Source organism: Syntrophomonas sp. UBA1041 (assembly GCF_002316705.1).
Taxonomy (GTDB): Bacteria; Bacillota; Syntrophomonadia; order Syntrophomonadales; family Syntrophomonadaceae; genus DTU019.
Map to the genome: position 1 here is coordinate 1 of NZ_DCEA01000103.1, position 46760 is coordinate 46760.

The 46760-nt window shown below is 49.3% G+C and carries 38 protein-coding genes; 23 read left to right on the top strand and 15 right to left on the bottom strand.

Annotation, left to right across the window (positions count from 1 at the left end):
* From B2633_RS14805 to B2633_RS14820, 4 genes are all read left to right on the top strand, one after another.
* The coding region (locus B2633_RS14805; protein ID WP_483171487.1) for an LPXTG cell wall anchor domain-containing protein at positions 1 to 483 on the top strand (483 nt) is incomplete at its 5' end.
* Between the two features lie 414 nt (positions 484 to 897).
* Positions 898 to 2385 (top strand): AGE family epimerase/isomerase, encoded by a 1488-nt coding sequence (locus B2633_RS14810; RefSeq protein ID WP_483171488.1) that lies wholly within the window; start codon positions 898 to 900, stop codon positions 2383 to 2385.
* Positions 2386 to 2448: 63 nt separating this feature from the next.
* Positions 2449 to 5766 (top strand): CapA family protein, encoded by a 3318-nt coding sequence (locus B2633_RS14815; RefSeq protein WP_483171489.1) that lies wholly within the window; start codon positions 2449 to 2451, stop codon positions 5764 to 5766.
* 86 nt (positions 5767 to 5852) lie between these two features.
* A complete protein-coding gene (locus tag B2633_RS14820; protein WP_483171490.1) occupies positions 5853 to 6452 on the top strand; it encodes a sortase in 600 nt (199 codons plus the stop codon).
* A 210-nt stretch (positions 6453 to 6662) separates the two neighbouring features.
* On the opposite strand, the gene B2633_RS14825 is transcribed toward B2633_RS14820, so the two are convergent.
* The 3 genes from B2633_RS14825 to B2633_RS14835 form a co-directional block, all read right to left on the bottom strand.
* Positions 6663 to 6851, bottom strand: a complete 189-nt coding sequence (locus B2633_RS14825) for a type II toxin-antitoxin system antitoxin (RefSeq protein WP_481040912.1) — start codon at positions 6849 to 6851, stop codon at positions 6663 to 6665.
* A gap of 10 nt (positions 6852 to 6861) precedes the next feature.
* Entirely contained in the window at positions 6862 to 7704 is an 843-nt protein-coding gene (locus B2633_RS14830) for an SPFH domain-containing protein (protein WP_483171491.1), read from the bottom strand.
* A 240-nt stretch (positions 7705 to 7944) separates the two neighbouring features.
* On the bottom strand, positions 7945 to 9126 hold the full coding sequence (locus B2633_RS14835) for a GGDEF domain-containing protein (RefSeq protein ID WP_483171492.1): 1182 nt from the start codon (positions 9124 to 9126) through the stop codon (positions 7945 to 7947).
* Positions 9127 to 9230: 104 nt separating this feature from the next.
* Here B2633_RS14835 and B2633_RS14840 point away from each other — a divergent pair, with 104 nt between their 5' ends.
* Positions 9231 to 9797 (top strand): phosphatase PAP2 family protein, encoded by a 567-nt coding sequence (locus B2633_RS14840; RefSeq protein ID WP_483171493.1) that lies wholly within the window; start codon positions 9231 to 9233, stop codon positions 9795 to 9797.
* A gap of 250 nt (positions 9798 to 10047) precedes the next feature.
* Here B2633_RS14840 and B2633_RS14845 read toward each other — a convergent pair whose 3' ends face one another.
* The 3 genes from B2633_RS14845 to B2633_RS14855 form a co-directional block, all read right to left on the bottom strand.
* A complete protein-coding gene (locus B2633_RS14845) occupies positions 10048 to 11757 on the bottom strand; it encodes a sigma-54 interaction domain-containing protein (protein ID WP_483171494.1) in 1710 nt (569 codons plus the stop codon).
* 371 nt (positions 11758 to 12128) lie between these two features.
* Positions 12129 to 12539, bottom strand: a complete 411-nt coding sequence (locus tag B2633_RS14850) for a Smr/MutS family protein (RefSeq protein WP_483171495.1) — start codon at positions 12537 to 12539, stop codon at positions 12129 to 12131.
* A 24-nt stretch (positions 12540 to 12563) separates the two neighbouring features.
* Complete coding sequence (locus B2633_RS14855) at positions 12564 to 13247, bottom strand: DUF1287 domain-containing protein (protein WP_483171496.1); 684 nt, start codon at positions 13245 to 13247, stop codon at positions 12564 to 12566.
* A gap of 233 nt (positions 13248 to 13480) precedes the next feature.
* Between B2633_RS14855 and B2633_RS14860 the strand changes: the two genes are divergently transcribed.
* From B2633_RS14860 to icd, 11 genes are all read left to right on the top strand, one after another.
* Complete coding sequence (locus tag B2633_RS14860) at positions 13481 to 15574, top strand: ATP-dependent helicase (RefSeq protein ID WP_483171497.1); 2094 nt, start codon at positions 13481 to 13483, stop codon at positions 15572 to 15574.
* An 18-nt stretch (positions 15575 to 15592) separates the two neighbouring features.
* Positions 15593 to 17602 carry an NAD-dependent DNA ligase LigA gene (gene ligA, locus B2633_RS14865; protein ID WP_483171498.1) on the top strand — a complete coding sequence of 670 codons (2010 nt, stop codon included), beginning with the start codon at positions 15593 to 15595 and terminating at the stop codon, positions 17600 to 17602.
* 71 nt (positions 17603 to 17673) lie between these two features.
* Positions 17674 to 18513: a DegV family protein gene (locus B2633_RS14870; RefSeq protein ID WP_483171499.1), complete on the top strand. Its 840-nt coding sequence runs from the start codon at positions 17674 to 17676 to the stop codon at positions 18511 to 18513.
* A gap of 131 nt (positions 18514 to 18644) precedes the next feature.
* Positions 18645 to 19334, top strand: coding sequence for a DUF554 domain-containing protein (locus B2633_RS14875; protein ID WP_483171500.1), 690 nt, complete (start codon positions 18645 to 18647; stop codon positions 19332 to 19334).
* A gap of 94 nt (positions 19335 to 19428) precedes the next feature.
* On the top strand, positions 19429 to 19713 hold the full coding sequence (gene gatC, locus B2633_RS14880) for an Asp-tRNA(Asn)/Glu-tRNA(Gln) amidotransferase subunit GatC (RefSeq protein ID WP_483171501.1): 285 nt from the start codon (positions 19429 to 19431) through the stop codon (positions 19711 to 19713).
* Between the two features lie 12 nt (positions 19714 to 19725).
* Positions 19726 to 21180 (top strand): Asp-tRNA(Asn)/Glu-tRNA(Gln) amidotransferase subunit GatA, encoded by a 1455-nt coding sequence (gatA, locus tag B2633_RS14885; protein ID WP_483171502.1) that lies wholly within the window; start codon positions 19726 to 19728, stop codon positions 21178 to 21180.
* Complete coding sequence (gene gatB, locus B2633_RS14890) at positions 21180 to 22631, top strand: Asp-tRNA(Asn)/Glu-tRNA(Gln) amidotransferase subunit GatB (RefSeq protein WP_483171503.1); 1452 nt, start codon at positions 21180 to 21182, stop codon at positions 22629 to 22631. Before gatA ends, gatB begins: the two co-directional genes overlap by 1 nt.
* Positions 22632 to 22704: 73 nt before the next feature.
* Positions 22705 to 23898, top strand: a complete 1194-nt coding sequence (nifV, locus tag B2633_RS14895) for a homocitrate synthase (protein ID WP_483171504.1) — start codon at positions 22705 to 22707, stop codon at positions 23896 to 23898.
* Positions 23879 to 25135 (top strand): 3-isopropylmalate dehydratase large subunit, encoded by a 1257-nt coding sequence (locus B2633_RS14900; RefSeq protein ID WP_483171505.1) that lies wholly within the window; start codon positions 23879 to 23881, stop codon positions 25133 to 25135. Before nifV ends, B2633_RS14900 begins: the two co-directional genes overlap by 20 nt.
* Before the next feature lie 18 nt (positions 25136 to 25153).
* The gene (locus B2633_RS14905) at positions 25154 to 25654 is read left to right on the top strand and encodes a 3-isopropylmalate dehydratase small subunit (protein ID WP_481040883.1); all 501 of its coding nucleotides are present in this window, start codon (positions 25154 to 25156) and stop codon (positions 25652 to 25654) included.
* 68 nt (positions 25655 to 25722) lie between these two features.
* Positions 25723 to 26997: an NADP-dependent isocitrate dehydrogenase gene (gene icd, locus B2633_RS14910; protein WP_483171506.1), complete on the top strand. Its 1275-nt coding sequence runs from the start codon at positions 25723 to 25725 to the stop codon at positions 26995 to 26997.
* A gap of 95 nt (positions 26998 to 27092) precedes the next feature.
* Here the strand turns inward: icd and B2633_RS14915 are convergent, their stop codons facing one another.
* Complete coding sequence (locus tag B2633_RS14915; RefSeq protein ID WP_483171507.1) at positions 27093 to 28859, bottom strand: bifunctional homocysteine S-methyltransferase/methylenetetrahydrofolate reductase; 1767 nt, start codon at positions 28857 to 28859, stop codon at positions 27093 to 27095.
* Between the two features lie 290 nt (positions 28860 to 29149).
* Here B2633_RS14915 and B2633_RS14920 point away from each other — a divergent pair, with 290 nt between their 5' ends.
* On the top strand, positions 29150 to 30673 hold the full coding sequence (locus B2633_RS14920) for a methylenetetrahydrofolate reductase C-terminal domain-containing protein (RefSeq protein WP_483171508.1): 1524 nt from the start codon (positions 29150 to 29152) through the stop codon (positions 30671 to 30673).
* A gap of 48 nt (positions 30674 to 30721) precedes the next feature.
* Here B2633_RS14920 and B2633_RS14925 read toward each other — a convergent pair whose 3' ends face one another.
* Together B2633_RS14925 and B2633_RS14930 are read right to left on the bottom strand one after the other, a co-directional pair.
* A complete protein-coding gene (locus B2633_RS14925; RefSeq protein WP_483171509.1) occupies positions 30722 to 31570 on the bottom strand; it encodes a DegV family protein in 849 nt (282 codons plus the stop codon).
* A 62-nt stretch (positions 31571 to 31632) separates the two neighbouring features.
* Positions 31633 to 33606 (bottom strand): ATP-binding protein, encoded by a 1974-nt coding sequence (locus B2633_RS14930; RefSeq protein WP_483171510.1) that lies wholly within the window; start codon positions 33604 to 33606, stop codon positions 31633 to 31635.
* A gap of 424 nt (positions 33607 to 34030) precedes the next feature.
* Between B2633_RS14930 and B2633_RS14935 the strand changes: the two genes are divergently transcribed.
* Entirely contained in the window at positions 34031 to 34960 is a 930-nt protein-coding gene (locus tag B2633_RS14935; RefSeq protein ID WP_483171511.1) for a stalk domain-containing protein, read from the top strand.
* Between the two features lie 151 nt (positions 34961 to 35111).
* Here B2633_RS14935 and B2633_RS14940 read toward each other — a convergent pair whose 3' ends face one another.
* A complete protein-coding gene (locus B2633_RS14940) occupies positions 35112 to 35777 on the bottom strand; it encodes an acetate uptake transporter (protein WP_481040872.1) in 666 nt (221 codons plus the stop codon).
* 517 nt (positions 35778 to 36294) lie between these two features.
* Between B2633_RS14940 and B2633_RS14945 the strand changes: the two genes are divergently transcribed.
* On the top strand, positions 36295 to 36789 hold the full coding sequence (locus B2633_RS14945; protein WP_483171512.1) for a MerR family transcriptional regulator: 495 nt from the start codon (positions 36295 to 36297) through the stop codon (positions 36787 to 36789).
* A gap of 5 nt (positions 36790 to 36794) precedes the next feature.
* On the opposite strand, the gene B2633_RS14950 is transcribed toward B2633_RS14945, so the two are convergent.
* A complete protein-coding gene (locus B2633_RS14950; protein ID WP_483171513.1) occupies positions 36795 to 37604 on the bottom strand; it encodes a hypothetical protein in 810 nt (269 codons plus the stop codon).
* Between the two features lie 192 nt (positions 37605 to 37796).
* On the opposite strand from B2633_RS14950, the gene B2633_RS14955 reads away from it, so the two are divergent.
* Positions 37797 to 38561 carry a MerR family transcriptional regulator gene (locus B2633_RS14955; protein WP_483171514.1) on the top strand — a complete coding sequence of 255 codons (765 nt, stop codon included), beginning with the start codon at positions 37797 to 37799 and terminating at the stop codon, positions 38559 to 38561.
* Between the two features lie 273 nt (positions 38562 to 38834).
* Here the strand turns inward: B2633_RS14955 and B2633_RS14960 are convergent, their stop codons facing one another.
* The 4 genes from B2633_RS14960 to B2633_RS14975 are packed head-to-tail and all read right to left on the bottom strand — an operon-like array spanning position 38835 to position 44248.
* A complete protein-coding gene (locus B2633_RS14960) occupies positions 38835 to 40526 on the bottom strand; it encodes an Hsp70 family protein (RefSeq protein WP_483171515.1) in 1692 nt (563 codons plus the stop codon).
* A gap of 18 nt (positions 40527 to 40544) precedes the next feature.
* Complete coding sequence (locus B2633_RS14965; RefSeq protein WP_483171516.1) at positions 40545 to 42092, bottom strand: hypothetical protein; 1548 nt, start codon at positions 42090 to 42092, stop codon at positions 40545 to 40547.
* 16 nt (positions 42093 to 42108) lie between these two features.
* The gene (locus B2633_RS14970) at positions 42109 to 43554 is read right to left on the bottom strand and encodes a hypothetical protein (protein WP_483171517.1); all 1446 of its coding nucleotides are present in this window, start codon (positions 43552 to 43554) and stop codon (positions 42109 to 42111) included.
* Positions 43544 to 44248 (bottom strand): hypothetical protein, encoded by a 705-nt coding sequence (locus B2633_RS14975; protein ID WP_483171518.1) that lies wholly within the window; start codon positions 44246 to 44248, stop codon positions 43544 to 43546. The genes B2633_RS14970 and B2633_RS14975 overlap by 11 nt, the downstream gene beginning before the upstream one ends.
* 255 nt (positions 44249 to 44503) lie before the next feature.
* Here B2633_RS14975 and B2633_RS14980 point away from each other — a divergent pair, with 255 nt between their 5' ends.
* The 3 genes from B2633_RS14980 to B2633_RS14990 all read left to right on the top strand — a co-directional run bounded on the left by B2633_RS14980 (position 44504) and on the right by B2633_RS14990 (position 46020).
* A complete protein-coding gene (locus B2633_RS14980; RefSeq protein WP_483171519.1) occupies positions 44504 to 44887 on the top strand; it encodes a CBS domain-containing protein in 384 nt (127 codons plus the stop codon).
* A gap of 69 nt (positions 44888 to 44956) precedes the next feature.
* Positions 44957 to 45568: a YiiX/YebB-like N1pC/P60 family cysteine hydrolase gene (locus tag B2633_RS14985; RefSeq protein ID WP_483171520.1), complete on the top strand. Its 612-nt coding sequence runs from the start codon at positions 44957 to 44959 to the stop codon at positions 45566 to 45568.
* Positions 45562 to 46020 carry a hypothetical protein gene (locus B2633_RS14990; protein ID WP_483171521.1) on the top strand — a complete coding sequence of 153 codons (459 nt, stop codon included), beginning with the start codon at positions 45562 to 45564 and terminating at the stop codon, positions 46018 to 46020. Before B2633_RS14985 ends, B2633_RS14990 begins: the two co-directional genes overlap by 7 nt.
* The last annotated feature ends 740 nt before the right edge of the window (positions 46021 to 46760 follow it).

Below are 46760 nucleotides of genomic sequence, written 5' to 3' on the forward strand. Positions count from 1 at the left end.
GACGCCGATGCCGATGCCGACGCTGATGCTGACGCCGATGCCGATGCAGACGCCGATGCCGACGCAGACGCCGATGCAGACGCTGACGCGGATGCCGATGCCGATGCCGACTCAGATTCTGACAGTGACTCGGATTCCGATAGTGATTCAGATTCCGATAGTGATTCAGATTCCGATAGTGATTCAGACTCCGACAGTGATTCAGACTCCGACAGCGATTCAGACTCTGATAGTGATTCTGACTCCGACAGCGACTCCGATTCCGATAGTGACTCTGACAGTGACGCAGACGCAGACGCCGATGCCGACGCTGATATCGATGGGGATGTTGATATACCGGATGAGGAAGTACCCTTAGGGGACGTGGATCCCGTTGGAGAGTTGCCGAAAACAGGTGCTGCAGGCAGTCTGCTGTCTTTGGCCGGACTGGGGATGCTTCTAGCCGGGCTGGGATTAAGAAGAAACACCAATAAGAAAGAATAGTTATCTGCTTAAGATCGGATCATAGCGGATTTATCAACGGAGCCTGATTCTTTATAATAGAATCAGGCTCTGTTTTGGTGAACCCTGTTTTATTGCCCGGGGGGCCAGAAGTTGCTGAAGAAAAGAACTTAATTCATGCTGCTTCCGAGGCGATAAATAAAATAAAGGCAGAAAGGAATATTTTCCATGCATTTTAATAACCCCGAAGCTATTGCTCTGAAAGCCAGGCTTGATCAACTGAAACAGAGGATCCTTGGGCAGGCAGAAGCAGTAACAGGTAATATGAAATTACATTTTGATAAAGATCCGAGGTATATTGTTTTTCTGTCTTTTAGTGATGGCAAGTCGCGTGCCTACGTATGTAATGGCATCGGCAATTCCATTGAATCGAGCTGGAAAAATGCAGTAAATAACATGAATAAAAAAGTGAAAAAGCTGAATCTGCAGCCTTTGTGGGTAAAAGCGGATCTGGTCAAAGATATTCAAGAGTATTCATTTGATGCCTTTATCGAGTATGTTTCCAGCATTAAGACTAATTATTTCAGAGAAGGCATCGCCCTGGATGAGATGTTCAATCTGGCTTTTTTAGAACAGGAAGTCAATGCCAATGTATTTATCTACGGCAATAAAGAATCCCCTAAAAAACAAATTTCCTGGAAGAATATCATGGCCCATATCAGATATAAACTGGGGCTTAAATTAGAATTAGATGAAAATTCCTGCAAGAAAGTATGGTTATTTTCAACGACTGGGTTTTTCCATGATGGAACTGATTGCTACCATCTGAATCATGATTGGCTCAACAATGGCCGCCGCGTCATAGAGGTTATTGATGAAGGCTTGCTGCGGTCAGTAATCGAAAAATCCTCAGGCTATTTGGCTGATCAAGTTGACGATTCAGGCAAGTTCCGTTATGGGTATTTTCCCTGTTTTAATAAGGAGATCCCAGGTTATAATACCCTGCGCCATGCCAGCACCACTTATTCTATGATTGAAGCATTTGAGATCACTAAAGATGAAAGACTAGGGCAGGCCATCATCTTGGCCCTGGATTATTTGGCCAATGAAGGGATAGAGTTGTTGGAGGGTGAAGATGGGGTTACCCGGGCATTCGTGGTGGAACGTACCAGTGACAACGAAATAAAGCTGGGTGCCAATGCAACCGCTATTCTGGCCTTTTCCAAGTATACCGCCGTGTTCGATGACCGTAGGTATGTTCAGCTGATGAAGCAGCTGGCTGAGGGCATCAGCTATTTTCAAGATAAACAAGAGGGATCCTACGTCCATGTTTTGAATTTTCCCGATCTTTCCATTAAGGAAAAATTCCGCACCGTATACTACAACGGCGAAGCGGCTTTTGCTTTGATGAGGTTGTATGACATAGATAAAAATGAGCGCTGGCTCAATATGGTGGAATTAGCCTTTGAATATTTTATCAACAACGAGTACTGGCGCCAAAAGGACCATTGGCTCAGCTATTGCTCCAATGAGCTGTTTAAACACAGGGCGGAGAAAAAGTACATAGAATTCAACCTGAAAAATGCCAGTGGTATTTTGGACTTTTGCTTAAGCAGGGAAACCACCTATCCAACCTTATTGGAATTATTAATGGCTACCTACAGCATGATAGAAAAAATGAAAACAGACCAGTACTGCCTGGAACTGTTGGATTCTTTTGATCAAGAGAAACTGATGGCCGCCATTGAACATCGTGTGGAACATCAGTTGAATGGCTTGTATTTCCCGGAGGTGGCCATGTACTATAAAGCGCCCCAAAACATACTATGGGCCTTTTACATCCGGCATCATTCTTTCCGGTCCAGAATCGATGATATCGAGCACAACATTTCCGGATACTGCAGTTATTTAAAGCAGATCGTTATCCCTGCAGGGCAGAATTGAATGATGAATATGCACGCTTGAGCCTGGTGCTCTTTAAAGGCATTTGTTACAGGAGTGGATACCATGCATAAAGGATGGTCTAAAAACGAGCTGACCGATATTATTGGTGGAAAATGGATCGTGGAGCCTACAGATGATTGGCACTGTTGGAATCTGGCAGTTTCGTCCAGCGGCTGCGTGGGCCAGGGTAATTTATTTGTTGCCATCGATAAAAATAGATGGCTTCAGGGCACAGGTAACATGGGGGTTTATGCGGAGTGGACCGATACCCATACCAACTTGCCCAACTATCAGCACAAAATTGTCGGTGCCATAGTAGAACGACATATAAAAGGTCTGGATCCCTCCATCCCCCAGCTGCTAGTGGAGAACTCTTATGATGTGATCAAAAAGTTAGGTTTAGCTGCACGCGATGCATATTCGGGAAAAATCATTGCGATTACTGGCACTTCGGGAAAATCTTCCACCAAGATGATGGTTGAGCATCTGCTGAAGGGAAAAGGCACGGTCGAGTCTACCCATGGAAATCACAACTCCAGGACGGGTGTGGCCCTGACTTTGGGAAAGTGCGTTACACAGCCCGATTTTATAGTAATTGAGGTAGCTATTTCTGCATTATGGATGCGTTCGGGAGGCATTTGTAAACTTGCTCGTCCCCATGTTGCGGTTGTAACCGAAATTGCTCTGGGACAAACCGGTGGAAATGTGAAGACGGTTCGGGAAACAGCCAGAATGAAGGCTCGTATTGCCCAGGGCATCCAACCTGGAGGAATAGCGGTATTAAACCGTGATATGCCGGAGTTCGATCTGGCAAAATCTGAGGTTATAGCTTACGGAGCCAATGTAATTAGTTACGGATTTCATGAAGACGCTGATTTTCGGGTGGTTGAATGGCGGCCGGTGGATGATGGTTCCTGGGTCAGGGCGGTTATTGGCGATCAGCACATCAGGTATCATTTACCGGCCCTGGGAAGGGGAATGGTCTCTAATTCACTGGCTGCTCTCGCTGCGGTGCATGCGCTGGGAATCGATCCCGCTGAGGCGGCGGATCGTTTACAAACGATTCATTTAAAGGAATCCGTTTTGGAACCACTCAGCGCAGAATTGCCCAAAGGCGGCACGGCATACATACTCGATGACAGTTACAATGCAACAGTCGCTTCAATGCTGGCTGCTTTTGAGGTCTTTAAAGTAAATGCGGCTCAACATAAGGGTAAAAAAATCTGTATTTTGGGGAGGCTTGTAAACTTAGGGGACAGCGCCGGGGCAATCCACAAAAAACTGGCCCGACCTCTGATTGATACAGGAGCTGACTTGGTATTTCTGTATGGAGATGAAATGAGATATTTGGTTGAAGAATTACCGGAAAAAATGGTAGCGGGCTTCTATACTGACATTAAGACCTGTGCAAGGGATGCGGCCAGCATACTGGAACCCGATGATTATGTTCTGCTGAAAGGGTCTCGCCGGGCCAATGATTTCGGCCAGATTCGATCCAGTTTATTGTCGGCAATACAAAGGCAGCATGAGCTGCCGCCATTCACCCCCGGAAAGAGGGGGCTCTTATCCAACTCTAGGTATGGGCTGCAGGCAGTCGATGCGGAAAGCGGAGAGACGCTTCTAAGTGCAGGAAACACTCATATTCAAGTGAACCGCGGTCTGGGCAGTTTGTTGCTGCTGGCATTGTTGCTGGAGAATATCGCCAGGGGGAAAATGAAATTAAATGAGTATGTAACCATAAATTCTTCATCGGCCAGAGAGGCAAAAGCGTCTGCCGCAATCGGTTTTGAAGAAGGGGAACAGGTATCGCTTTATACATTGTTGAGCTTATTAGTCTGCCGGAATTCGCCAGACGTGGCATTGGCATTAGCAGAAACCATGTCGGATAAGACTTCGGAAGCCTTAAAATCTTTAAAAAATTTGGCCCGGCAGCTGAATTTGAGTGCCAGTGCCGTCGAAAATATCAGCGGCAGGCCTACAACTAAACCGCAGTACTTTACTGTAACAGATCTGAGCAAAGTGGGAAGATATTTCTTTTCTTTGCCTCCCCAATATTCAAAAATCCTCAACACAACTATGGTGGAATACAAAGGCAGGTTGTTTAATTCCACCAGCAACCTGGTGGCCAGCGGAAAAATATATGGCGGTTTCCTTTTCGGGCCGAGCAATGGGGAAGGAACTGTCTTGACTTATATAGGGGGAAGAAAAGTCGTAATCTCAGTGTGTGGCGCCAGGGATAGTTTTCAGCGCGATTACTTGCTTGCCGAAGCCATAGACCGGCTTGCAGGGACGGGGGACAGGGCGGATAATCCGATGATCAGAAGGGGATTCAACCTCCCGGTTGAACAGCCATCTATTATTCAGTTTATTGGTGATACCTATTTCGGGGAGGATTATACCATCAAACGCCAAAGAAGAGGAGAAGAAGATGCACTTACAAAGTATGGCTATGATTATTCTTTTGAAGTATTGCAACCTTTCCTGGCCCAGGGAAGTCTGAATATCGCTAATTTTGAAGGCGTGCTCACTGATTTAACTGCTTCGCCCCTGAAAGGCATCAAGCCATTTGTATTAGGCGGGAGGATTCAAGAAAGCATCCGTTCTTTAAAGAACAATCATATTCATGCTGTGACTTTAGGCAATAACCACGCCATGGATTATGGTTCACATGGACTTAAATCAACCCTCCAGGCCTTCAATGAAGGAGATATTCCATCGGCAGGGGCGGGATTAACAGGCAGAGATGCCAGCGAACCACTGCGAATTAGCATTGGAGATGGTGAAATTGTCATATATAGCGGCTATTGGTACCGACGCCCGGCACATTATGAATTTGAATCATATGCTATGGGTAATCAACCTGGCGTAGCTTGCCTGAACGGCGAGCTGATGGAGAGGATCGCCAAAGACAAACGCACTAAGTCCTCTCAAGCCTTTACCATTTTAGTTGCCCATTGGGGCACGGATTACGGACCGATACTGAAAGAACAAATGAATTATGCCAAAACATTTATGGATTGCGGGGCTGATCTGATTATCGGCCATGGTGCACATTTGATGCAGGGAATTCAACAAATAAACGGTAAATGGGTGCTCTATAGCATCGGAAATGGCGTCTTTAACAGTAATGGAGAGTACCAACAGAGAAAGATGCCGCCGTATAGTTATTTGCTGCAGCTAAGAATTCAGGAAAAAGGCGAAAAGTGCATTCGGCTTTATCCAATATTTACTGATAATTTAAAAACATTTTGGCAGCCTCGTTTTGTTACTGAAGAGGAATTCAGAGATGTAATTGCATATCAGACGCAGTTGGGTACACCCATTGATCAGTTTGATATCGGAATGGATGCATATGGTTATTACACCGAAGTCAAAATTTGAGGCTGGTTGTTTTAAGCGGCATATGAGATATTAGATCATGAAAGAGGACCGGTTGCTTCATCAGTATTTGAAGAGTTGGCAGGATCATGAAACAGGAGAGAAGAAATTTTTATTTAAAGTGTTTGGGCGGCCTGCTGGTGCTGGGCGGCTTGTTTTTGCTTGCTTTTCCATACGTTCAAAGCATATACGACCAATGGGCTCATCCAATTGCCAACATTCAGCCCGCAGAGCAGAATCCTCTACCCTCGGAAACCACTACCACAACATCCCCGGCAGGCCAGCCCCGGGACTTCCTGCCGATTTCCGGTCGCCTGCTTATTCCCAGCCTGCAACTTGAACTGCAGATTGGCTATGGGGTTGAGGAAGAAGATCTGAAGAAGGGGCCTGGTTTCTATCCCCAAAGCGGCTATCCCAGCCTTGGCAATGTAAGCATCGCCGGTCACCGCAATGCCTATGGCAGTCCTTTCCTGCATTTGAACGAATTAAAACCTGGCGATACCATCGAACTCTACTATGACAATGCTCATTATATTTACAGTGTGGATCGTGTCTATGTTACCCACAGCCGGGACTGGAGCGTAGTAGATCCCACCAGTGAACCGGCCATCACGCTGACCACCTGCACCCCTCTGCGTCCGGTGGACGGCCATTACGACCGCCTGATCGTGCGGGGCTACCTGCAATGAAATCATTATTAAATCATGCTGCTTTTTTTCATCATCATCTATTGAGTCATCTTTACCCATGATTGAGATGTTAACAGCACTCAGGGTTTTATTTACATAGGAGTACTTGCATTCGTGAGTGGAAAGTCATGGCAAAGGTTTGGTGGTTGAGGCTAAAGTCAAAAAGGACCGGATGAACCGGCCCGCATATTGGCATAGATTTTCTCTAAGCTATTCAACTTCAGCTTTTCTCTCTGTATTATCCGCTTTCGGCAGACGTCCTGCCTTGAGCAAGGCATCTCTTAAAATATACTCGATGTGGGCGTTTACGCTGCGCAATTCATCCTGTGCCCACCGTTCCAGGGCGGCATAGATGTGGGGGTCAATACGCAGTGGAAAGCTCTTTTTTATACTAGCCATGGCCTTGCCTCTAATATAAGGTGCTGGTATTCAATATAGGCTGCGCACCCCGCTCAGAAATGATGGCCACCAGCAGATTATTGATCATTGCCACTTTGCGCTCTTGATCAAGTTCTAATATGCCGTCTTCTTCCAGGCGCAATAGAGCCATTTGCACCATACCTACCGCCCCATCGACGATTATCTGCCGGGCTGCCAGTATTGCCGAAGCCTGCTGGCGCTGCAGCATAGCACTGGCTATTTCGGTGGCGTAGGCCAGATGGGTTAAGCGTGCTTCCATGACTTCGACCCCCGCCAGGGATAGCCTCTCTCGCAGCTCCCGGGTTAACTCTTCGGCCACAACATCAGCGCTGCCGCGCAGTGACAGGCCCTCTTCACCGTAACTGTCATAGGGATATTTAGTGGCTACGTGGCGCAGTGCGGTTTCACTCTGGATCTCCACAAACTGCTCATAATTGGTGACATCAAAGATGGCTTTGGCGGTGTCAACAACCCTGAAAACCACCACTGCCGCGATCTCTACCGGATTGCCCAGAACATCATTGACTTTAAGGGTTTTGCTGTTAAAGTTACTCACCCTTAAGGAAACCTTGGTGCGCATAGAAAAGGGGGTGATCATCCAAAAACCGCTGGCAGTAACGCTGCCGATGTAGCGGCCGAAAAAGGTGATAACCTGAGCCTGATTAGGTTGAACCACGATAATAGAAGAGCAGATCAGAATCGCTGCCAGTATGGAGATTATTCCCAACCCAATGGACTCGTTTATAAAACCTAATACTGCTACGGGAATCAATATGATGCCGACAAACAGAGCCAAGAAGCCGTTGATCTTCCAAGCACTTTTTTCAATCATAAAAAAACCCTCCCTTAAATTTAATCATACCTGATATGTAAATGATATCATAATAATATACAAAGAACCAGGCATCAAGTGGCAATTTAGAGTGGCAAATTATGTTTTTGCCCTGGAAAGGAGATCGATCAAAGGTGTGGTTATGTGTTTCCGGCATGGAAAAGCAATATGGTATATTAAAGGCGGGTTCGATCGAAACGGCGTTGGTTTAGCAAGGGAAACCAACGCCTCTTTTGGCTGTTATTGAATTTCAGCGGCGTAAGAAACCGTATTGCGGCCCCGTTGCTTGGATAAATAGAGGCCTCTGTCTGCGAATTCGATCAAATTAACGGCTGAATCGCCGTCTTCCGGGTAAGAGGCTACTCCAATTGACAGGGTAATGTCCAAATCAGGAAGCGCTGCGGTCTTTTGTCTGATGCGTTCGGCTACATATATGGCATCGCGGACACCGGTTCTAGGCAGGGTTACCATAAATTCATCCCCGCCATAGCGCCCTATGCTGTCAACTGCGCGGATAGACTGGTGTATTACCGCAGACACTTGCGCCAGGATTTGATCTCCCACCAGGTGCCCCAAGGTATCGTTGATTTCCTTAAAATAATCGACATCGACCATCAGTATGGTGAAATTTTGCTGGCTCTGCAGCAGCTTTTCGATTTCATCCATGATGGCGTTTTTATTGTAACACTTGGTAAGACTATCTAACTTATTGATATCCAACAATCTTTGATGGGTGTGTTCAAAATCTATGGTTCGTTTCAGAACCTCGTACTTGACCGATTTCTCCCATTCTGCCAGGCGGCGATTGGCTTCTTTGACGCGGTTGTCGAGATCGTTCTTGATATTATGATAAAAATAGAGGAAAAAGCTTCCCAGGCTAAGTCCTTGCAGAACAACATATATTATCCGGTTCGACAGTGAATCCCCCTGCAATGCTATGGGCTGCGCCCCCAGCAAAAAAAGCAGGCCCAGAGTTAGGGCGGAAAGGTTTTTACAGCCTTTCCTGGATTGAAATAAGGCCGGGATCAGGAGTACCATGTTTAAGTAAAGCAAAAAACGGTTTAATCCGGGCAGAAGCGTTTTCCAGTACGGGAGCCAGGATAATGCGATCAATATAAAAGGCATCAGGTATGCTGCCAGTATGAAGGTTCGCGCGGGAAACCCCTTGGAGGGAACAGAAAAAATTACCAGGAAACCCAGAATGACAACAGTCTGAGCACTGATAAACAGGGCTTCTGCGGTCGCATAAGGCGGATATAGATAGAGGAATATGAAAACCAGCAAAGGGGACAAAAACAGCGGCCCAGCCCAGCGCAAGGATCCGTCCTCGCGGTTAAACAGGTGGTTAATAACCACAATCAAGAGGCTGAAACCAGTGATCAATAAAAATAGTATCTGCCCTGCCAGACCATTTTGAAACATTGTTTTATCTCTTTACGGTGACTATTAATCATCAGGAGCGTAATAAGCATTCCTTTAGTTTAATATAAGTCAAGCAACAGCTTATATAAAGGGGAATTTTCAGAATGAATCTGTTGGAACAAATTATTGTTAATATAGGCAGTTGGGATAAGGCTGTACAACAATGGGCAATCACCAATCATCAGCCTGAGTTGATAGGGCTTTTTACCTGTATAACCGGATTGGGGAATTCGACTGCCCTGATTATACTCTGTGCCCTTATTTCCTTATTGCTATTTTTAAATGAACGCTGGAACCTGTTCTTGATACTGGATGTGGGATTAACTGCTGCCTGGTTGTCCATGGCCTTTCTCAAAGCACTATTCGGGCGCCTTCGCCCCCTGGGCGAGCATCTGGTTTATGCCGGGGGATTTAGCTTCCCCAGTGGTCATGCCATGCTTTCTCTGGTATTTTACGGGTTTGTGGCTTACATTGCTTCACTTTATCTAAAAGGCCGCTCCAGGTGGGGCGTACAGCTTGCGGCAGGATTGATCGTATTTTTAATTGGGGGCAGCCGGGTCTATCTCAATGTCCACTATTTCAGCGACGTAATGGCCGGATTTGTTATCGGCGGTTTATTTCTGTTGATCATGATACGAACTCACAAATGGATGGAAAAGAACGTGTTTTAAGCCATCTCTGCCGGGAGACTGAAGAAGGTCGGATTTTAATTTTCAATTATTACGAGTCTGCTCGTGTGTAAACTTGGGAGGAGCCCCGTATACCGAACGGCGCGTATGGTTCTCTGGGGGTCTGGGCCACCAATTGGGTAGCCCTTTTACCCGGAGTCGGCTACTCAATTAATGGGTAGCCCCCTGCCCGATTGGACATGATTTTCCTCGGAAATCCTGTAGGCCTTTGTTAAGCTCACAGTTGAGTTGATTACAGTAAAGCATGTTTTTTCATCAACCGATAAAGCGTACTCTTGGATACGTTCAATCTATGGGCGATCTTTTTGCGGTTGCCATTACAAAGCTTCATTGCTTCCAGCAGTTGCTCTTTTTCAGCACTGTCAATCCTGGTCTGAAGCTCATGTATGTTTTCCGGGATTTCGAGATCTTCTATTAATGAACGCATGAAATTGGGCAGGGCATCCACGCCAACGGTGCTGCCTTTGCAGAAGTTCATCGCCGATTCTATGACATTTTTTAATTCACGTATGTTCCCGGGCCAGTCGTAATTCATGAATACATTCAAGACCTCAGGGCTGAATCTTAAGACTGACAAGTTAAGGTTTTTATTCATTTCTTTCATGCCATATTCAACTATTTCGGGTATGTCCTCTTTTCTCTCCCGGAGTGGAGGCATATTGAAATTGATGACATTGACCCGGTAATAGAGGTCTTCCCGGAAACTGCCTTCATTAACCAATGCTAACAGGTCTTTGTTGGTGGCGGTAATAACCCTTACATCAATGGGAATGGTAAGTTCTGAACCGAGACGTTCAATTTCTTTCTCCTGCAACACCCGCAATAGTTTGGCCTGCATCGCCATTGGCATATCCCCGATTTCGTCCAAAAATATGGTGCCTCCGTTGGCCAACTCAAATTTGCCCATCTTTCCGCCCTTGCGCGCTCCGGTAAAGGCCCCTTCCACATAGCCGAACAGTTCCGATTCCAGGAGGGTTTCGGGAATAGCGGCGCAGTTGACTCTTATAAAGGGCTTGGAAAAGCGGCCGCCATGGAAATGTATGGCCTGCGCGAATAATTCTTTGCCGGTGCCGCTCTCACCGGTCAATAATACCGTTGAAGGCGAATCCGCTATAAGCAGCACCTTTTCTTTCAGATCGCTTATGATGGAGCTCTTCCCTATGATGTTATTGATTCCCCGGCGGGCTTTATGGATCTGGCTGAACTCATCTTTATATGAATCAAGTTCAATAATGGTCTGGGAGACGTTGGACATGATATCCCTGGTCTGCAAACCGGCAATCATATCAATATATGAACTGCCATATTTCTTTTCCACATCTTTGGGGTCAATGCTCAAGTACTTGGAAAATACTCCCGCGAAGTTGTTTTTTTTGTAGACCGGCCTTCGCGAGGTAATATATTTGCGGTTGCCAAAACGGGAATAAGCCAGGGGTTGTAGGGTGCGAGTCTTTAAAGTCCGGTCCAGGTCTTCATCATGAAAAAATTCATCGACTTTGTGTCCGATCATGTTTTCCACAGTGGTATGGTTGTAATCGGCAAAGGCCTGATTCACATATCTGATGATGCGATTCTCATCGACATAGATCATGCCCTCATAACGGCTGTCCAAAATGCTGTGAAACATTTCTCTTTCCATCGCATAAGCGGTACATTGCCGGTGTATATAGCTGTCATTTACCAGAATAAGCAACCCCCCGGCAAGATCGCTTCCAAGGGTATACTGGGAAAGATCGACAAAGGCAATGAATGGATTCTCTTCTACGAATAAGTTCTCTAAAACCAGGTCAGGAATCAGTTCAGTGATGTTGGAACCAACTGTTAAAACCTGGGCGACACTCTCACTGCCGTAACGGGCCACTATCGTACCGGATGAATCTATGACTGCCAGGGGTGTATTGTGATCTAGATCACATATTTTAGCGTTATATTTCGCTAACAAAATAAACCCTCCTAACTTCCGACAAACAGGTTAAGATAAACGGGCGTAAACCTCTCTCTATATCATTCGTAGCTCATCGCCCGCAAAAGATATGCAAAGAAGCAGAGTATGTTGCTTAACCAAATAAAATAGACAATTGGACTACAATATTTATTGTAAAGGAATTAATAGCCGGAATCTATACATTTCACTCCTTGATTCAATGCTCTGTTGAGCCCTCTGACCGATCTTAGACTGTTGTCGAAAAATGTATTGGGTTATTATAATATTTCTTTCCCCACTATATACCCAATGGCGGGTCACTCATTCATGAGACTGGTTGGGGTGAACTTTAAACTTTGGCAAAATTAGCGATTCCGCCAAGATAGGGCTCAGTAGCTTTTACGCTTTCGGGATTTTTGGGTTTTGGCCGCTTTGCGCTCCCGGCGGGCCTCTTCTGAATAGATCTGCCGGTTTTTCTCCTGTTTTTTCTGCCCGCCCAGATATTGCTGCTCCAGCCCTTTGAGCAAAACCAGCGTGTGCCCGGCGTCAAAAGTAAGGCAAACCGGCAAATCGGATTCACCATAGACCACCTTATAACCTGAAGCCTTAATTTCCGGCCAGGACTTGAGAAGTTTCCTGACCTCGGTTTTGATCACGGAAAAGTTGCGTTCACTGTGGTGGCCTTTGCCATGGTTGATGTCGAGTATATCCACGCCGTGATCCATGCACCATTGCAGGCTGCTGCGGGTCTTTTCCAGCGCTTCGTTGAGGCCCAGGCCGTGCAGGTTCAGGGTCTCCATTTGTTTCACTCCTTTAGATCTCGATTACTTGGGATAGCGGTAATGTCCGATGATCTCCCATCTCAACAAAGCGTCTTCCTCCCTGCACACACTGGCGTTGTGTATCACCAGGGGTATGCCCTCCTCATTGCGGCGGTCGCTGACAATGCCACAGTGTTCGAGTCCATTGGAAAAGCGCCAATAGACCACATCGCCCCACTGCCACAGTGTCTCATCACTGTGATTCTCCACAGACAGGGTCTGACCGTGGCGCTTGAAATAAGCCATCTGATTGGGGACGCGGCGGTGGTCAATATTGGCATCCGGACCCTTCAAACCCCATAGCTGCGGGTATTCGGAAAAGCGGTCCCGCATATCCTGGTGAATCAAGGCCTGCAGGTCAATACCGGCCCTGCGAAAGGCGCGTATCACCACATCGGTGCATGCCCCCCTATCAGGGGCGACGTCCCCGCCGGGGTAGCTCATCACCTGATAAGAGGCGTCATAACGCGTGCCGTTAACGGCTTCAGCCCTGGCCCCCAGGAGGATGAGGTCCGGGGTCTTTAACTGGTCTGCCGGGATGCTTTCCACCGGAGAAGGCGGCAAACCCTTTTCAACCGGAATTGGTATCGTAATTGGAGCAAAATCCTGTTTTGAAAAAAGGCCCCAACCGGCTATGATGCAAGCCAAGACCGCTGCTGTTGCTATAATTCGGAAGCCCGGCTTCAAATCCAACCTCTCCTCCCACTGATAATCGACTGTTGTTATAAGGATTGTAATAATATCCGGGCCGTACTTCAAGGTTTTATATCAATAACCTGGAAAGCCCCGACCTGGAAGGGTCATGATAAAAAGACTCACTTGTGTTATTATAAAAGGGTTATATTTGTTAAATACGGTTTATAAAACTCCGTTAAACCGGCCGCTGACCAAAGGGATTTTGCCAAAAGAGGAGCTTTTCCGTGAGCCAGGAGATTATTTCTGAATTGAATAAACAGCAACAGGAGGCAGTCTTGCATTTAGAAGGGCCATGCATGGTTTTGGCCGGTGCCGGGAGCGGGAAAACCAGGGTGTTGACCCGCCGGATCGCCAACCTCATCGACCGGGGCGCATCGCCGCAGTCCATCATGGCCATTACTTTTACCAACAAAGCCGCCCAGGAGATGCGTTCCAGGGTCGCCCGCCTGTTTCCCGATTTTAGCGGCCAATGGATTCAAACCTTCCACGCCGCCTGTTACCGCATTTTGCGCATGGATATTAAACGCCTCGGTTACGAGCCCAATTTCTCTATCATGGATGAAGGCGACTCCAAGACTGTTATCAAGAACATCTTAAAAGAAGAAAACGATTATGAGAATAAGCCCGAGAATATCCTCTACCAGATCAAGAAGGTCAAAAACAGTCTGGGCGAACCGGAAGCATTTTTTATGAAACTGCATGCCCCGCAATCGGTGCGGGAAAAATACCTCAGGGTCCACCGCCTTTACCAGAGCCGCTTAAAAGAGCTCAATGCCTTGGATTTTGAGGATCTGATCGTTTTGTGCGTGCGGCTTTTTACGGAATACCCCGAGGTTCTGGATAAATACCAGGAGTGGTTTAAACACATCATGATCGACGAGTATCAGGACACCAATTTTGCCCAGTATAAATGGGCCAAGCTTTTGGCGCAAAAACACCACAACCTGTTTGTGGTGGGCGATCCCGATCAATCCATTTATAGCTGGCGGGGTGCGGAACCTTTCAATATCAAGCGCTTCTTGAACGATTACCCTGAGGCCCGGGTGATAAAACTGGAGCAGAATTATCGCTCCAGCCAGTGTATCCTGGAGGCCGCCAATGCTGTTATAGTAAATAATGAGGAGCGCGAAGAAAAGCAGCTTTTCACGGAAAACCAGGGCGGAGGCAAGTTGGTCTATTTCTGCGCCGGGGACAGTTTTCAGGAAGCCCGTTTCGTGGCGGATTCTATTTCGGATTTAGTGGACCGCGAAGGGCGGCATTATAGCGAATGCGCGATTTTTTACCGCACTCATGCCCAGTCCCGGGTTCTGGAAGAGGCCTTGTTAAAAAAATATATACCCTATCAGATTGTAGGCGCCCGCCGTTTCTACGAGCGCAAAGAGATTAAGGATATCATCGCTTACCTCAAACTGGCCTGCAATTATGATGACCGCTTAAGCCTGGAGCGGATTATCAATGTGCCCCGCCGGGGCATTGGAGAAAAGACCCTGGAAAAGATACATGTCATAGCCGCTGAAAGCGGGCTTTCTTTGATGGAAGTGCTGGATAAAGTAAGTTCTATTCCGGGTATCAGCGGCAAGGTCGCAGAAAAGCTGACCGAATTTTATGGTATGATGAGGTATTTTACCGCTTTGGCCCATGAATTCGTATCGGTCAGGGAGATCATCGACCAGGTCCTGGAACTGAGCGGATACCTGGACGAACTCAAAAACAGCCATGCTCCGGACGCTGAAACCCGCATCGAGAACCTGCAGGAACTGCGCTCGCTGGCGGTGGAATTTGAGGCCCAGGGAGGCGAAAGCCTGGAGGAGTTCCTGGCCCAGCTGGCCCTGGTGCAGGATACTGACGAAATCAACCGTTCCGACACCGTTTTCATGATGACTTTCCACGGCGCCAAAGGCCTGGAATTTCCGGTGGTCTTCATGACGGGCATGGAAGAAGGGGTATTTCCTTCTTACCGCAGCGAGACCCCCCAGGACATTCAGGAGGAACGAAGACTGTGCTATGTGGGCATAACCAGGGCCATGGAAAGACTGTATCTGACCAACGCAGTGAGCAGGCTGCTCTACGGCTATGAACGCAGCAATCCGCCCTCACGCTTTTTGAAAGAAATACCGCAGGAATTGATGATATCACCGCATCATAAAGAAGTGATCACCGTACAATTGGGTGCAGGGGACACCGTTATACACCGCAAATTCGGCATGGGTATTATCACTGCTCTTATTGACGAAGGCCAGATCGCAGTGGTGGATTTTGAAAGGGCCGGAGTGCGCATGCTGCGCCTGGACCTGGCTCCGCTGGAGAAAATCGGATGATACTAGGGGGCCTTGATATTGAACGATCCAAAATCACGTATTAAGGATTTGTGCAATGAGATAAGAAAACACGAGCACCATTATTATGTGCTCGACAATCCCTTAATCAGTGACGCCGAGTTTGATGCTTTGATGGCAGAACTTATCGCTTTGGAATCGCAGTATCCGCAATTGATAACCCCGGACTCCCCCACCCAGCGGGTTGGCGGAGAGGTCTTAGATAAATTCAACACCATAACCCATCGCTATCCGCTCCTAAGCCTGGATAATGCTTTTTCCTTTTCGGATTTGGCCCAATTTAATCAACGTGTCCTCAGGCTGGTTAACCAGGCCGATTTCATGACTGAACTCAAAATCGACGGGGTGTCTGTGGTGGTGGTTTATGAAAATGGGGTTTTCCTGCATGCAGCCACGCGGGGAAACGGTCTGGTGGGAGAGGATGTCAGCGCCAATGTCCGTGCCATTAAGACCATCCCCCTCAAGTTGAAGACTGCTGTGCCCCGCCTGGAGGTGCGCGGGGAGGTATATATGCCCAAACGGGAATTCGCCAGGTTAAACGCTGAAAAAGAGGAAATAGGGGAGCGGATCTTCGCCAATCCCCGCAACGCCGCGGCCGGTTCGCTCCGGCAGTTGAACCCGCAGATCACCGCTTCCCGTTCCCTGTCGGCGTTCTTTTACGATGTGGTTTATGCTGAAGGGGCGGCCTTAAGCACTCAACAGGATATGCTGGCTTTTATACAGGAGCAAGGCCTGCCGGTTAATCCGGAATATTACCTTTGCCACGATATCCGTGAGGTTTTCAGGTATTGCGAAGAACTCGGCGAAAAGCGCCATGAACTCCCCTACGAAATAGACGGCATAGTGGTGAAACTCAATTCCCTGCCTGCGCGGGAAGAATTAGGGCAGACCGCCAAGAGCCCCCGCTGGGCCATTGCTTACAAGTTTCCCCCCGAGGAGAAAGAGACCAGGGTTCTGGATATAGTGGTTAATGTAGGCCGAACCGGGGTGATAGCCCCCACGGCCATTTTGGAAGCGGTCTCTCTGGCCGGCACTACCGTAAGCCGGGCCAGCATGCATAATTTTGACCTGGTTGAGGAAAAGGACATCCGCAAGGGCGATATAGTACTGGTTCATAAAGCGGGAGACATCATTCCCGAAATCATCAAGTCCTTTCCCGAAAAGAGAAAAGGGGACGAAGTCAAGGTCACGCCCCCGCTGAAATGCCCGGCCTGTGAAAGCCAGGTGGTGCGGCCTTCAGGAGAAGTGGCCTACCGCTGTGAAAATATAAACTGCCCGGCCCGCTTGAAAGAGAGCCTGATTTTCTTCGCCTCCCGGGATGCTATGGACATAGAGGGCATGGGTCCGGCAGTGATTGAACAGCTGGTGGAGCGCGGTATGGTACGGCGGGTGGAGGATATCTACAGCCTTACCGGGGAACAACTGGCAGATTTGGAAAGAATGGGGGCCAAATCGGCCGCCAAACTCATAGAGGCTATTGAAAGGAGCAAAAAGCAGCCCTTGTTCCGTTTGCTGACGGCGCTTGGCATTCGTCATATCGGCCCCAAGAGCGCCAAAATCCTTACCAGGCATTACGGCAATTTGGACCAGTATTATCATTTGAGTGAAGCCGAGTTAATACAAATCCCGGAAATTGGAGCGAAGATCGCGGAGAGCGTTACCGGTTTTTTTGCCGAGCCGCGCAACTGTCAAACCGTAGAAAAACTCAAATCCGCCGGCTTAAATATCATCGAGGATAAACCGCTTCAGGGGCCTCTGCCATTGCTGGGAAAGAGTTTTGTGCTGACCGGCTCACTGGTTTCGTTCACTCGCAGCCAGGCTACGCAAATCATCGAGGAACTAGGGGGAAGAGTTTCTTCCAGCGTGAGTAAGAAAACTGACTATGTTGTGGTGGGAGAGGACCCCGGCAGCAAATACGATAAAGCACAGCAGTTAGGAATCACTTTGCTTGATGAAACTGCGTTTGCGGGTTTAATGGAAGAGCACCAACAGTTATTAGCGAAAAAATAGTATCTGTGCTCAACCCATACATATAATGTATAATAATCTCGTGGTTTATGAAGATCAATGAGGTTTAACATATGGGCATACGAATTGTGGCTGACAGCTGCTGTGATCTCCCTGCAGAGATCATAAAAGATTTTAATATCGGCATAGTACAGCTCCTGGTGCGATTTGGCGAAAGGGTCTATCAGCCTGGAGAGATCAGCAACAATGATTTTTACCGGCTCATGGAGGCGTCTCCGATCTTGCCGTCCACAACCCAGCCTGCCCTGGAAGAATTGACCCGCGTCTATACAGAGGCATTAAGTGATGGATCTCAAGTTCTGGCGATTCATTTTTCATCTGGCATATCCGGTACCTTTCAGGGGGCTCAAGTAGCTCAGAAAATGCTTGACAACCCGAATCTGACTGTCTTCGACTCGCGCAAAGCCTCAGTGGGATGCGGTTTGATGGTTTTGGAGGCCGCCCGCATGGCCCAAATCGGCCATGACCTGCAGACCATACTGGAGCGCTTGGAGGAGATGCGGCAGCACCTGCAGTGCCTCTTCACGGTGGGGAATATGGAATACCTTATAAAGGGCGGCCGCATATCCCGCAGTAAAGGGACTCTGGCCAATATTCTCGATATCAAACCGATTTTACATTTTGACCGGGATGGCTACATCATGCCTTTGAATAAAGCCCGGGGGCATAAATCGGCTATGCGCAAATTACTGGATATCATGGAGAATCAGGGCGCTGATCTATCTCAACAAACGGTGGGATTGAGTCATGCCAACAGCCCGGAAAGCGCTGAATATTTGCAGCGGAATATTCTGACCCGGTTCAAGCCGCGTGAGCTGATAGTCGGAGAAATAGGCCCGGTCATCGGCGCCCATGTAGGTCAGGGTACATATGCCATATTTTTTGAGTCTTGAGGAAGACCACGACCGCTCTCCCTCAACGGGGGAGTTTTTTTTGGCCATCTTTCAGGTCAAAGCTCCATTTTTAGGGCTGGGTGTAAGCAACCGGCAGCGGAATATATATTTATTCGTGGGGGTTATAACAGATGCTGGGAACCTTGATTAATGCTTTGGCTATCGTTTTAGGCGGGCTTTTGGGATTATTGTTCCGCAAGGGTATCCCGGAGAATTTCAATCGAACCATTCAGGATGGGCTGGGGATGGTGGTAGTAGCGATCGGCCTGCAATATGCCCTCAAGGCCGATCATTGGGCTGTCCTGGGCAGCAGTTTGGCTCTCGGTGCGGTGATAGGCGAATGGCAGCAATGGGAACAACGCCTGCAAATATGGGGCGATAAGGTGCAGCAAGTCTTCCGGGCCGAAGGCAATCGATTTGTAGAGGGTTTTATTGCCGCCAGTCTGCTCTTTTGCGTGGGGGCTATGGGGATAGTGGGAGCGCTTGAAGACGGGTTGACCGGCAATTACGATGTGTTGAGCGTAAAGGCGTTACTGGACGGCATTTTTGCACTGGTTTTCAGCGCCAACTACGGGGCCGGGGTGGTATTTTCATTCCTGCCCGTTCTGATATATCAAGGCACTATCAGTATTGGCGCGGTATGGCTTCAGCCCGTTCTGACGCCTTTGATGATGAACACCATCACCTCCCTGGGGGGACTGATCATAACTGCCTTGGGACTTAATATCATCGGCGTTACCAGGATTCGCATCGCCAACCTCTTGCCTGCGCTGCTGCTGGCGCCGATTATGGTTGGGCTCATGGGGATGGCTGGAAAATAAGGGTAGGCATGTTGTATTGGTGTTTAGTGACCTGAAATTGATATAATGATATAATATGATGAAAAAAATTTGACCTGTAAGCGAGGAAAACAGAATGGCTCTAACTATTGCAGAGGTTGAACATGTGGCATTACTGGCGCGTCTCAGCTTGAGCCAGATGGAAAAGGAACAACTTGCCGAGCAGCTGGGAGCAATCCTGGAGTATGCTGATCGCCTCAAGAAGCTCGATACTGAGAATATAGAACCATTGGACCATATCCTGCCGGTATCCAACGTATTTCGCGAGGATGCGGTCAAAAGCAGTCCCGACCGGGAAGAGATGCTGGCCAACGCCCCTATGGCAGAAGATGGGCAATATAAAGTGCCCAAGATTATTTAAAGGGGTGATAAGGTGCAGCTTTGTGATTTAACAATTCATCAATTGAAAACCCGCCTGGAAAAAAAAGAAATCACTTCCGAAGAGATTTTGGACTCCTGTCTGGGGCGAATTAAGGAAGTCGAACCTGATGTGCGGGCATTTATTACTCTTCTGGAGGATAATGCCCGGAACAGCGCCCGTCTTGTCGACAAACAGGGTAATTACCGGGGCCTGTCAGGGATTCCCTATGGCTTAAAAGATATATTCTGCACCCGCGGGGTATTAACCACCTGCGCTTCCAGGATTTTGGAAAATTTTGTGCCCAATTACGATGCAACCGTGGCTGGACGCCTGATTGAAGCCGGCGGCATTATGGTGGGTAAGCTGAATATGGACGAGTTTGCCATGGGCTCTTCCACAGAACAATCAGCCTTTTTCCCCACCCACAACCCCTGGGACCACAGCAGGGTGCCGGGGGGGTCGTCAGGGGGATCTGCTGCCGCAGTAGCGGCGGGTGAAATCCCCTTCAGCCTGGGGACCGACACCGGAGGCTCTATCCGCCAACCCGCATCCTACTGTGGGGTGGTCGGGTTGAAACCGACCTATGGCCGGGTTTCCCGCTGGGGGGTAATCGCCTATGCTTCATCACTTGATCAGGTGGGGGTTTTTACCCGCGATGTAGCCGACTGTGCCCTGGTGCTGCAAACCATTGCCGGACATGACCCCCTGGATTCGACCAGTATCGATATAGCGGTTCCTGATTACGCGGAGAGTTTGCAAAATGATATCAAGGGCCTGAAGATCGCCTATCCCCGCGAATATTTCCAGCAAGGGGTCAATGATGAGGTGAAGTCGGCCGTAGTGCAGGCCTTAAAAACCTATGATTCCCTGGGGGCGGTCATAGACGAAGTCTCCTTGCCCCACAGCGAATATGCCTTGCCGGCCTATTATCTGGTGGCCACCGCTGAGGCCAGCGCCAATTTGGCCAGGTATGACGGGGTCAGGTATGGGCTGCGGGATTTCTCAGCGGAGAATGTGGTGGACATGTTCTCCCAAAGCCGGGCTCTGGGATTCGGGTCCGATGTCAAACGCCGCATCATGTTGGGGACCTATGCGCTGAGTTCGGGTTATTACGATGCCTACTACCTTAAAGCTTTAAAGGTTCGCCGCCTTTTGAAGAATGACTTCGACAGAGTGTTTGAGGATTTCGATGTAATAGCGGCTCCAACCGCTCCTACCGTGGCTTTTAAACTGGGAGAACAGACCGGAGACCCATTGACGCTATATATGAATGATATTCTGACCGTTCCCATTAATATGGCCGGTTTACCGGGAATGTCAATTCCCTGCGGCTTCGCCGGGGGGATGCCGGTAGGCATGCAGTTGATCGGCAAGCCCTTTGATGAAGGAACTATCATTAAGGCGGCGTATGCGTTTGAACAGGCTACCAGCTTCCATTTGGCCAGACCCGGTTTGGGGGTGAAATAGTGGAAAAGTACGATTACGAGATTGTTATAGGTTTGGAAGTTCATGTGGAACTGAAAACCAAAACCAAGATATTCTGCGCTTGCTCGAACAGCTTCGGAGCCGAGCCGAACACCAATGTATGCCCGGTTTGCTCAGGCTTTCCCGGCATGCTTCCGGTATTGAACCAGCAAGTAGTGGACTACGCCATTCGGGCCGGCTTGGCCTTGAATTGTGAAATTTCTCCCTATAGCAAGTTTGACCGCAAGAATTACTTCTATCCGGATCTGCCCAAGGCTTATCAAATCTCGCAATTTGATCTGCCCATTTGCCTCAACGGTTATCTGGACATTTATGTTGAGGGCCGGACCAAGCGGATCGGTATTGTCCGGGCGCACATGGAAGAGGATGCCGGCAAATTAGTGCATCAGGGCAGCATCACTCAGACCGCCTTCTCACTGGTGGACTTGAACCGCTCCGGGGTCCCATTGTTGGAGATAGTATCCCAGCCTGATATGAGAAGCGCCGCAGAAGCCCGGGAATATTTGGAAAAGCTGCGCTCCACCATGCTGTTTGCGGGGGTATCCGATTGCAAGATGCAGGAAGGGTCTCTGCGCTGCGACGCCAATGTCTCGGTAAGGCCCTGGGGCGAGGCGAAACTGGGGACCAGAACCGAAATTAAGAATCTCAACTCTTTTCGGGCTCTGGAAAAGGCTATAGAATATGAAGCCCGGAGGCAGATGGATGCCCTGGATGACGGTGAGCTCATCGTGCAGGAAACCCGCACCTGGGATGAGGAGAAACAGGTCACGCGCTCCATGCGCAGCAAGGAAGAGGCCCATGACTATCGATATTTCCCGGAGCCGGACCTGCCGCCTCTGATGATCAGCCCAGAATGGGTGGAGAGTATTGCCCGGGAGATGCCGGAACTGCCTCATCAGGCCCAGCAGAGATTGATGGATGAATATGGGCTGCCGCCTTATGACGTGGCCATTTTAACCTCAACTCCGGAATACCTGGCTTACTTTGACCAGTGCGTAGTTGATTTTTCCCAGCCCAAAGCCGTAGCCAACTGGATGATGGGCGAGTTAAACAAATATCTTAACCAGAGCAATATGGAGATTTCAGCTTGCCTGGTTCAGCCCGGTCATTTGGCAGCCCTGTTGAAAATGGTTGATGAAGGTACTATTAGCGGTAAAATGGCCAAAGACATATTTGCTGAAATGTTTGCCAGCGGAAATGAACCGCAGGGAATTGTCAAGGAAAAAGGCCTGGCTCAGATATCGGATCAAGATACCTTGATTGCTATGATAGAAGAGGTTTTAAAGGCCAATCCCAAAGTGGTTGAAGACTACCTGGGCGGCAAGCAAAAAGCGGCCGGGTTTTTAGTAGGGCAGGTTATGAAGGCCACCAAAGGCCAGGCCAATCCCACCCTGGTGAATCAATTAATTGATAAGTGTTTGTCGGCCCAATAGTGTAATAGATAGACCAATATTCAAGTGATGGGGAAACCTGACCCTGAAAGGGTAAGAGAGGAGTGAATCTTATATGGATATAGACAGAGGCCGAGAATGGTTTATGGATGAAAACGCTAAAATCAGCATCGTAGATACTACCCTGCGCGATGGGGAGCAAACCGCAGGGGTAGTCTTTGCCAACGCGGAGAAGGTAAGAATTGCCAAGTTTCTTGACAGTGTTGGGATTGATCAAATTGAAGCCGGTATACCGGTTATGGGCGGTTTCGAAAAGGAGTGCATCAAACAGATTGTCAGCCTGGGGCTCAAAGCCAGCGTTATGGCCTGGAATCGGGCGGTGATCTCCGACATCAAGGAATCCATCTGCTGCGGCGTTGACGCTGTAGCTATATCTATTTCTACATCCGACATCCATATCGAACACAAACTGCAGACTACCCGGCAGGATGTGTTAAACCGCATGCAGCAGGCCTGCGAATTTGCTAAAGACCAAGGCATGTACGTCTCGGTTAATGCTGAAGATGCCTCCAGGTCCAATCCGGAATTCTTGACCGAATTTGCCCTGGTGGCCAAACATGCCGGGGCTGACCGCTTAAGGTTCTGCGACACCGTGGGTATACTGACCCCGCTGACCACCTATCGCTATATTAAGACCCTGATCGATGCGGTAGGCATCGATGTGGAAATGCACACTCATAATGATTTCGGTATGGCGACTGCCAATGCCCTGTCGGGTGTCTATGCCGGGGCTAAGTATGTGGGGGTTACCATAAATGGTTTGGGAGAACGGGCGGGCAACACCTGCCTGCAGGAAATGATTATGGTTTTAAAGTACCTCATAGGCATGAAATTGCCTTACAACACCACCATCTTCAGGGAAGTGGCGGAATATGTAGCCCGGGCTTCAGGAAGGATATTGCCGGTCAATAAACCCATAGTAGGGCGCAACATATTTTTCCATGAATCCGGAATTCACGGTGACGGGGTTCTCAAGAATCCCCTTACCTACGAGGTGTTTTCACCGGAAGAGGTCGGTTTAGAGCGGCAGATCGTCATCGGCAAGCATTCCGGATCAGCCGCGGTGGCCTCCAAATTTACGAAAGAATATGGCATTGAACTTTCCAAAAAAGAAGCCGAGGAATTATTGGGAAAGGTGCGCCAGATGGCCATCGATCTCAAGAGATCATTGTTTGACAAAGAATTGATGTACATCTATGAAGACTATATCAAAGGAAGAGGGGACCGCTTTGGGCAAGACAATAGCTGAGAAGATTCTGTCGTTAAAGAGCGGCCAGGATGCCAGAGCCAATGATATCGTGGTGGCTGACCTGGACTTCATAATGGGGCAGGATGGCACTTCACCGCTGGCCATTCAGGCCTTTCAGGAAATGGAAGCCAAAAAGGTGTTTGACCCGGCAAAGATCGCTATGGTCATTGACCACAGTGCTCCCAGCCCTTTACAGGGGGTGTCGGAACTGCATGATCAGATGCGCCGGTTCGCCGATCAGCAGGGTATTTTCCTTTATGACATCGGAGAAGGCGTATGCCATCAGCTGGTGCCGGAGCAGGGCCATGTGGTTTCAGGCGACCTGGTTATTGGAGCTGATTCACATACCTGCACTTACGGGGCTATCAACGCCTTTTCCACCGGAGTCGGATCAACCGACCTGGCGGCCGGCTTAATTTCCGGGAAGTTGTGGTTTAAGGTCCCCGAAACCTTCAAATTCGTGGTTAATGGTACTTTGCCTCCCGGGGTTTACTCTAAAGACTTGATACTCCATCTGATTGGAGATGTGACTGCAGATGGCGCTACCTATATGGCTGCCGAATATGTCGGCCCGGCCATTGACGCCCTATCCGTCGAAGCCCGTTTCACCATCAGCAATATGGCCATTGAAATGGGCGCCAAGGTGGGCCTGATGGAAGCTGATGACAAAACCCGGGCCTGGGTCGAAGAACATGGCAAACGCCCCTTCGCTCCGGTGAAGGCCGATCCCGACGCAGTTTACGCCCAGGTCAAGGAATACGATGTTTCCAATCTGGAGCCCCAGGTTGCCAAACCGCATACCGTCGACAATGTCTCCCCGATCACTGAAGTAGCGGGAACACCCATTCAGCAAGGGGTTATCGGCACTTGCACCAACGGGCGCATTGAGGATCTGCGCATTGCCGCAGCCATACTGAAAGGGCGGCGGATTCGCCCCGGGGTTCGCCTCATCGTAGCCCCTTCTTCACGGCAGGTGATGCTGCAGGCTATTCGCGAGGGGCTTCTGGAGACTTTCGTGGAATCCGGCGCAGCCGTGGTAACACCGGGTTGCGGTCCTTGCGTTGGCACCCACAATGGTGTGCCGTCTGACGGCGAAAATGTGATCTCAACTGCCAACCGCAATTTCAAAGGACGCATGGGGAACAACAAGGCATTTATATATCTGGCATCCCCGGCCACAGTAGCAGCTTCGGTGTTGACCGGTGTCATTACTGACCCCCGGGACTATATTAAATAAGGTGAGGAGGCCGAGCAGTTGAGTTTACGCGGTAAAAGCCATAAATTTGGGGATGATGTTAACACCGATTACATCATTTCGGGAAGACATAAATTTAAAACCCTCGATATGAAAGAATTGGCCAAACATGTTATGGAGGACCTGGACCCCGATTTCTACAACAAGGTGAGCAAAGGCGACTTTATCGTGGCGGGGCGGAACTTCGGTTGCGGATCATCCCGGGAACAAGCCCCTTTGGCGATTATCAATGCTGACATCAGTGTGGTTCTGGCCAAGTCCTTTGCCCGCATATTCTATCGTAATTGCATCAATACCGGCCTGCCTCTGGTAGAATGCAACACTGACTTGATCGATGCCGGTGATGAATTAGATATAGATCTGCAAGCCGGTGTGGTGCACAATCTCACCAAGAACATTGATATACCCACCACCCCATTGCCGGCGGTTATGCTCAAGATCCTCTCCGACGGCGGTTTGGTCGAGCATTTCAAGAAATACGGCACTTTCAATTTCGACTAGGGAGCCTCTCCGGGTATCTAGTCCAATCCTATTTATGACAGGCGAATTTATGAGGAGGTTATTTGTATATGACTCTCACCCCGGGCGAAAAGATCACGGTTAAGGATGGTGTCTTACATGTGCCTGACCATCCCATAATTCCTTTTATCATAGGGGATGGAACCGGCCCCGATATATGGGCGGCGGCTTCACGAGTCCTGGATGCGGCGGTAGATAAGGCCTATCAGGGCCGCCGTAGTGTTGTCTGGAATGAGGTTTTGGCGGGAGAGAAGGCCTTTAATCTCACCGGCGAATGGCTGCCGCCGGAGACCCTGGATGTTATCCGCGAATATATCATTGCCATCAAAGGACCGCTTACCACTCCGATTGGAGGAGGCATACGCTCCCTGAATGTAGCCTTGCGTCAGGAGCTGGACCTATATGTGTGCCTGCGCCCGGTGCGTTATTTCCCGGGGGTGCCGTCACCGGTCAAGAAGCCGGAGGATACCGACATGGTCATCTTCCGGGAGAACACCGAGGACATCTATGCCGGTATCGAGTATTCCCACGACTCGGCTGAAGCCAGGAAATTGATCGACTTCCTGCAACGGGAACTGGGTGTTACCAAGATACGCTTCCCGGAAAGCTCAGGCATGGGAATCAAACCGGTTTCCGAACAAGGCAGCCAGCGCCTGGTACGGGCTGCCATCCAATATGCCCTGGAAAACGGGCGCAAAAGTGTAACCCTGGTCCATAAAGGCAACATCATGAAATATACCGAAGGCGCGTTTAAAAACTGGGGTTATGAGCTGGCTGAAAGCGAGTTTGGCTCCAGGGTGTTCACCTGGGCGGAGTATGACCGCATCAAGGATGAACTGGGCGGCGACGCCGCTGATGCGGCCCAGGCCGAAGCGGAAAAGGCCGGCAAAATAATCATCAAGGATGCTATTGCGGATATCTTCCTGCAGCAGATATTGACCCGGCCGCGTGAATTCGATGTGGTGGCCACCTTAAACCTCAACGGCGATTATATTTCAGACGCCCTGGCGGCACAGGTAGGCGGCATCGGCATCGCCCCCGGGGCTAACATCAACTATGTGACCGGGCATGCCATTTTTGAGGCCACCCACGGAACCGCACCCAAGTACGCCGGTCTGGATAAAGTCAATCCTTCCTCGGTGATACTGTCCGGGGAGATGATGCTGCGCCATTTGCAATGGAATGAGGCCGCTGATCTGATCATAGCGGCGGTGGAAAAGACCATCGCCGGCAAAGTGGTGACTTACGACTTCGCCCGACTGATGGAAGGGGCCACCGAGGTTAAATGCTCACAGTTTGCGGATGAATTGATAAAGAATATGTAAAGCCGGTGGCATTAGGAAGCGATTTACATGGGACGGTTGGGAAACCGTCCCTTTATCATCCTGAGCTGTCCACAACTAGCCCGGGAGTAGCTCCATTAGACAGTCAAATTGCGTATCCCGGCGATTATGGCAGTAATGATATCGACGCGCTTAAAAGGCGTTATCAGATAATATCCGTCTACATAATCATATATCTGGCTAGCCATATCTATGGATACCTCCACCGCTAGCCGGTGGGCTTCTTCTCTGGGAATATCCCGGTATTGTTCCACGATTTCCTCCGCAACATATATGCCCGCCACCTCATTGTTCATAAAGCAGGCATTGCGGTGGCTCATGATAGGCAGAATGCCTCCCAGGATGCTGGCATTTAACTCCTGACGGGCTTTTTTGATATTCTCAACCGCCTGCCGGCTCAGCACCGGCTGGGTCAGGAACATGGTCACGCCCTGAGCGATTTTCTTTTGCGCCCGCTGCAGCTGGCTGCCAAAATTTCTGGCATTTACATTTAAAGCCGCGCAAATGTTAAAAGGGGACGAAAACACGGTTTCGTTCAGATTTCGGATATAGCCTGCCAGTACGGCTGAATTGAAGCTGAATATCCCCTTGATTTCGTCGCGCTGGGCGGTGGGAACCGGGTCGCCGGTGACCACCAAAACATTGTTGACGCCCTCGATGCTAAGTCCCAGCAAGAGGGCTTTGGTGGCGTTGATATTGCGGTCCCGGCAGGTCATATGAGGAATCGGGGTAATATCCAGTTCTCTTTTCAATTTGCAGGCCATCAGGCTGCTGTCCACCCTGGCCCTGGCCAGCGGGCAGTCGGCAATGGTAATGGCGTCCACCCCGGCTTGTTTGAGAAGCTGCGCTCCTTCCATAAAGAAATCGATGTCCGTATCGATAGGCGGGTCCAGCTCTACAGCAAGCACCTTTTTTCCCTGTTTGATTTTATCCGTCAGCGGATTCTCTAAGGGGACTTTGACCCGGAACGCTTGCGGCTGAGCGGTCTTCTGCACGATTTCTCCCACCGTCAGGCCTTTAAGACGGGCCACCGTTTCACGGATATAGGCAGGGGTGGTGCCGCAGCAACCTCCCAGGATGGCGACCCCTTGTCTGGCCAGCTCCAGCATTTTGCCAGCGAAATATTCCTTGCTGTTATTGAAGTAGATGCGGTTGTTTACCGTGGTGGGATAGCCCGAATTGGGCATAACCGAGATGATTTTGTCCCGGATGTCGAAAGTTTTGATGTATTCCAATAAATGTGAAGGTCCGGAATAGCAGTTAAAACCACAGGCATCGATGCTGGGCCATTGCCATACTTTTTCCAGCAGTTGATGACCGGATATGCCCATTCGGGTCAAACCTTCCGGTGATACTGCGAATTCTGCCAGTATATAAGCCTGGGGGTTGTGGTCTTTGATATATTGAGACACTTCCAGCAGATCGTCGGCACTGCTAAAGGTTTCAAATATGAAGTGTGACGCTCCCAGGTCCAGGAATACATTCACAATTTCCTGATACTGCTCCCCAATGTCGGCGGTATCATCCCCGGGTATGGGACCAATGTCGGCGAACACCTGCACCTGAGTACCGCGTACCGCCTCTTCGGCCAGACGGTAACCCCGGCAGATGACTTCCCTGACAGTTTCAAAATCACGATTCAGGCTGATCCGGTTAGCCCCAAAGGTATTGGTCTTGATGGCCTGACAACCGGCCGAGATATATTCACGATGGATGCTTACGATAGTGGCCGGGTCGTACAGATTGGCCAGTTCACACGGGCTTACCGGATTCACCGCCCGGCTGGCATAATAAGTTCCCATGGCTCCATCAAAAATGTAGGGTTGCTCGATTGACTGTCTCATGGCGATGAATACCTTTCTTACAAAATCCCATGACCTGCACTGGCCTTAAATCTCGACTACCCGTATATTATACCTTACTGCATTTTTATATTGATAAGCATTTATTCCTTGCTGACCAACTATGAACCCATCTACAGGGCTGGTCGCGATTCATAATGATGATAACTGAATTATGTTATAATTCAATATATCCTGACCTGTGGACAATCGTTGGCTCTTGGGCCTGGTGGTAATGACATGTATCTTTGGATTTATGCCTCCAGTGCAGTTGTTAAAGGGAAGTGAAGCAGATGAACAGCCGCTTTGCAGAATCGTTATTAAATAAAAACAGCTTCTGTGTAACCTGGGAATTGGTGCCAGGCCGGGGAGCACATGAAAAATCCCAGCAAGATGCGGTAAAAGCGGCTAGACTAGCCGCTGCTGACGGCAGGATTCACGCCGTGACCATCACCGATAATCCTGGGGGGCGGCCCGCCTTGTCAGCTAGTTGCCTGGGGATAGAGATTCAAAAGCTGGGCATAGAGGCGCTTATCCATTTTACCTGTAAAGACAAAAACCGCAATCAAATCGAGTCCGAGTTGTACGCCCTGGAGCGGGCCGGTGTGGAAAACCTCTTGGTCATGAGCGGCGACTACCCCAGCAGTGGATTTAAAGGCCGGCCCAAACCGGTTTTCGACCTGGACCCGGTGCAGCTGCTGGATTTAATAAACAGTTTGAATAACGGCGCCAGCGAACCCTCTGCGGGGGCTAACCCCTGCCAGCCCACCCGCTTCTTCGCCGGCTGCGTGGTTTCACCGTTTAAGGCCAGTGAAGCCGAACTGATGGCACAGTATTATAAACTTAAGAAAAAGATCGATCATGGCGCCCGTTTTGTCATTACCCAGCTGGGTTTCGACGCCCGCAAATTTCATGAGGCCTTGCAGTTTGTAAAGCTTTATCGCCCCGAACTGCCAGTGATAGGCAACATCTATGTCCTGCCTTTCGGCGCTGCTAAAATGATGAACGCCAACCAGCTGCCGGGCAGCGTGGTTACCGACCGGCTTTTAGAACAAATAGACCAAGAACGAAATGATGAGGACAAAGGCAGCGGGGCTCGCCTGCTGCGGGCCGCCAAAATGTACGCCTTTATGAAAGGCATGGGCTTTGACGGGGTGCACCTGGGGGGGCATAATCTCAAATATGAACAGGTTGCATACATCACCGAAAAAGGGGAAGAACTCAGCTCTGACTGGATGAAGCTGATACCTGAGTTCGATTACCCTCAAACCGGCGGCTTTTATTATTATGAACCAGATCATGCCAACGGACTTAATACCAAGACTCCGGTCAACCGGACCGGTTTAGTGCCCGAGTATCCGGTTAGCGCCAATCACCGCTTGATGCGCTGGTTCCATCAGGTTTTTTTCCAGCCTGGCGGTCATCTGTTCCCCCTCATGGCAAAATACTATAAAGGGAATAAAAACCCCGAAAAATACCGGCTTGAGCACTTGCTGAAAGTGATAGGCAACGGCTGCCAGGATTGCGGTGATTGCGCCTTGCTGGATATCGCTTATCTGTGCCCCATGGCGCAATGCCCGAAAAACCAACGCAATGGAGCTTGCGGCGGCAGTATGAACGGCTGGTGCGAGGTATATCCCCAGCAGAAAAAATGTATTTGGGTAAAAGCCTATGCCATGCTCAAGGCTTACCATGAAGAGAGCCAACTGGAAAATCTTTATGTACCGCCGGTTAACTGGGACCTATATCATACCTCAGCCTGGTATAATTATTTTACCGGCCGCGACCATTCCGCTGTCGGCAAAAAGATGGAATAAAATAGGCGGACGCACTGGGAGAACTAGTTTCTGGTGCGGCTGTTTCCTTTAATAATAAGCCAGGCCGATGGTGCCGGGCCCGACATGGGCGCCTATGACCGGGCCGGTCTCTCTGACGTAGATAGGTCCGGAGTAAATTTGGGCTAAGCGCTGTCTCAATTCTTCGGCTTCTTCCGGTGCGTCCACATGGGTAACGGCCAGTTTCTCCACCTGGGGAGACAGGGCGGAAAAAGCCTCCACAATCCGGGTTACTGCCTTGTGTTTGGTGCGGATCTTGTCAAACACATCTATTTTGCCTTCATGCAAGTACAAAATCGGCTTGATCTGCAGCATGTTGCCGAAATATTTGGCGGCCGGGCCGATGCGCCCGCCTCTTGACAGGTATTCCAGATTATCTACCACGAAAAATACTTTGGTCTTGGGGATCATACGTTTCAACTCATTCAGGATGGCATCCATGCCCTGCCCGTCCTGGCGCATTTCGCAGACCCTTATTATCTGCAGAGCCAGACCTATGGTAGAAGACCATGAATCTATTACATGAATCCTGACATCACTCCGGTTCAGCAGCCCCTGGGCCATCTCCGCAGAATGCCAGGTGCCGGAGAGACGCGAGGATATCACTATCACCAGGGCTTCGTCGCCGAGGGGCAGTGAGCGGTAGACTTCTAAAAAATCGCCGGCTGACGGCTGCGAGGTAGTCGGAAAGACCGGTTGACTGCGCATGACCTGGTAGCATTCGCGATTGCTTAAATCTATACCTTCCCGGTACTGTCTGCCTTGCATCATTACATTAAGAGGGACTACCCGAATATCCTCGTCTTTCAGCATACTTTCAGTGAGGTATGCCGTACTGTCAGTTATAATGTGTATGGCCATTTCAATTATTCCCTTCACACCTGAATATGATGGTAAATATAATTGAACAGCCGCGAACTGTCAATATTTAAGCCGGTTATTTAGACTTTAAGACTGTTTGCGTTCTGCCCCAAGAACTGAACCCTGATCTGAGCGTATTTTTCTTCCAGATCGCCGATAATAGAGGTTATCTTTTGAAAATCATGCTCCCGGGCGGCTTTTTCCAATTTGCCGGCCAGCTGTGAAATGGCTGCCAGGCCATACATGCCGGCAGTACCCTTAATGTCGTGCCCCAGGCTCTGCAATCCGGGCAGGTCTTTTTTTCTCCAGGAGGCGTACAGGGATTCCAGCATTTCACCCAGCATTTCGAGAAGCTCAGGCATCAGCTCATTGATGAGCAATCTGTCATTTTCCAAGGCGGTGTCTCTGTTCTGTTGAGGCAGGTGCTGAGTTATTATTTCCGCCAGTTCCCTGGCTTTAAAGGGCTTGGAGATATAATCGGTACAACCGCTGGCCAGACATTTTTCCCGGTCACCCACCATGGAATTGGCGGTCATGGCGATAACCGCCACATGATTGAGGCTGGCATCCTGGCGAATTATCCCGGCAGTTTCATATCCGTCCATAACGGGCATCTGCATATCCAGCAAAACTACATCGAACGACTCTTGATGCAGGGCGTTCAGGCATTCCAGGCCATTGCTTACCACACGGCAGTAGAAGCCATAATTATGCAGCATCTGTGAAACAATTTTTTGATTCAATAAATTGTCTTCAGTGACAAGAATGCGGGCGGGGTCAAAATTCAGTACAGCGTTGTCAGCAGTTTGTGCTGCCGGTGATATGCCGCCGTGATTTGGCTCAGCAGTCCCTGCAGCCTCCTGCAAGGGTATTTCTATATAGATGGTGGTGCCTATTCCAAACTGGCTTTCTGCCCGAATCGTACCCTCCATTAGATTGACCAGCTTCTGGCAGATATATAAACCCAGCCCGGTTCCTCCGTATTTACGGGTAGTGGAACTATCCGCCTGAGTAAAGGGAGCGAAAATCTCCGGCAATTCTTCAGAGCTTATGCCGATGCCGGTATCCTTAACGGCCACTGCCAGGCGCGGGTCGTCAGGGGAGCCGCTTTTGCAGGCTTCAATGGTGACCGAGCCCTGATGTGTGAATTTTACTGCATTGCTCAGTACATTACTCAGTATCTGCTGCATCTTGGCCTGATCCAAATAGATCATCTCGGGCAGTTCTTCGTCAACGTTTAACTGTACCTTTAAACCTTTGGCCTGTAACAATGGCTCCACGATTTTCAAGGACCGGCTGAGCAGGGGGCGGATGCGGCAGCAAGTAGGGTTGAGGTTGACCAGGCCAACTTCGATTTTGGATACATCGAGAATTTCGTTGATAATCGCCAGCAATTGTTCGCTGCATTCTCTAATCACATTTAAATTTTCCTGTTGGTTACGGTTCAAAGCGCTTTGCTCCAACAAGTCCACCGAGCCCAGCACACCTATCATGGGGGTTCTGATTTCATGGCTGATATTAGCCAGGAATTGACTTTTTGCCTGGTTGGCGGACTCGGATTCATGGAGGGTAATAACGGTTTCGGTAATATCTGTTGCGGTGATGACCTGACAATTGGGCAGATCCTCTATAAGCTCAATACGGTATCTGAAGAATCGTTCCTGCTCATTGACAATGCGCTTAGATTCAAACTGAACACTATTATTGTTAGCTAAACCGGTCTGCACCTCCAGGAGGTCAGGTTGGGAAATCGATAAGATCTCGGCCAGGACAGCTTCGTCCACTACCGTGGCTTCATTCAATTCAAACAGCTTTTCGGCGGGCGCATTTTGGTAGAGCAGCATGCCGTCAGGGTTTAAGACCAGGATACTATGCGGCAGTTGGTTGAGGATCATAGACTGGCAGTGTGCTATATCCCGCTCATAGCTGTTAACACATCCTGAAGCAGGTTTTTTCGACTCACGGTTGCGCTGCTGCCAAAACGCGTAAAAAGCGATAAAAAGTGCTGCACTCATTATGGCCCCGGGCAGGTAAAATTGACACAATCTTGTCACTATTGCCGGATTATTAAAGTATATTGTCAGACTTGAAATAAGAAATATGAGGCAGACAGCGATTACAACTCCCCGCCCGCTTAGTAAATAAGACATGATTGCCTGTCCTCCGCTACAATAATTCAAAATCTCCAAAAAAAGGGGGTAACTATAAGATACAGCATCAGAGCTGAGAAAAATGTCTGCTTATGGTTAGAAACAGTAGTTTTTTTTAGAGTATGTTGACGAAGCTTGTATAAATAAATCGCTTTTGATATCCAGTGGAGCTATTCAGATTGAATTATCCGGGGTTTAACTGGAAAGGAGAATTGTGGAACGGAGCGAAACCCGTCCTTTTTTGGCAGGAATTATAGGCATTCTGGTGAAATATTAGTAATAGTAACGCGTATTTAGAATTATGAAAAAGTATCGGGGAGGACTTATTATGCGTGTCAACAAATTTGCTGCCGGCTTCGCTGTTCTGGCCTTGGTTTTAGGACTCCTGTTAATCCAGCCTCTGGCACTGGCCCAGCGGGCGGTAACTATATTTTTGGATGGCCGGGAGATTCGATCCGACGTGGCTCCGGTAATTATTGACGGACGCACCATGGTGCCCATTCGCGCCATCAGTGAGGGTCTGGGCATGGCAGTGGAATGGGATGATAAGAACTATCGGGTTTTAATCAGCAGCGCAACTGTACCGGTTAGCGGGACAATCCCTTCCTTTGCCGACAATTTGGACATTCGCGGGCAAGCCGTCCTCAGTGCCGAGCAATTAGAGGCTTTGATGATTAAGAACAATCCCGACGCCCCCCGCGAATTGCCGGAATTGTACCTGAGCATTGGCGCTGAGTATGGAATCAGAGGGGACATAGCCTTTTGCCAGGCTGCTAAAGAAACCGGCTGGTGGAGATTCGGCGGTCTGGTTCAGCCTTATCAGAACAATTATTGCGGTCTGGCAGCGACCGGGCAGGCTGCGACCGGTGCGGAGGATCTGCGCGGGGCGGATCCTGGCCGGGTACGGTTTGAAAATGGAGTGCACGGCGCCATTTTCTCCTCCCCCGCTGCCGGGGTTGAAGCCCATATCCAGCATTTGTACGCTTACGCCTGCAAGAATACCCTGCCGTCTGGAAAAAGCCTTGTAGATCCCCGGTTTGTCCTGATCACCCGCGGTATAGCGGCACAATGGAGCGATCTGAACGGGCGCTGGGCTGTACCCGGAGTGGGCTATGGAGAAAGCATATTGACGGATTATTATTATAAAGCCTTTACCAGTACCTCCAATTATGCCCTGAGTGAGCAGGAGCAACTGAAGCGCTTGCAGATGGAAAATCAATTGTTAAAACAAGAAATTAACCGTTTGAAGGCCATATAGAAAGGCTGGATAAAGGCAGTTGAGCTTTGGAAATGGATGTTCTACGCTCAGTTCTGTGCCAGTCAGTGAGTTGGCCGTGAAAGGAAAAATATAATTAAAAGAATAAAAAACCGTTTTCAGCCCCGGCTGAAAACGGTTTTTATTTTTAACCTTAGGCAGCTATGCTGGCTTTCTGCTTGGCAGCCACCGATTTACGGTGGAAGGAGCCGAAAGGAGCCCCTGTCGGCAATACGCTATAGCCGTAATGCACGTTCAAAACCGTGGCCCCGGCTAAATAGAATGAGAATATCGAGACCAGCAACTCTGAATAGGCAGCCACTTCATGCCACATATGTGCATCCCCGATCTGCAAGCTGCTGAAGGACAGACCTAAAAAGAGAAAGTCAATAAAAAAGAATATTAAAAAGAGTACTTTATTGGTCCCCATGGCTCCTACGGTCATGAATAAGGTGAAGATCAAATAACCGAGGAAAGCGAAGCCCAGTTGTTTGGGATCAATAATAGCAGCTTCGTTCAAACCAATAGTGCCATTACCGGTCATCCAGGTCATAGCGACGCCGAACCAGAAAAAGCCGTAAGCGCAAAACGCGGTTCCCCCGAAGGTATTGTTGTGTTTAAAGTCCAGTAATCCTGCGACAAATTGAGCACTTGCGCCCAGAAAAATAGCCCAGGGAATAACATAAGCAGTTCCCTCGGTAATCCCCAGCTTCTGCGAAGAAGCCACCAGCGTAACAATGGCCAACCCCAGCAAGCCTAATGGGGTTGGATTGCCTACCAGTTCCTGAATATGACCGGTTACCTTCATTTCATTAGTCATTTTCTACTATTACCCCCCGTATAATGTGAAATATTGTAATCGGATCTGCCTTGGAAACGTCTTCAGCCGGCCCCCTTTCCCTGCAATAAATTTGTGAAATAAAGTTCTTACGACAAATGCAATTCAACATTTCCGACAGAAAATCCTGCTAAATGACAGCGGCCTTTATATTAGCTGATAGAACGCCCGGCCAGAGCGCTGCTTCAGCTTGTGAGCACGGCAACAAAAAAGCCGTCCTATTGTGGACGGCTGCTCATATACATTTATCAAGTAGTATATAAGCGAAATTAAGAAGGGGTAGGGAAAGTAACGGCTTCACAATAATTGGCTTAGTAAGTTGATAATCAGGTTCATAACCGGTATTCATAAGTTGATAATCAGGTTCATAACCGGGTGTTCATCGGGTACTGCTTCACAACTGTTTGTGATGCTCCCTGCGCCTGATTGTCGGGGATGGGTCTTTATTGCTTCACCTGATAACAATCTATGAGGTGAGTTCGGGAAAGGTGACAGGAGTATGGAGAGATTTTATAAAATAGGTGAGGTGGCTGAGCTGCTGAACATCGAGCAGCACACTTTACGCTACCTGGAAAACAGCCTCAAGATAAAAATCAAGCGTGACGAACGCGGCGACCGGATGTATAGCGAGGCCGATCTGGACACATTGCGCCTGGTTTTGCAGCTTAAAGAAAAAGGGTTGAATACTACTGCCATAAAACTGGCCCTGGAGACCGCACAGGACAGCGAGGACGGCCAGCAGCCCGGGCTGGTCAGCGTCCAGCCAGAGAACAACATCAAAGAAATGGTCAGTATAGCCCGCAGGATCATTGAACAAAATGATGAACTGATGCAGCAAAACCACAAGCTGGAAGAAAGGATGGCGCGTCTGGAGAAAAAAATTGAGGAGCGCAACGTGGAACGGGAAAAAAAGATCGACGAATTCCTGAATCTGTGGAGAGCAGAACAGGAAGGCAAAGGGCGCTCCTGGCTGTCCTGGCTGCGCGGTAAATAATTTATTTAATTCCTGGCCTGCATAAAACAGGTGTTTCCGCAGATTAAACAGCTTTGCCGCTTAACCTTCAGAGGAGCGGTTTGATTGGCTGTTCTCACCATCTGCAATACCGTCTGGCAATGAGCCTCGTCCCTACACTCTACCGCCAGGACACTGGCCCCTTCCATGCCTCCGACCCCTCCGGCCGCCACCTGCACTGCATCAGCCCCGGCTAGTATTCTTATACTGTCAATTTCGGTTATAATCCTGGTGTTGGGAACCGTTATGTAGCCGCACTTGTAACCCAGACAGAGGCTGCTCTCAGGGGCTCCTGCCATCCACCGCTCAGCTTCAATACAACTGGGGATCGCTTTTTCCAATCCTACCGGGGCTATCCAGTGAATTCCCCGGGCCTTGATGGCGCCGATCGCTTTTCCCACCGTTCCGCCCTGGTCGTCTCCGAGCAGAACCCCGATAAGACCTGCGCTGTCAAATGCATTGGCACCTTTTATGAATACATCCCCTGACCGCATGCTGTTCAAAAATTCCAGCCATTCGGTTTGAACAGGAGTGCCTTGATCCAGGCACCATGGAGCGACCCGTTGGTCCTTTTCAGTAACACAGGCGGCCCTTTGCGTAATAATCCCGGCTGCGTGAGGTTCCAGGTTTTTTATCTCCACATTCAACAGGGCTTTGGCCACCATGACATTTGTGGTTCCGGAGGCGATGATGATTTTGCCTTGACGGAAGGCCTTCTGCACCTCGGGAAGGGCTGCCACAGCCTGACCGATAAGCACCTTGGCTGCTGCCGGATGCAATGCCAGGGTAGTAATCACTGTTTTTCATCCTTTCGACTGACTTTTGACCTAATTATACCGCAAATTGTTTTATCCACTGCAAGGCTATCCATATTCTTAATAATGGGCATTTTTTAGAAGCCGTCTCTTTTGTTATTTATTTCCTGGCATCCTTTATTGACCTTGACGCAACGTAAAGGTGTATAGTGATTTTGTCGGGAGTTGATGGAAATGGAATATACGGTTCAGAAACTAAGCCGGCTGGCCGGAGTCAGCCCCAGGACATTGCGCTACTATGATCAAATCGGCCTTCTCAAGCCCGCCCGGATCAGTTCATCGGGATATCGCATTTACGGTCGTGAACAAGTGGACCGTCTGCAGCAGATCCTCTTGTACCGGGAAATGGGCGTGGACCTGGAGCAGATCAAGGCAATGTTGTCGGAACCATGCTTCGATGGCCTGAAAGCCCTGAAAGAGCACCATTGTAAACTGTTGATGAGAAGGCAGCAACTGGATTCACTTATCGCCAATGTTGAAAAGACCATAGCCATGACAGAAGGGAGAATCATCATGACCGATGCTGAGAAGTTTGCCGGTTTTAAGCGCCGACTGGTGGAAGAGAACGAGCAAAAATACGGGGAGGAGATAAGGGGCAAATACGGCGACAAAGTGGTGGAGGCCTCCTATCAGAAGGTGCTGGATATGACTCCGCAGCAATACGCCGAGATAGAGCGTTTGAGCGCCGCCTTCAATGACACCCTGAAAGAGGCCATGGCAAGCGGCAATCCCGGAGGGGATCTGGCCCAGCAGGCCGCTGACCTGCATCGCCAGTGGCTGTGCTACTTCTGGGAAAGCTACACCGGAGAGGCCCATGCCAGAATGGCCCAGATGTATGTTGATGACGAGCGTTTCACCGCGCACTATGACAAGATACAACCCGGGGCTGCGGTATTCTTGAGGGACGCAGTGCAGATCTATACCGGCATCCATGAATGATGCCGCAGACCGTCGACAAAAGCGAATAACTGCGTTGCTCAATAGGTCCGCTCAATCAACGTGCTATTTGTACGTCTCAATCGCGGGCCTATCGAGCGTCTTGCTCTTCACTTCCGTCGCTCGCTCCGCGCCGATTCAACAAGCCGCGAGTACTCGAGGTTAACCGGGATGAAAAACCGGGCTCGGGAAATGAAATAGCAGCCAAGGGAAATGCACCGGCCCGCCTGGCTGGAATGAAGGCAAAACGGTTGCAGGCGCCGGCAAAACGTTAGTCTAGGGATTTAATATCTGCAATACGCAGAGCAGTTTGTAGTAGGTAGCCATCAACTGATTACTGTAAGGTGTGGCGCCGTCGCTTTGATTGGCCTGCAGCTGTCTCTGCAGAGCCTTGAGGAGATCCCTGTCAACGTGCTTATAACCCGACAACCAATGTGCCTGGGACAACTGCCGGAGCGGCCATTCGAAAAACAGTTCCGCCTCAGGACACCCGGGGAGGTTATTGGTGAAGTTCACAAGAAGTTGTGAACTTGCCAGATCAAAATCGATATGAACCACTTCAGCCCCGTTATAGTCAGCTTCCTGCCAGTGCAGAACCGCATTCTGGCCCGAAACCTTCTCCGGCTGAATAGCATTGGTTTGGTCAGGCAAGGCATAGATTTTTATCTCAACATCGCCGGGACTGCTGGCCAGGTTGTAGTCCGACTGGACTGGCAGCGAAAAAATACGGTAAGTCCCGGTGAGATCAAGTTCCAGGTTGGCGGTGTCAAAGGGAATAAGCTCCAGTTGGCAGCCCCTCTCTTCAGAGGGGGATTTCTTCTCAATATAGAATTTAAACGGGCAGACGGTGTACAACCGTCTGCTTCCGCTACTCCACAGGCAATTGCCGACGGCTTCATAAGGCTGGTTTGTCTGGCCATGCCAGACAGGAACCCCGGGAAAGAGCCTTTTTATTCGCTGCAGCACTCCCGGGGTATGGGAAGCCCCGCCCAATAGCAGGATATGGTCAAACCTCCAGCCCTGGCTGTCATATAGGCCCAGTGACTGGACGCGGGGCTGCAGCACGGTTTTCACGTAGGAATCCAGCCGCTCCCACAGCGGACCGAGAGCGGCGGTAAAAGCAACCGAATCAATAATCATGTCCCCGCTCATTCCGGGGAGGATATTTATCATATTTACAACCGCTTGATGATGGCGGCCCAGTTCGGTTTTGGTCGTATCGGCCATTCTTTTCAGCTTAATCCAGTAGCTGCAGTCCGCGGGGGAAAGGCCTGCTTCCCAGGGCAATTGGTCAGGCCGCTTTAGCTGATGAAATAGCGGTTTCAGAATCTCCCGGATGATTTCTTTGTCGACTTCCGCCCCGCAAAAGGCATTACCGCCCATCTGCGACTGGGTTTCCAATATCAGCTGCTTCCCGTTGCCTGCGGTGCTGATAATACTGAAATCAGCAGCCGCTTCCCCTATATCTATAATCAGAATATCCCCTTCAATATCCTGGCCGGGATGCAGGGCTTGATATCCTGTCAGGGCTGCAGCCGGCCCGGGAAGTAAAGCAATGGCTGCTCCGGCAAACCCCTTTTGCAGAGCGGCATACAGGCTGTGCTGCGCCTTGATGCCGAGATAACCGGGGACTGACAGAGTGACCGCTTCAATAGGATCGTCCGGTATTTCAGGCCATTGATCTTTGAGGAAAGTAAAAAATGCGGTGAGGATATATTCGAAATCAAGGCTCCCCGGCGCCAGTTGGGGGCTTCGCCACAAGGCCGGTTTGAAGCCGGGCCAGAGCAGAGCGTCAGGCTGTTCGAGCTCCATGGCCTCTGTGCCGAAAAAGATCCGGCCGGTTGCGGGGGAGTATCCCAGGATGCTGGGGATTGGTCCGGGCCAGCCGGCTGAGCTGCATATTAAACCATTAGCGCTGAATGCTGCCATCCTGGTGTATGAAGTGCCAAAGTCTATGCCAAGCCGCATGTGTCAACTCCTCGCTGGTTATGGTTGCCGGGTCAGTATCATATAAGGGATCTCGGTCTGTTCTTCGTTCAAAACCTGAATTATAAACAGGTCGCCTTCTTCGTGCACAATGGTGTAATCGGGCCGGGCAGCATCCACTCTGGGTTCCCAGCGCGCCTGGCCGAGAAGCGGGATATGCTCCTCAGGGAAGACCTCTCCTTTTTGCAGAGGCACCTTGATGAGACGAACCCCCATGTCCTTCCAGGTGCGGGAGACATTTCTGGGGGCTAACAAGCGATCCAGATCAGCCTTCAGCTGCCCGAGGAACTCCAGCTGAGTAACTGCCAGATCCCGCATGCGCCCGGCTTGATCCTGATTATAAGCTGAACGGCGGCGGGAGGTTTCGATCATGCTGAGCTGATTGGACAAGAAGGATATGGCAACCCGGACCTGATAAAGCAAGCTATACAGCGGGGGGATCCAGCGTATCTCTTCTTCCGTACTCATACTGCGCAAAAAGGGCGTCCAAAAGGCCAGCCATTCTCTGACTTGCACCAAGACTTTATAACTGGGTTCCGGGTTGTTCTGCAGGATCATGATGATCTGTTCCAGTTGCTGTATCGAGAATTCTACATCCCGCAAGGCTTCCTGGGCATTTTCCGCCGATATCCGGCCCAGGCAATCAACTGCATTCTGTATCAAGGGGTCCGGGCCGCAGTGATTTGAAGCCCGCAGCTTCAAAACCCGATGCCACCCCTCTAAGCGTTTATTTATCAAGGTTTGCATGTCGGGTGACACTGTAGGCGCCGATAGGGCAGTTGCGTACAGGGCCAATTCCCGGGTGAGTTTTTGGCTGATCCAAAGATTCACCGGATCATCGCTATCAACCCCGCCCTCGAGCTGATCTATATGCCGCTGCATATCTCCGGCAATTCTAATTCGGCCGTCATGGTCCTTGGCCGCCGCATCTCCGGCCAGCCTCATCAGGTAGGTTATTTCACTGAGGGCTTGACTTAACTTATGGGAGCCGATTGAAGGCTGCAGATCGGTTGACCCCTCAAGGTGAAAAATTTCAAGGTATCCAGGAAATTCATCAACCTGGCGAACTAATTCAGTATCCTGTAAATAGGGTTTGACTGCTGTTAAGTAGCCCTGTAGGGATTGTAATTGATGCTTCAGGTCAGTCAGGGCGAAAAGCAGCTCCGTCCCCTGGCGGGATGTCTCTTCCTGAATAAGGAGTACTTCGTGGTCAGTGTCCTGGTAGAAGGTCTTTAAATTGGCCAGGAGGGTTTTCAATAAATTGTGCAAACGGGTATAGCGTTTTAGGGTAGACACAATATTGGTTTCCAGAACTTGCTGCTGCTGGGTGAGCATGAGCAGCTCCCTCGCCTCAGCTTGCCAGCGTTGTTCATACCGGGGCAGGTAATATTCCAGGAAACCCTGATAATAAAAAGAGTTAATCTTTAAGATATACTGATCCAAATCAGCGACCGATTGAATCGAATCTATATGGAGCTGAGAATCAATCTCCTGCCGCAGTCTTTTCAGTAATTCCTCCAACATCAAGCCATAGGCTTTGGAATCCAACCCGGTGGAATTCAGTTTAATGCACCCCCAAAAACGCACCCGCCAGGATGTGTCGTTCAATAATCCGATTCCGCTGCTTAAACAGATCCGGTCGGTGAAGCAAATCGAACTGCAAACCGTCCCCCTGCAGCTCTTCAACCCGAGATAGCAAGCGATCCCCGGCTTGTCTGTTCTCATCCTCCAGTAATTTGCCAATTTGAGACCATATTCGAGCATTAAAAAACATTTTGCTGGGGACCCATGACCAGAAATCCCGGCATTGAGTAAAAATCCAGTGAGACGCTGCGGAATCCAAGCTTGAATCATTATGTTTATCGAGCCACAGGACAGCGAGAATCAGGGTAATAGCTTCTTGAGGCTGGGCAAGTCTTATGCCGTCAACCAGAGCTTTAAGAACCCTGAATTCCAATTGGTCACTTCTGTTAAACAAGGGTTCGTATTCACCATCGGCTTCATCTTGAATTTGTAGGTGCCACAACTTTAAAGAAGCTTTAACAGCCGGCACGGACTGGTTGGTTGATAAAAGCCGGTCCATTAATTCCAGACTGGTATGAGTGGAAGCATTGTTTGGCAAGCAGGCGAAATAACGGTCATATAATGCTTGATAGGCCGCCCCCGCCGCCGGGGCGTGTTCCAGCATAACATAAAGAGGGGCGACCCTGCGCAAGACCCTGACAAAACGCTTGGCCAACTGTATATCCCGCAAGATATCTGTCAGCTGATGATTTTCCAAGCACTCTTCCCAGGCATCCAACAGGATAGCCAGACTATCTGCCACCAGGCCGCTTTCAAAAACAGCCTCCGCCGCTGCAAGGTTATCAAGAAAAAGTTCGATTCCATGTAAATACTGCAGGCGATTCCGGTTGCAGGCTGCAACCAGATCCAGGGCCTTCAGCAAGTTTTGATTTTTATTGCCGTACAATCCTGCGCAAACTTGGTCCGATAAGCGGTTTTGCTCTATGCCGAACCAGCCCAGACCCTGTTCCCGGCTGATGGCCAGGGCCGCGTTTTTTAAAAGCTGGCGCAGGTTCGCATTGGCGGTACGGGACATCAAATACTGGCAGGATTCCTTGTCCAGACTTTTGACTATAGCAGGGTACCAATCCGTCAGTTCATCGCTATACAAGCTGATTAAAAACTGCAGCTCTACCGGGCGGGGGCGATATAGCAGAACGTATCCGGGCAGGAATTGGAGAAAACCCTGGATTATCGGCGGGGGTGACATGATCAGCCATTTAATGATCGGCATCTTGTGGAGATTATGGAACAGGGCCACAAACAGATCACGGCTTCTGCCGCTGTAAAACCATGCCCTGACCAGGAGTTCGGCCTCTTCAGGCTGGTTTAATACCACGTCGGCCGGGTTAAGCTCCGAGCGGCGAATCTCCTGGCGTTCCACGAGTTCTTGCCGCCATATGTCAAACAGATTAGTATCGATTTCCGGCCTGCTTTCAAATTTCATGGCTGTCTCCAGTTTTCAGCCCATAAAGGGCTAGATTAATCAAGGCGCATGCCTCCCGGGCTTTGGACTCGATGGACTCGGTCAGGTAAATATAGTAATAAATCGATTTTTCCTTATTGGTAAAGATGCCCCCCAAACGGTCCGGGGCCAGCACCTCCACGCAATCCTGCTTGGCTTTATGGAGGGTGAGATACCGCATGCTCTGCAGCCGGGTGACAAAACTAAAACGGCTCAAACGGTCAAAATGGGCCTTTAATCCCGGCTCTTTAAAGGGATTCTGATCTTCGAAGAGCATGACCGCCTCATGGTTACGGGGATGAGGTAAGTTGGCCAGGGTTTCAGGTTTTTTAGCCATCTGCTCCACTACTTCGTAAAACAACTGCCCCTTAAGGTATTTTAACGAGCAGGCTTGTAAAAACGGCTGATACGGGAGGGGAAAGCGCTGCCATTGCACCGGCCGCTGCAAGGCGTAAGTGAGCAGCTGCGGCTTTTCGGCAAGCAAAGAGACCACGTCCCCCAGTGTATATTCAAATTCCGGCAGGTAGGTGGCGTACTGTTTATAGAGCACCTCCGCATAGCGCTGATAGAACACTTGATAAGAAGGCAATGAATGAACCCGCAGATGGTGTATGTAGCCCATCAAATTCTGGTATTCGTCCGGGCTTAATTCCTGATGGCGATTCAGCTTTCTCATGATAGCCCGCATACACAACCCTCAATCATATTTTTTACTATTGTACCGCAAACCCGGCTGGAAATCCGTTATTTAATCCATGTTCGGGCCGAAGGATATTCTGCTCAACTTTCGTAATGCCCCGGCAATCATTTTAAGAATCCTGCAGATGCCATAAAGGTGGCATTTCCGGTTGCATTTGCCATATGTTAAACATAAGCCGGATACCGTTTCGAGCCAATCTCTGTGATAGAATAAATCCAAGAGGTGATGTTCATGAAGGTTAAAGACATCATGACTACCCGGGTAATAAGTATTGAAAGCCGCAAAACCATCGGTGACGCACTGGATCTTATGGTGGAGAATAACGTCCGCCGGCTTCCGGTACTGGCAAATGGCGCCTTAATCGGTATGATCGTGCAGCATGATATTGAAAAAGCTTTGCGTTCTCCGGAATTTGTGTGTGAAACCCCGGTAGATTGGGTAATGACTAAAAACGTAATTACTGTCGCAGCCCAAACCGATCTGTTGGAAGCCATTAATCTGCTGCTCAAGCACAAAATCAGTGGGATGCCGGTAATGGAAAACGGCCTGATGATCGGCATAATAAGTGAGACAGATATACTGAAACTCTGCATTGAGTTGTTAAACAGACCGTAATCAGGCTCGACAATATAACAACAGAGGATAACCGAGGGGTGATCCTGCCTGTAGATTGGGGTACTGTACATGAAGCAGCCGATTAATCTGTTGATTTTTCCATTGCTGACATTACTGGCAGGTATAATGATTTTGGCCCATAATCAAGCTATTGTTCTCAATCCTGACGGCGCTACCCGGGTCTATATCAAGAGCGCTTTGTCAGGCAACGTCGGGTACGGCAACCCCTTGCGCCATAATAACAGCATCTCCTTTGAAGGCTTGGAGCCCGGGGATATAATCCTGGGAGCTTATCCTCACTGCGCTTATGGGGATTATTCCCATGCCGCTTTGTATATAGGGTCGGGGCAGATCATTGAAGGCTATGCCGACCTCGGTATAACCCGGCAATCAGTTGAGCATTTCCGCGAATATCCGCAGGTCTGCCTGCTGAGGGTCAATGTCGATCCGGCTGTCAAACAGGCGGCTGTTGCATACGCCACTGAGCAGATAGGGGAAGTATTCTATCCGGTAGCCTTTAAATCCGGACAGAACATCTGGAACTGCAGTAAAATCATGTGGAAGGCTTATCAATTGCAGGGTGTGGATTTTGATGACAACCAGGATCTATGGGTCCCTCCCGACAGCTTCTACAACAGCCCCTATGTCGAAGTGATCAGGGAGGTGGGGCTCTTATGGTAACACTGCGTTTGCTGTGGATACATATCTTTGCCTGGGGGGCGGTATGGCTGTCGAGCTACTGGGCCGGACTGGAATACATGGCCGCCCTATTATACCTGGTAGTGATCAGCCGGGAAGCCATGTCCTTGCGGGGGAGCAAATCGGTTCAACGTATTTTGGCTGCTTCTTTATGGCAGGCGCCCGGATATGTAATGGCCTTCATCCTACTGACTGAATGGAATCCCTTTGAGATTTATAACTATACTATCTTTATCCTGATTTTTTGGATGACTCCTATTTTGCCCTGGCTGGCCTTGCTTCCTTCAACCAGCCTGGCTTATCCGTCCTATTATTACGGGCTCTTAATGGGTGCGCCGTTTCTCTCTTTTTGGATATGGGTTTTCAGCAGCAAAATAAATCCGCTGGCAGCATTCAAACACAGCAGATTTGGTAGTACCAAGGACTGTGTTTAATGTTCTGCCAGCGGTCTTTAAAGAAACCGACAGTTATATCAATAAGACTTATCCGTTTTTCAGGGGCTTATTGATCTGTTGTAACTGCCGGTTTCTAATTCTATTGTGTGCTTTTTTAAGAAAGTTATTCTGGAAAATAAAGGTAATTGTTGAAACGTAAAAAGCCTGGTTATAAAATGAACTATATAGTAAACAGGATCCTGTTATCCTGACTCAAGGGGCCTGATTCATCAGGCCGGTCAATAAAAAAGCCCGCTAATAGCGAGGTAAATAACAATTGATATTCATTTTGGCAAGCTGTCTCCCGGCTGATGGTGCAAATTGACCCTATTCGGCATGGTTGGACAGCTTTTCCGTGCATCCCCAGCAATGGCTGATCTTGCACAAATTGAATATAGTATACACTTTTGCTAAACATGTGGCATCATTAACAAACTTTTAACATTAATATGATGCACATTTATATTATAATGAAATAGCTGTGTTTTGACATATTGTGATAAACTGTCGAATGATTATGCCAATTTTTGTTTTAGCCAGCCCGGCTGACAGTTTATTACCAGTATAAACCACGGAAATTTTAAGTGGTTCAAAATAGATTCGTTAAGGGAAGGAGAGAAGAATATGAAGGAGGCTGCGACCCTCATACCAATGGCTGGTTCAAATCAAGCCATTATTGCGAAGATAGAGCACGAAGCCCATACCAGCGTGAAGTCATGTTATCAATGCGGGAAATGTTC

Excerpts from the sequence above, each read along its gene's own strand:
- B2633_RS14840 (WP_483171493.1), top strand. The coding sequence starts at position 9,231 with ATGAATCTGTTGGAACAAATTATTGTTAATATAGGCAGTTGGGATAAG.
- gatC (WP_483171501.1), top strand. The coding sequence starts at position 19,429 with ATGGCTCTAACTATTGCAGAGGTTGAACATGTGGCATTACTGGCGCGT.
- B2633_RS14945 (WP_483171512.1), top strand. The coding sequence starts at position 36,295 with ATGGAGAGATTTTATAAAATAGGTGAGGTGGCTGAGCTGCTGAACATC.
- B2633_RS14820 (WP_483171490.1), top strand. The coding sequence starts at position 5,853 with ATGAAACAGGAGAGAAGAAATTTTTATTTAAAGTGTTTGGGCGGCCTG.
- B2633_RS14920 (WP_483171508.1), top strand. The coding sequence starts at position 29,150 with ATGAACAGCCGCTTTGCAGAATCGTTATTAAATAAAAACAGCTTCTGT.
- B2633_RS14875 (WP_483171500.1), top strand. The coding sequence starts at position 18,645 with ATGCTGGGAACCTTGATTAATGCTTTGGCTATCGTTTTAGGCGGGCTT.
- B2633_RS14825 (WP_481040912.1), bottom strand. The coding sequence starts at position 6,851 with ATGGCTAGTATAAAAAAGAGCTTTCCACTGCGTATTGACCCCCACATC.
- B2633_RS14985 (WP_483171520.1), top strand. The coding sequence starts at position 44,957 with ATGAAGCAGCCGATTAATCTGTTGATTTTTCCATTGCTGACATTACTG.
- B2633_RS14980 (WP_483171519.1), top strand. The coding sequence starts at position 44,504 with ATGAAGGTTAAAGACATCATGACTACCCGGGTAATAAGTATTGAAAGC.
- B2633_RS14990 (WP_483171521.1), top strand. The coding sequence starts at position 45,562 with ATGGTAACACTGCGTTTGCTGTGGATACATATCTTTGCCTGGGGGGCG.
- B2633_RS14830 (WP_483171491.1), bottom strand. The coding sequence starts at position 7,704 with ATGATTGAAAAAAGTGCTTGGAAGATCAACGGCTTCTTGGCTCTGTTT.
- B2633_RS14810 (WP_483171488.1), top strand. The coding sequence starts at position 898 with ATGAATAAAAAAGTGAAAAAGCTGAATCTGCAGCCTTTGTGGGTAAAA.
- B2633_RS14850 (WP_483171495.1), bottom strand. The coding sequence starts at position 12,539 with ATGGAGACCCTGAACCTGCACGGCCTGGGCCTCAACGAAGCGCTGGAA.
- B2633_RS14970 (WP_483171517.1), bottom strand. The coding sequence starts at position 43,554 with ATGAAATTTGAAAGCAGGCCGGAAATCGATACTAATCTGTTTGACATA.
- B2633_RS14955 (WP_483171514.1), top strand. The coding sequence starts at position 37,797 with ATGGAATATACGGTTCAGAAACTAAGCCGGCTGGCCGGAGTCAGCCCC.
- icd (WP_483171506.1), top strand. The coding sequence starts at position 25,723 with ATGACTCTCACCCCGGGCGAAAAGATCACGGTTAAGGATGGTGTCTTA.
- B2633_RS14915 (WP_483171507.1), bottom strand. The coding sequence starts at position 28,859 with ATGAGACAGTCAATCGAGCAACCCTACATTTTTGATGGAGCCATGGGA.
- B2633_RS14940 (WP_481040872.1), bottom strand. The coding sequence starts at position 35,777 with ATGACTAATGAAATGAAGGTAACCGGTCATATTCAGGAACTGGTAGGC.
- B2633_RS14975 (WP_483171518.1), bottom strand. The coding sequence starts at position 44,248 with ATGAGAAAGCTGAATCGCCATCAGGAATTAAGCCCGGACGAATACCAG.
- B2633_RS14815 (WP_483171489.1), top strand. The coding sequence starts at position 2,449 with ATGCATAAAGGATGGTCTAAAAACGAGCTGACCGATATTATTGGTGGA.
- B2633_RS14935 (WP_483171511.1), top strand. The coding sequence starts at position 34,031 with ATGCGTGTCAACAAATTTGCTGCCGGCTTCGCTGTTCTGGCCTTGGTT.
- B2633_RS14870 (WP_483171499.1), top strand. The coding sequence starts at position 17,674 with ATGGGCATACGAATTGTGGCTGACAGCTGCTGTGATCTCCCTGCAGAG.
- B2633_RS14835 (WP_483171492.1), bottom strand. The coding sequence starts at position 9,126 with ATGTTTCAAAATGGTCTGGCAGGGCAGATACTATTTTTATTGATCACT.
- B2633_RS14960 (WP_483171515.1), bottom strand. The coding sequence starts at position 40,526 with ATGCGGCTTGGCATAGACTTTGGCACTTCATACACCAGGATGGCAGCA.
- nifV (WP_483171504.1), top strand. The coding sequence starts at position 22,705 with ATGGATATAGACAGAGGCCGAGAATGGTTTATGGATGAAAACGCTAAA.